This is a genomic window from Gibbsiella dentisursi, from assembly GCF_039539505.1.
GTDB lineage: Bacteria > Pseudomonadota > Gammaproteobacteria > Enterobacterales > Enterobacteriaceae > Gibbsiella > Gibbsiella quercinecans.
Genome location: NZ_BAABDG010000002.1, coordinates 343,738 through 400,285, shown reverse-complemented (window position 1 = coordinate 400,285; position 56,548 = coordinate 343,738). Strand labels below are relative to the sequence as shown.

The 56,548-nt window shown below is 56.8% G+C and carries 55 protein-coding genes, 6 tRNA genes and 1 riboswitch (2 of these 62 running past the window's edge); of the genes, 40 read left to right on the top strand and 21 right to left on the bottom strand.

The features are described from left to right. The 7 genes from asnB to ABFX35_RS02250 all read left to right on the top strand — a co-directional run. Positions 1-1,248: the 3' portion of an asparagine synthase B gene (asnB, locus tag ABFX35_RS02280; protein ID WP_121554790.1), read on the top strand. It extends 417 nt beyond the left edge of the window; the window shows 1,248 of its 1,665 coding nt (coding positions 418-1,665); its start codon lies off the left edge, out of view; the stop codon is at positions 1,246-1,248. 217 nt (positions 1,249-1,465) lie between these two features. Beyond that, positions 1,466-1,542, top strand: a tRNA-Met gene (locus ABFX35_RS02275). Between the two features lie 7 nt (positions 1,543-1,549). Further along, positions 1,550-1,634 (top strand) — tRNA-Leu (locus ABFX35_RS02270). 35 nt (positions 1,635-1,669) lie between these two features. Then, positions 1,670-1,744, top strand: a tRNA-Gln gene (locus ABFX35_RS02265). 44 nt (positions 1,745-1,788) lie between these two features. Next, a tRNA-Gln gene (locus ABFX35_RS02260) sits at positions 1,789-1,863 on the top strand. Positions 1,864-1,903: 40 nt separating this feature from the next. Further along, positions 1,904-1,980 (top strand) — tRNA-Met (locus ABFX35_RS02255). Between the two features lie 5 nt (positions 1,981-1,985). Beyond that, positions 1,986-2,060: transfer RNA gene (locus tag ABFX35_RS02250), tRNA-Gln, on the top strand. A gap of 142 nt (positions 2,061-2,202) precedes the next feature. Here ABFX35_RS02250 and araH read toward each other — a convergent pair. From araH to ubiF, 4 genes are all read right to left on the bottom strand, one after another. Next, positions 2,203-3,186, bottom strand: coding sequence for an L-arabinose ABC transporter permease AraH (gene araH / locus ABFX35_RS02245; protein WP_346078931.1), 984 nt, complete (start codon positions 3,184-3,186; stop codon positions 2,203-2,205). 19 nt (positions 3,187-3,205) lie between these two features. Continuing rightward, complete coding sequence (araG, locus tag ABFX35_RS02240; protein ID WP_346078929.1) at positions 3,206-4,729, bottom strand: L-arabinose ABC transporter ATP-binding protein AraG; 1,524 nt, start codon at positions 4,727-4,729, stop codon at positions 3,206-3,208. Between the two features lie 121 nt (positions 4,730-4,850). Continuing rightward, positions 4,851-5,834, bottom strand: coding sequence for an arabinose ABC transporter substrate-binding protein (locus tag ABFX35_RS02235; RefSeq protein ID WP_346078927.1), 984 nt, complete (start codon positions 5,832-5,834; stop codon positions 4,851-4,853). Between the two features lie 517 nt (positions 5,835-6,351). Beyond that, positions 6,352-7,533 carry a 3-demethoxyubiquinol 3-hydroxylase gene (gene ubiF, locus ABFX35_RS02230; RefSeq protein WP_346078925.1) on the bottom strand — a complete coding sequence of 394 codons (1,182 nt, stop codon included), beginning with the start codon at positions 7,531-7,533 and terminating at the stop codon, positions 6,352-6,354. 169 nt (positions 7,534-7,702) lie between these two features. Here ubiF and miaB point away from each other — a divergent pair, with 169 nt between their 5' ends. Next, a complete protein-coding gene (miaB, locus tag ABFX35_RS02225; RefSeq protein ID WP_279023983.1) occupies positions 7,703-9,127 on the top strand; it encodes a tRNA (N6-isopentenyl adenosine(37)-C2)-methylthiotransferase MiaB in 1,425 nt (474 codons plus the stop codon). A 116-nt stretch (positions 9,128-9,243) separates the two neighbouring features. Beyond that, positions 9,244-9,579: a zinc ribbon domain-containing protein YjdM gene (locus ABFX35_RS02220; RefSeq protein WP_095845469.1), complete on the top strand. Its 336-nt coding sequence runs from the start codon at positions 9,244-9,246 to the stop codon at positions 9,577-9,579. A gap of 60 nt (positions 9,580-9,639) precedes the next feature. Here the strand turns inward: ABFX35_RS02220 and araD are convergent, their stop codons facing one another. From araD to ABFX35_RS02205, 3 genes are read right to left on the bottom strand one after another with little or no spacing between them, the layout of a single operon-like run. After that, a complete protein-coding gene (gene araD, locus ABFX35_RS02215) occupies positions 9,640-10,335 on the bottom strand; it encodes an L-ribulose-5-phosphate 4-epimerase (protein ID WP_346078923.1) in 696 nt (231 codons plus the stop codon). A 24-nt stretch (positions 10,336-10,359) separates the two neighbouring features. Continuing rightward, positions 10,360-11,862: an L-arabinose isomerase gene (gene araA, locus ABFX35_RS02210; RefSeq protein ID WP_346078922.1), complete on the bottom strand. Its 1,503-nt coding sequence runs from the start codon at positions 11,860-11,862 to the stop codon at positions 10,360-10,362. A gap of 10 nt (positions 11,863-11,872) precedes the next feature. Next, positions 11,873-13,570 carry a ribulokinase gene (locus tag ABFX35_RS02205; RefSeq protein ID WP_346078920.1) on the bottom strand — a complete coding sequence of 566 codons (1,698 nt, stop codon included), beginning with the start codon at positions 13,568-13,570 and terminating at the stop codon, positions 11,873-11,875. A 339-nt stretch (positions 13,571-13,909) separates the two neighbouring features. On the opposite strand from ABFX35_RS02205, the gene araC reads away from it, so the two are divergent. The 11 genes from araC (at position 13,910) to rihA (ending at position 23,700) form a co-directional block, all read left to right on the top strand. Next, positions 13,910-14,755, top strand: a complete 846-nt coding sequence (gene araC, locus ABFX35_RS02200; RefSeq protein ID WP_346080825.1) for an arabinose operon transcriptional regulator AraC — start codon at positions 13,910-13,912, stop codon at positions 14,753-14,755. Between the two features lie 202 nt (positions 14,756-14,957). Then, positions 14,958-16,013 (top strand): PhoH family protein, encoded by a 1,056-nt coding sequence (locus ABFX35_RS02195; protein WP_346078918.1) that lies wholly within the window; start codon positions 14,958-14,960, stop codon positions 16,011-16,013. Continuing rightward, positions 16,010-16,483 carry an rRNA maturation RNase YbeY gene (gene ybeY / locus ABFX35_RS02190; protein WP_121554798.1) on the top strand — a complete coding sequence of 158 codons (474 nt, stop codon included), beginning with the start codon at positions 16,010-16,012 and terminating at the stop codon, positions 16,481-16,483. The genes ABFX35_RS02195 and ybeY overlap by 4 nt, the downstream gene beginning before the upstream one ends. A 76-nt stretch (positions 16,484-16,559) precedes the next feature. Continuing rightward, complete coding sequence (corC, locus tag ABFX35_RS02185) at positions 16,560-17,438, top strand: CNNM family magnesium/cobalt transport protein CorC (protein ID WP_279023974.1); 879 nt, start codon at positions 16,560-16,562, stop codon at positions 17,436-17,438. Positions 17,439-17,445: 7 nt separating this feature from the next. Further along, entirely contained in the window at positions 17,446-18,981 is a 1,536-nt protein-coding gene (gene lnt / locus ABFX35_RS02180) for an apolipoprotein N-acyltransferase (RefSeq protein ID WP_346078916.1), read from the top strand. A 187-nt stretch (positions 18,982-19,168) separates the two neighbouring features. Beyond that, positions 19,169-19,393, top strand: coding sequence for a hypothetical protein (locus ABFX35_RS02175; protein ID WP_279023971.1), 225 nt, complete (start codon positions 19,169-19,171; stop codon positions 19,391-19,393). Beyond that, entirely contained in the window at positions 19,380-20,276 is an 897-nt protein-coding gene (locus ABFX35_RS02170; RefSeq protein ID WP_279023969.1) for an amino acid ABC transporter substrate-binding protein, read from the top strand. The genes ABFX35_RS02175 and ABFX35_RS02170 overlap by 14 nt, the downstream gene beginning before the upstream one ends. Positions 20,277-20,496: 220 nt before the next feature. Next, complete coding sequence (locus tag ABFX35_RS02165; protein ID WP_095845479.1) at positions 20,497-21,237, top strand: amino acid ABC transporter permease; 741 nt, start codon at positions 20,497-20,499, stop codon at positions 21,235-21,237. Next, complete coding sequence (gene gltK / locus ABFX35_RS02160) at positions 21,237-21,911, top strand: glutamate/aspartate ABC transporter permease GltK (protein WP_279023967.1); 675 nt, start codon at positions 21,237-21,239, stop codon at positions 21,909-21,911. The genes ABFX35_RS02165 and gltK overlap by 1 nt, the downstream gene beginning before the upstream one ends. Next, positions 21,911-22,636: an amino acid ABC transporter ATP-binding protein gene (locus tag ABFX35_RS02155; protein WP_121554801.1), complete on the top strand. Its 726-nt coding sequence runs from the start codon at positions 21,911-21,913 to the stop codon at positions 22,634-22,636. Before gltK ends, ABFX35_RS02155 begins: the two co-directional genes overlap by 1 nt. 131 nt (positions 22,637-22,767) lie before the next feature. Beyond that, entirely contained in the window at positions 22,768-23,700 is a 933-nt protein-coding gene (gene rihA, locus ABFX35_RS02150; protein ID WP_346078912.1) for a pyrimidine-specific ribonucleoside hydrolase RihA, read from the top strand. Between the two features lie 582 nt (positions 23,701-24,282). Here the strand turns inward: rihA and ABFX35_RS02145 are convergent. After that, positions 24,283-24,765, bottom strand: a complete 483-nt coding sequence (locus ABFX35_RS02145; protein WP_095845483.1) for a zinc ribbon-containing protein — start codon at positions 24,763-24,765, stop codon at positions 24,283-24,285. A gap of 319 nt (positions 24,766-25,084) precedes the next feature. Between ABFX35_RS02145 and leuS the strand changes: the two genes are divergently transcribed. The 14 genes from leuS to lipA all read left to right on the top strand — a co-directional run bounded on the left by leuS (position 25,085) and on the right by lipA (position 39,390). Further along, entirely contained in the window at positions 25,085-27,667 is a 2,583-nt protein-coding gene (leuS, locus tag ABFX35_RS02140; RefSeq protein ID WP_346078909.1) for a leucine--tRNA ligase, read from the top strand. Positions 27,668-27,680: 13 nt separating this feature from the next. Next, a complete protein-coding gene (gene lptE / locus ABFX35_RS02135; protein ID WP_279023960.1) occupies positions 27,681-28,235 on the top strand; it encodes an LPS assembly lipoprotein LptE in 555 nt (184 codons plus the stop codon). Further along, complete coding sequence (holA, locus tag ABFX35_RS02130; protein WP_346078907.1) at positions 28,232-29,263, top strand: DNA polymerase III subunit delta; 1,032 nt, start codon at positions 28,232-28,234, stop codon at positions 29,261-29,263. Before lptE ends, holA begins: the two co-directional genes overlap by 4 nt. Further along, a complete protein-coding gene (gene nadD / locus ABFX35_RS02125) occupies positions 29,256-29,918 on the top strand; it encodes a nicotinate-nucleotide adenylyltransferase (RefSeq protein ID WP_346078905.1) in 663 nt (220 codons plus the stop codon). Before holA ends, nadD begins: the two co-directional genes overlap by 8 nt. Before the next feature lie 174 nt (positions 29,919-30,092). Continuing rightward, positions 30,093-30,410 carry a ribosome silencing factor gene (rsfS, locus tag ABFX35_RS02120; protein ID WP_279023954.1) on the top strand — a complete coding sequence of 106 codons (318 nt, stop codon included), beginning with the start codon at positions 30,093-30,095 and terminating at the stop codon, positions 30,408-30,410. A gap of 3 nt (positions 30,411-30,413) precedes the next feature. Next, a complete protein-coding gene (gene rlmH / locus ABFX35_RS02115; protein WP_095845489.1) occupies positions 30,414-30,884 on the top strand; it encodes a 23S rRNA (pseudouridine(1915)-N(3))-methyltransferase RlmH in 471 nt (156 codons plus the stop codon). Positions 30,885-30,921: 37 nt separating this feature from the next. After that, positions 30,922-32,817, top strand: coding sequence for a peptidoglycan DD-transpeptidase MrdA (gene mrdA / locus ABFX35_RS02110; RefSeq protein WP_346078903.1), 1,896 nt, complete (start codon positions 30,922-30,924; stop codon positions 32,815-32,817). Positions 32,818-32,823: 6 nt separating this feature from the next. Next, positions 32,824-33,936, top strand: a complete 1,113-nt coding sequence (gene mrdB / locus ABFX35_RS02105) for a peptidoglycan glycosyltransferase MrdB (protein ID WP_095845491.1) — start codon at positions 32,824-32,826, stop codon at positions 33,934-33,936. A 10-nt stretch (positions 33,937-33,946) separates the two neighbouring features. Continuing rightward, positions 33,947-35,002, top strand: a complete 1,056-nt coding sequence (gene rlpA / locus ABFX35_RS02100) for an endolytic peptidoglycan transglycosylase RlpA (RefSeq protein ID WP_279023948.1) — start codon at positions 33,947-33,949, stop codon at positions 35,000-35,002. Between the two features lie 179 nt (positions 35,003-35,181). Then, positions 35,182-36,393 carry a D-alanyl-D-alanine carboxypeptidase DacA gene (gene dacA / locus ABFX35_RS02095; protein ID WP_346078901.1) on the top strand — a complete coding sequence of 404 codons (1,212 nt, stop codon included), beginning with the start codon at positions 35,182-35,184 and terminating at the stop codon, positions 36,391-36,393. Positions 36,394-36,518: 125 nt separating this feature from the next. Beyond that, complete coding sequence (gene ybeD / locus ABFX35_RS02090; RefSeq protein ID WP_279023944.1) at positions 36,519-36,782, top strand: DUF493 family protein YbeD; 264 nt, start codon at positions 36,519-36,521, stop codon at positions 36,780-36,782. A gap of 83 nt (positions 36,783-36,865) precedes the next feature. After that, complete coding sequence (gene lipB, locus ABFX35_RS02085) at positions 36,866-37,534, top strand: lipoyl(octanoyl) transferase LipB (RefSeq protein ID WP_346078899.1); 669 nt, start codon at positions 36,866-36,868, stop codon at positions 37,532-37,534. A gap of 127 nt (positions 37,535-37,661) precedes the next feature. Continuing rightward, the gene (locus ABFX35_RS02080) at positions 37,662-38,165 is read left to right on the top strand and encodes a DUF1543 domain-containing protein (RefSeq protein WP_346078897.1); all 504 of its coding nucleotides are present in this window, start codon (positions 37,662-37,664) and stop codon (positions 38,163-38,165) included. 259 nt (positions 38,166-38,424) lie between these two features. Then, positions 38,425-39,390, top strand: a complete 966-nt coding sequence (lipA, locus tag ABFX35_RS02075) for a lipoyl synthase (RefSeq protein ID WP_279023938.1) — start codon at positions 38,425-38,427, stop codon at positions 39,388-39,390. Between the two features lie 101 nt (positions 39,391-39,491). On the opposite strand, the gene tatA is transcribed toward lipA, so the two are convergent. Further along, positions 39,492-39,698: a Sec-independent protein translocase subunit TatA gene (gene tatA / locus ABFX35_RS02070; RefSeq protein WP_095845498.1), complete on the bottom strand. Its 207-nt coding sequence runs from the start codon at positions 39,696-39,698 to the stop codon at positions 39,492-39,494. Positions 39,699-39,940: 242 nt separating this feature from the next. After that, a riboswitch (Fluoride riboswitch) is annotated at positions 39,941-40,003 on the top strand. Positions 40,004-40,083: 80 nt separating this feature from the next. On the opposite strand from tatA, the gene crcB reads away from it, so the two are divergent. Beyond that, positions 40,084-40,467 (top strand): fluoride efflux transporter CrcB, encoded by a 384-nt coding sequence (crcB, locus tag ABFX35_RS02065; RefSeq protein WP_279023935.1) that lies wholly within the window; start codon positions 40,084-40,086, stop codon positions 40,465-40,467. A gap of 59 nt (positions 40,468-40,526) precedes the next feature. Next, on the top strand, positions 40,527-41,717 hold the full coding sequence (locus tag ABFX35_RS02060) for a multidrug effflux MFS transporter (protein WP_346078894.1): 1,191 nt from the start codon (positions 40,527-40,529) through the stop codon (positions 41,715-41,717). A gap of 61 nt (positions 41,718-41,778) precedes the next feature. Here the strand turns inward: ABFX35_RS02060 and cspE are convergent, their stop codons facing one another. Further along, positions 41,779-41,988 (bottom strand): transcription antiterminator/RNA stability regulator CspE, encoded by a 210-nt coding sequence (gene cspE, locus ABFX35_RS02055; protein ID WP_004940030.1) that lies wholly within the window; start codon positions 41,986-41,988, stop codon positions 41,779-41,781. A 293-nt stretch (positions 41,989-42,281) separates the two neighbouring features. Here cspE and ABFX35_RS02050 point away from each other — a divergent pair, with 293 nt between their 5' ends. Then, positions 42,282-42,761 carry a cold-shock protein gene (locus ABFX35_RS02050; RefSeq protein ID WP_346078880.1) on the top strand — a complete coding sequence of 160 codons (480 nt, stop codon included), beginning with the start codon at positions 42,282-42,284 and terminating at the stop codon, positions 42,759-42,761. Between the two features lie 78 nt (positions 42,762-42,839). Further along, the gene (locus ABFX35_RS02045) at positions 42,840-43,001 is read left to right on the top strand and encodes a YnfU family zinc-binding protein (protein ID WP_165907003.1); all 162 of its coding nucleotides are present in this window, start codon (positions 42,840-42,842) and stop codon (positions 42,999-43,001) included. A gap of 3 nt (positions 43,002-43,004) precedes the next feature. Here ABFX35_RS02045 and ABFX35_RS02040 read toward each other — a convergent pair whose 3' ends face one another. The 4 genes from ABFX35_RS02040 to ABFX35_RS02025 form a co-directional block, all read right to left on the bottom strand. After that, the gene (locus ABFX35_RS02040; RefSeq protein WP_279023918.1) at positions 43,005-44,465 is read right to left on the bottom strand and encodes a GGDEF domain-containing protein; all 1,461 of its coding nucleotides are present in this window, start codon (positions 44,463-44,465) and stop codon (positions 43,005-43,007) included. Between the two features lie 325 nt (positions 44,466-44,790). Next, positions 44,791-45,342, bottom strand: coding sequence for a flavodoxin family protein (locus tag ABFX35_RS02035; RefSeq protein ID WP_095845503.1), 552 nt, complete (start codon positions 45,340-45,342; stop codon positions 44,791-44,793). Positions 45,343-45,969: 627 nt separating this feature from the next. Continuing rightward, positions 45,970-46,131, bottom strand: coding sequence for a hypothetical protein (locus ABFX35_RS02030; RefSeq protein ID WP_279023917.1), 162 nt, complete (start codon positions 46,129-46,131; stop codon positions 45,970-45,972). 185 nt (positions 46,132-46,316) lie between these two features. Continuing rightward, on the bottom strand, positions 46,317-46,514 hold the full coding sequence (locus ABFX35_RS02025) for a hypothetical protein (protein ID WP_121525268.1): 198 nt from the start codon (positions 46,512-46,514) through the stop codon (positions 46,317-46,319). A 1,129-nt stretch (positions 46,515-47,643) separates the two neighbouring features. Here ABFX35_RS02025 and ABFX35_RS02020 point away from each other — a divergent pair. Then, complete coding sequence (locus ABFX35_RS02020) at positions 47,644-48,747, top strand: glycerol dehydrogenase (protein WP_346078876.1); 1,104 nt, start codon at positions 47,644-47,646, stop codon at positions 48,745-48,747. A 75-nt stretch (positions 48,748-48,822) separates the two neighbouring features. Here the strand turns inward: ABFX35_RS02020 and ABFX35_RS02015 are convergent, their stop codons facing one another. From ABFX35_RS02015 to ABFX35_RS01985, 7 genes are all read right to left on the bottom strand, one after another. Then, complete coding sequence (locus ABFX35_RS02015; RefSeq protein WP_279023915.1) at positions 48,823-49,137, bottom strand: Dabb family protein; 315 nt, start codon at positions 49,135-49,137, stop codon at positions 48,823-48,825. 63 nt (positions 49,138-49,200) lie between these two features. After that, positions 49,201-50,805 (bottom strand): ABC transporter ATP-binding protein, encoded by a 1,605-nt coding sequence (locus ABFX35_RS02010; protein WP_346078874.1) that lies wholly within the window; start codon positions 50,803-50,805, stop codon positions 49,201-49,203. Positions 50,806-50,814: 9 nt separating this feature from the next. Continuing rightward, positions 50,815-51,618, bottom strand: a complete 804-nt coding sequence (locus ABFX35_RS02005; protein WP_095845507.1) for an ABC transporter permease — start codon at positions 51,616-51,618, stop codon at positions 50,815-50,817. A gap of 47 nt (positions 51,619-51,665) precedes the next feature. Next, positions 51,666-52,655, bottom strand: a complete 990-nt coding sequence (locus tag ABFX35_RS02000; protein ID WP_346078872.1) for an ABC transporter permease — start codon at positions 52,653-52,655, stop codon at positions 51,666-51,668. Between the two features lie 6 nt (positions 52,656-52,661). Next, entirely contained in the window at positions 52,662-54,203 is a 1,542-nt protein-coding gene (locus ABFX35_RS01995) for an ABC transporter substrate-binding protein (protein ID WP_279023912.1), read from the bottom strand. 70 nt (positions 54,204-54,273) lie between these two features. Further along, on the bottom strand, positions 54,274-55,167 hold the full coding sequence (locus ABFX35_RS01990) for a homocysteine S-methyltransferase family protein (RefSeq protein ID WP_346078869.1): 894 nt from the start codon (positions 55,165-55,167) through the stop codon (positions 54,274-54,276). 160 nt (positions 55,168-55,327) lie between these two features. Further along, a complete protein-coding gene (locus ABFX35_RS01985; protein WP_346078867.1) occupies positions 55,328-55,693 on the bottom strand; it encodes a VOC family protein in 366 nt (121 codons plus the stop codon). Positions 55,694-55,919: 226 nt separating this feature from the next. Between ABFX35_RS01985 and ABFX35_RS01980 the strand changes: the two genes are divergently transcribed. Next, a protein-coding gene (locus ABFX35_RS01980) for an alpha/beta hydrolase (RefSeq protein ID WP_428832179.1) crosses the window boundary here: on the top strand, positions 55,920-56,548 show its 5' portion. The gene runs 283 nt beyond the window's last position; 629 of the gene's 912 nt are visible here — the first part of the coding sequence; the start codon lies at positions 55,920-55,922; its stop codon lies beyond the right edge, outside the window.

Below are 56,548 nucleotides of genomic sequence, written 5' to 3'. Positions count from 1 at the left end.
CACTTGGGCATCATCCCGCTGTACATGGGTTACGACGAAAATGGCACCCTGTATGTCGCTTCCGAAATGAAAGCGCTGGTGCCAATCTGCCGCACGATTAAAGAATTCCCGGCGGGCAGCTACCTGTGGAGCCAGGACGGTGAAATTCGCTCCTACTATCAGCGCGACTGGTTCGATTACGAAAACGTTAAAGACAACGTCACCGACGCCAACGAACTGCGCGATGCGCTGGAAGAATCCGTAAAAAGCCACCTGATGTCCGACGTGCCATACGGCGTGTTGCTGTCGGGCGGGCTGGATTCATCAGTCATTTCCGCGATCACCAAAAAATATGCCGCGCGCCGCGTTGAAGATGCAGAGCGTAGCGAAGCCTGGTGGCCACAGTTGCACTCCTTCGCCGTTGGGCTGGAAGGCTCACCGGATCTGCGCGCCGCGCAGGAAGTGGCCAACCATTTGGGCACCGTGCACCATGAGATTCACTTCACCGTGCAGGAAGGCCTGGATGCTATCCGCGATGTGATTTACCACATCGAAACCTACGATGTCACGACCATCCGCGCCTCAACGCCGATGTACCTGATGTCGCGTAAAATCAAGGCGATGGGCATCAAAATGGTGCTGTCGGGTGAAGGTTCGGACGAAGTGTTCGGCGGTTATCTGTATTTCCACAAGGCGCCAAACGCCAAGGAATTGCATGAAGAAACCGTGCGCAAACTGCAGGCGCTGCATATGTTCGACTGCGCCCGTGCCAACAAAGCCATGTCAGCCTGGGGCGTGGAAGCGCGCGTACCGTTCCTGGATAAAAAATTCCTCGACGTCGCGATGCGCATCAACCCGCAGGACAAAATGTGCGGCAACGGCAAAATGGAAAAACACATCCTGCGCGAGTGCTTTGAGTCTTATCTGCCGTCCAGCGTGGTTTGGCGCCAGAAAGAACAGTTCTCCGACGGCGTTGGCTACAGCTGGATTGATACGCTGAAAGAAGTGGCTGCGAAGCAAATCACCGATCAACAGCTTGAAAACGCACATTTCCGTTTCCCGTACAACACGCCGACCTCGAAAGAAGGCTACCTGTACCGCGAAATTTTTGAAGAGCTGTTCCCGCTGCCAAGCGCGGCAGAATGTGTGCCTGGCGGCCCGTCAGTGGCCTGTTCTTCCGCCAAGGCGATTGAATGGGATGAGTCCTTCAAGAAAATGGACGATCCATCCGGCCGTGCGGTTGGCGTGCACCAGTCTGCCTACCAATAAGCGGGCTGGCGGTACCCACAAGGCGAACCTCCAGGTTCGCCTTTTTATTACACTTTTGCCCTGCAAACACTCTAATTGCTGTTTTTATCACCATACTGTTCACAAGCCAGACAAACGGCAGCGGCGGCGGCTTTTTCGGGAAAAAACTTGTTGACGCAAATCGGTCATATACGCATAATGCGCCCCGCAACGCTGATGAAGGCAGCGCGAAAAAGATGGCTACGTAGCTCAGCTGGTTAGAGCACATCACTCATAATGATGGGGTCACAGGTTCAAATCCCGTCGTAGCCACCATCTTTTTGCGGGAGTGGCGAAATTGGTAGACGCACCAGATTTAGGTTCTGGCGCCGCAAGGTGTGCGAGTTCAAGTCTCGCCTCCCGCACCACTCTCTTCATCGCTGGTTGTTGCATATTCTGCTGATGGGGTATCGCCAAGCGGTAAGGCACCGGTTTTTGATACCGGCATTCCCTGGTTCGAATCCAGGTACCCCAGCCATCTTTTCATGGAAAGGGGTTCAGCAGAAAGGTTTGCTAAGCTGATGGGGTATCGCCAAGCGGTAAGGCACCGGTTTTTGATACCGGCATTCCCTGGTTCGAATCCAGGTACCCCAGCCATCATAAACAGCTTGCAAATCAAAGAAGTACGAAGTACTATGGCTACGTAGCTCAGCTGGTTAGAGCACATCACTCATAATGATGGGGTCACAGGTTCAAATCCCGTCGTAGCCACCATCTTTTGGGGTATCGCCAAGCGGTAAGGCACCGGATTCTGATTCCGGCATTCCGAGGTTCGAATCCTCGTACCCCAGCCAATTTAGCTGATACGTCAGCGAGTAACGGAGCGATAGCCGAAAGGTTACGCTCCGTTTTCTTATGGGCGACAGAAAGCGCTGGCCGGGCGGCCAGAGCCTTGCACTGCGCTACGCGCTGAATTAGCTGTTTAATTCAGCCCAGTCAGATCGTTTTCTTCGCCAGCTGTTTGTAGCGGTCAAAAATCACCGCCGCCAGCAGAATCACCCCGCGCACCACATACTGCGCGAACGGGGAAATATTCAGCAAGTTCATGGCATTTTCCACCGTGCCCAAAATCAGCACCCCGGCGACGACATACGAAATTTTGCCAATCCCGCCTTTTAGCGAAACCCCGCCCAGCACGCAGGCGGAAATCACGATCAGTTCATAGCCCAACGAGGTCATCGGCTGGCCGCTGGTCATACGCGAAGCCAGAATGATGCCGGCCGCGGCCGAGACCAGGCCGGACAAGGCGAAAATAATGATACGGGTGCGCACGACCGGCACGCCCGCCAACCGGGCCGCTTCCTCGTTGCCGCCGATAGCCAGCGTATTGCGCCCGAAGGTGGTTTTATTCAGCAGCAGGCCGAACAGAATCAGGCAGGCGACGGTGATCCAAATCGGCGCCGGCAACCCCAGCCAGTTAGCGTAGCCGAGCGCAAAAAAACGCTCATCTTCGATCCCTACCGCCTTACCATCGGAAATGATATAGGCCAGGCCACGGGCGATTTGCATCGTGGCCAGGGTGGTGATCAGAGCATTGATTTTCAAACGGGCGATCACGAAGCCGTTAATCAGCCCGAACCCCATCCCCAGCAGCAGCCCGGCGCCGACGCCGAGCCACAGGCTTTCGCTCATATTAATCACCACCGCCGTGGTGACGCCGGCGCAGGCAATAATGGAGGCCACCGACAGATCGAAATCGCCGGAGGCCAGGCAAAACAGCATGCCGCAGGCCACCATGCCCGACATGGAGATCGCCAGCCCCAAGCCTTTCATATTAATAAAGCTGGAAAAGTTCGGCACAAACACTACGCAGGCCAAGAACAGCACGGCAAACACCACTAGCATGCCGTAATTATCCCAGATACGGGAAAGCCCTATGTGCCGTTTTGGTTTTTCAGGCGTTGTGGTAACAGTGGACATGTTCAGTGCTCCTTCGCAATCAGGCTACCGCGGACGCAATATCCGGGGTGCGTAACATTGCCAGACTCAGCGCTTTCTGCTCAGTGGCCTCATCGTGCTGTAACTCGCCGGAAATCATGCCCTCGCGCATGACGATGATGCGGTCGGCCAGTCCGAGCACTTCGGGTAAATCGCTTGACGCAAACAGCACGGCAATGCCCTGCTTCGCCAACTGATAAATGACGTGATAGATTTCATGCCGTGCGCCGACGTCTATGCCGCGCGTCGGTTCGTCCAGCAAAATGACTTTCATCTCTTCCGACAGCCAGCGCCCCAGGATCACCTTCTGCTGGTTTCCCCCCGACAGGTTCATGATGAGCTGGGCGGCCGACGGCGTTTTTATATTCAACGCCTGGATGCGTTTTTCCGCGTTTTCCGCCTCCCACGGGTTATTAATCACAAAGCCGGCCTTCAGATTCCTGCGCCGCGCGCTGATATTGATGTTCTCGCGCACCGAGTGCACGGCGATAATGCCTTCGGCCTTACGATCTTCCGGGCACAACATCACCCCTTGGCGGATCGCATCGGCAGGCGAGCGGAGCGTCAGCTTTTTGCCATCCAGCAACACCTCGCCTGCGGTAATGTGGGTCGCGCCGAACAGGCCTTTCATCAGTTCGCTGCGCCCCGCGCCCACCAGACCAAACAGCCCGACGATTTCCCCGGCTTGCACGCTGAAGGAAATCGGCGCTTTCACGCCGGGCGCTTTAACCGCATTTAACGTCAGGCGCGCGGCGCCGAGCGGCCGCGGCTGATAGCCGAAGACATCGCCCAGTTGGCGGCCAACCATCGCCTGCACCAGTTTTTCATGATTAACCTGCTGCATATCGTCAAACGTCCGCACATAGCGCCCGTCCTTGAAGACGGTGATGGCATCGCTCAGCGCGAAAATCTCCTCCATGCGGTGTGACACATACAAAATGACCCGCCCCTCGCTGCGCAATTCGCGGATAACCCGAAACAGCTGTTCGATCTCCCGCGCCGACAGCGAACTGGTCGGTTCGTCAAACGCGATGATCTTGGCGTTGCGCGCCAGCGCCTTGGCGATTTCGACCATTTGCCACTGGCCGATAGACAGGTATTTCAGCGGGGTGTCCGGATCGATATCCAGCCCGAGATGCTCCAGTTGCAGTTTCGCTTCATAACGCAGCAGCGAATAATTCACCAGCCCGGCTTTATGCGGCAACTGGCCGAGGTAAATATTCTCGGCGACCGTCATTTCCGGCACCAAATGCAGTTCCTGATAAATAATGGCCACGCCGGCATTCAGGGCGTCGGTGGTGGTGTTGAAACGCACCGCCTGCCCGTTAATGCGGATTTCCCCTTGGGTGGGCGTATAGTTGCCGCTCAGAATCTTCAATAGCGTGGATTTGCCGGCCCCGTTCTCGCCCATCAGTGCATGGATCTGGCCGGCATAGCAGGCAAAGCTGATGTCATCCAGCGCCTTAACGCCCGGAAATACCTTGCCTATCCCGTGGAACGACAAATAAGGTGACTGTGCTGTCATCGCGATTTCCTCGTAACGTCATGCCCGCTGTGGCCGGGCGATCACACCATGGCGTATGGCGCATCCTCCTGGCCGCGCCTGGTCGTAGCCGCGCGTTATCGGCGCGCGGCGCCTTCGGCACTTACATCAGCCCTTTTTTCTTCAGTTCGGTTTTAAAGTTCTCGCGCGTAATCAGCACCACATCGGTGACTTCGGTAAACTTCGGCGGCTCAACGCCGTTGGCGATCCAGTCGTGCAGCATCTGGATACTCTTGTAGCCATGAATATCCGGGCTGGGCAACAGCGAGCCGTAGAAACCGGTCGCCTGTCCTTTCGACAGTTCGCTGACGGCATCCACGCCGTTAATGCCGATGCCGATGACGTTTTCCGCTTTGAACCCCTGCCCTTCCGTCGCCCGAACCCCACCGAGCACCGTGTTGTCATTCATGCCGACAATCAGCCAGTTTTTCACGTTCGGGTGCTGTACCAGCATTGAGTTGGCCGCATCAAACGCGCCGGGGATATCGTTGGATTTCGTCGGCACCTGATAGATTTGTTTTTCCGGGAAGCCGGCCGCTTTCAGCGCATCCATTGAGCCGGTGGTGCGGCGGCGTGCGGTATCCAGTTCGTTAGCGGTAATCGCCATCACCGCCGTGTCTTCCACTTGCCAGCCGCGCTTTTGCATCTCCTTCCACAGCTCCTGGCCCTGGCGCTCGCCAATTTTTGTTGCCGCCATCATCACCAGCGGAACGGTTTCCATCGGCTGCCCTTTGGCGTTGACGAACTGATCGTCGACGGCGATCACTTTCAGGTCATAACTGCGGGCCTTCGCCGCAATAGCCGGCCCCAGTTTGGGATCCGGCGTACAAATCACAAAGCCTTTCGCGCCGCTGGCCGCCAGGCTATCGATGGCGTTGAGCGTTTTCTCGCCATCCGGTACCGCAATTTTAATCACATCAAAACCGAGATCTTTCCCGGCCTGATCGGCAAACTTCCATTCCGTCTGGAACCACGGTTCTTCCGGCTGTTTAACTAAAAAACCCAGCTTCATGTTCGCCGCCATAGCCGAATGTGACATAACTGCGGCCAGGCCAAGCACGGCCATCGTCTTAATGAATTTATGCATGATGTTCTCCGGTCGTTTTTTCGTCACTTACGCCGCCATTGGCTTAATGCGTGTAAACGTTATCAATAGGGTACTTCCGGTCTGGATGGCGTAAAAACACCGACTTAGTGCGAAACGCTTCCCCAGAAAGAGACAGACGATTTACTTTTTAGCCGTTAATGCCCGGCAGAATATAGAGCGCTATCACATACGGGAAGAACAGCAGGATTGTTCATACATTCAGCGAATTTAGCCAGCTGTTAACATTTTGACTACCGTCACAAAACAGCGATAGGCAGCAGAAAAGTACATGCATCCGACCTTTCGTTCCCTGCCCACCGGCGCGGGCCACGGAGAAGGAAACAATAGAGATGAATCACCCGCTGGCGGGCTCAAGGGAAGGAAAGTGGTAGCCTGGCATGGCGGCAAAAGGGGCGCCGTAGCCCTGGGGCACAGTTTACGGCTCTGCCACGCCTGGCACAGGGTGGGCCGGAATTACGCCGCCCGCGCTCACCGGCGGGCGGCACATTGACATTACTTACAAACCCAGGGCGTATTTGAGGGCCTGCTCTTTCAGCTTGCCGCCGCGTTCGGCGGCCATCAGCGCCAGATTGCGCAGCACGCCCAGCGGCGCCAGGTTGTTGCTGAACGCGGTATAGAACAGATCCATGCCGCTTTGCATCAGCAGGTTGTCGGTGCGGCGCCGGCGCTGGTAGCGGGCCAGAACCGAAGCCGCTGCCCAATCTTCGCCGTTTTCACGCGCGCGGTTCACCACATCCAGCAGCGCTTCTACGTCGCGATAGCCCAGATTCACGCCCTGGCCGGCCAGGGGGTTGATGGTATGCGCCGCATCACCAATCAGCGCCAGCCCCGGCAGGACATAGCGCTGCGCATGGCGGCGCACCAAAGGGAAAGCCCCGGCGGCATGTGCTTTCACCGCGCCCAGCCGCGCAGGGAATGCTGCTGTGATTTCGCGTTCAAGCTGCGCCATCGGCAGCGCCTGCAGTTGGCGGATGCGCTGCGGGCTGTCGTACCACACCAGCGAAGCCCAGTCATCGAACAGCGGCAAAAACGCGCGCGGCCCGGAGGGGAAGAACCGTTGCCAGGTGACATCCTGCTGCGGCGCCCCGGTGCGTACCGTGATCAACATGCAATCCTGGCGGTATTGCCAACCGCTGGTGCCGATCGCCGCCAGTTTTCGCACCTGCGAATGCGCCCCATCGGCGCCGATGACCAGACGGGCCAGCAACACCTCACCGTTGTCCAGCGCCACCCGCCACAGCGCACCGTCACGTTGCAGCGCGCTTAGCCTGGCGGGGCAACACAGCGTGATGGCATCGCAGCGCTCAATCTGCTGCCACAGCGCCAACTGCAGCACCCGGTTCTCAACCATAAAACCCAGTTCAGGCAACCCGAGCGATGCCGCATTAAACGCCACGCGCGCAGAATCCCACTCCCAGGTTTCCAGGCGCCGATACGGGGCAGAGCGCATCTGTTCCACCGCCGGCCATGCCCCCAGTTGCCGTAGCAACGCCACCGACGTGCAGCCAATGGCGGAAATGCGTAGATCAGGCGGGCTGGCAAGATCAAACGCCGCGGGCCGCTGGTGCTCCAACAGCGCAACCTGGAACCCGGCCTGCGCCAGCCCCAGCGCCGCGGCTGCCCCGACCATCCCGCCGCCCACTACCACGGCGTCCATCCGTTTTTCTGTCATCTTCATTTTGGCTATGCTTATTGGGATCCTGGCCCCAGTGTACCGGATTTTTCATCCCGTATCAGGCTACGGGCCATGTTTCCCAGGCTGGTCACCAAGCCGGCAAATGTTTACAATAGGCGCCCAGCATGTCGCTTAACGCAACTTTCACTCCGCACTGAGTAATGGCAAGTTAATGACAAAGAAACTACATATCAAAACCTGGGGCTGCCAGATGAACGAATACGATTCATCAAAAATGGCCGATCTCCTGGGGAGTACGCACGGTTATCAGTGGACCGACAACCCTGAAGAAGCAGATGTGTTGCTGCTTAATACCTGCTCGATCCGTGAAAAAGCGCAGGAAAAGGTCTTCGGAATGTTAGGCCGTTGGAAGCAGTTAAAAGAGAACAAACCGGATCTGATTATCGGCGTTGGCGGCTGCGTGGCCTCACAGGAAGGCGAACATATCCGCCAGCGTGCGCCGTGCGTTGACGTCATTTTTGGCCCGCAGACCTTGCACCGCCTGCCGGAAATGATTAATCACGTGCAGGGCACCCGCAGCCCGATCGTTGATATCAGCTTCCCGGAAATCGAGAAGTTTGATCGCCTGCCGGAACCGCGCGCAGAAGGCCCCACCGCCTTTGTTTCCATTATGGAAGGCTGCAACAAATACTGTACCTTCTGCGTGGTGCCTTACACCCGTGGTGAAGAAGTCAGCCGCCCGATCGACGATATTCTGTTTGAAATCGCCCAATTGGCCGCTCAGGGCGTGCGTGAAGTCAACCTGCTGGGCCAGAACGTGAACGCCTATCGCGGCGCGACCTACGACGGCGGCATGTGTTCGTTTGCCGAGCTGCTGCGCCTGGTGGCGGCGATCGACGGTATCGATCGCATCCGCTTCACCACCAGCCATCCGATTGAATTCACCGATGACATCATCAAAGTGTATGAAGACACGCCGGAGCTGGTCAGCTTCCTGCACCTGCCGGTGCAAAGCGGCTCCGACCGTATCCTGACGATGATGAAACGCGCGCATACCGCGTTGGAATATAAATCGATCATCCGCAAGCTGCGTAAAGCGCGCCCCAATATCCAGTTGAGCTCTGACTTTATCATCGGCTTCCCGGGGGAAACCCAGGCCGATTTCGAGCAGACCATGAACCTGATTGCCGAGGTTAACTTCGACAACAGCTTCAGCTTTATTTATTCCCCGCGCCCCGGCACCCCGGCGGCGGACATGGTGGATGACGTCAGCGAAGAAGAGAAAAAGCAGCGCCTGTATATTCTGCAAGAGCGCATTCAGCAGCAGGCCATGCAGTTCAGCCGCCGCACGCTGGGCACCGTTCAACGCATTCTGGTGGAACGTCCTTCCCGCAAAAACGTGATGGAGCTTGCCGGGCGCACCGAATGCAACCGGGTGGTGAACTTCGAAGGCACGCCGGATATGATCGGCCAGTTTGTCGACGTTGAAATTACCGATGTGTACCCCAACTCGCTGCGCGGCGAGGTAGTACGCACCGAGCAGCAGATGGAACTGCGCGTACATGAATCCCCGCAGGCGGTGATTGCCCGCACGCGCAAAGAAAATGAGCTGGGTGTCGGTACCTATCAACCCTAACGCCGCGTTACGTATCACAATAAACCGCGGTTTTTTGCGTTCTTATTTCGTTTTCCTGCCGGGCAGTAATGCCCGGTAATTTTCTTTTTTTATTTGATTAATGAGGCAACATAACAATGCAACTCCCACACTGCCCTAAGTGCAATTCCGAATACACCTATCAGGACGGTGAACTGTATATCTGCCCTGAATGCGCCCACGAATGGAACGACCAGGCGGCGGAACAGGATGACGACGCGCTGATCGTCAAGGATGCCAACGGCAACCTGCTGGCCGACGGCGATGCGGTTACGGTGATCAAAGATCTGAAGGTGAAGGGCAGTTCTTCCATGCTGAAAATTGGCACCAAGGTAAAAAATATCCGTCTGGTGGAAGGCGATCATAACATCGACTGCAAAATCGACGGTTTTGGCCCGATGAAGCTGAAATCCGAATTTGTGAAAAAGAACTGATCCTTCCCCTCAATGCGGTAAGGCGGCCCGCCCTACCGCGTTTTCCCCAACGGTGACAAGCTACTGGCCGTAATAGGCCCGCTCGCCGTGCTTGCGCAGATAGTGTTTATCCAGCAGAGTTTGCTGCATGCCCGGCAGATGGGGCGCCAGTTGGCGGCACATGATGCCCATATAGGCCACCTCCTCCATTACAATCGCATTATGAACGGCATCTTGCGGATCGTTGCCCCAGGCGAACGGCCCGTGCGAATGCACCAGCACGCCCGGCATCTGCGCCGGCGTGATGCCGCGCTCGCGGAAGGTTTCCACAATCACCGCGCCGGTTTGCCACTCGTAGTCGCCGTTGATCTCCGCATCGGTCATTTTGCGCGTACAGGGAATGTCGCCGTAAAAGTAGTCGGCATGGGTCGTGCCGGTTGCCGGGATCGGCAGCCCCGCCTGCGCCCAGATGGTGGCATGGCGCGAATGCGTATGCACGATGCCGCCAATCTGCGGGAAACGCTGGTACAGCAAGCGGTGGGTCGGCGTATCGGAAGAGGGCTTTTTGCTCCCTTCCAGCACCTCGCCGGTGGCCAGACTGACCACCACCATGTCGTCCGCCGTCATCAGGTCGTAGTCGACGCCCGAAGGTTTGATAATCACCGCGCCGCGCTGGCGATCCACCGCGCTGACGTTGCCCCAGGTCAGGGTCACCAACCGGTGTGCCGGCAGCGCCAGATTCGCCGCCAGCACCTGTCGTTTTAATTCACTAAACATAGGCGTTCTCCAAACAGTGTCAGCCTAGCGTTTACCGCCGTAATACACCGCGTTCCAGCGCAACGCGTCTTTAAAGGCCGGCAGCCGGGTATCGTTATCAATGACCGTCAGTTCGATGTCATGCAGTTCGGAAAACAGGCGCAGGTCGTCCAGCGTCAACGCCTGGCTGAAGACAGTGTGATGCGCGCCGCCGGCGATAATCCACGCTTCGGCGGCGGTGTGCAGATCCGGCAGGGCCTTCCACAGCGCGTTCGCCACCGGCAGCTTCGGCAGCGGGTGCGGCGTATCCAACGCTTCCACGGCGTTGACCAGCAAACGGAAACGGTCGCCCAAATCGATCAGGCTGGCGTTGATGGCCGGCCCGCTGCGGGTCGAGAAAATCAGCCGTGCCGGATCCGCTTTGCCGCCGATGCCAAGGAACTGCACGTCCAGAATCGGCTGCTCCTCGGTGGCGATAGACGGGCAAACCTCCAGCATATGGGAGCCGAGCACCAGATCGTTGCCGGCCTCAAAGTGATAGGTGTAATCCTCCATAAACGACGTGCCGCCCGGCAGCCCTGATGACATCACCTTCATGATGCGCAGCAGCGCCGCGGTCTTCCAGTCACCCTCGCCCGCAAAGCCGTAGCCCTGCTGCATCAGCCGCTGCACCGCCAGCCCCGGCAGCTGTTTCAGGCCATACAGATTCTCAAAGGTGGTGGTGAAAGCGTGGAATCCGCCCTCCTCCAGGAAGCGTTTGATGCCCAGCTCAATGCGCGCCGCATCAATCACGTTCTGCCGTTTTTCGCCGTGAACCTGCGCCGCCGGCGTCAGGCGATAGGATGACTCATACTCATCCACCAGCGCATTGACGTCGCCGGTGCTAACGGCATCGACCACTTCCGCCAGATCGCCCAGCCCATAGCCGTTGACCGAAAAGCCGAACGTGATCTGCGCCGCCACTTTGTCGCCTTCGGTAACCGCCACTTCACGCATGTTGTCGCCGAAGCGCGCCACTTTCAGCTGGCGGGTATCCTGCTTCGATACCGCCTGACGCATCCAGGCGCCAATCCGCATACGGCTTTGCGGATCTTGCCAGTGGCCGGTAACCACGCTGTGCGTCTGGCGCATACGGGCGCCGATGAAGCCGAACTCCCGGCCGCCGTGCGCGGTCTGGTTCAGGTTCATGAAGTCCATATCGATGCTGTTCCAAGGGATCTGGGCATTGAACTGGGTGTGAAACTGCAGCAATGGCTTGGTCAAGATGCTCAGGCCGTTGATCCACATTTTGGCCGGCGAAAAGGTGTGCAACCACACCACCAGCCCGGCGCAGCGCTCGGCATAATTGGCTTCGCGGCAGATCGCCGTGATCTCGTCCGGGCTGGTGCCCAACGGTTTAAGCACCAGTTTGCAAGGCAGGTTTCCTTCGGCATTAAGCGCATTCACCACCTGTTCCGCGTGTTGAGTCACCTGGCGCAGCGCTTGCTCGCCGTAGAGCTTCTGGCTGCCAATCACAAACCACACTTCGTATTGGGAAAAAATAGTCATCGTCGTGTCCTTAGTGGATCGGAGCTGCCGGTGCGCCGGACGGCGCGGCAGAGGGGAGATAAAGCGGTTCCGCGCGGGCGGCCCACTGCTGATAGCGGTGGTAAAGCGCATCGAAACGCGCCGCGCGCGCAGGCGCCGGTTGCAACGTGGTCGCTATCTGGCTGGCCATCGCCCGCTGCGCGGCGGCAATATCCGGGTGTTGCCGCGCCGCGACGGCGGCAAAAATCGCCGCCCCCAGCGCACAGCATTGGTCGGAGGCCACAATCTGTAATGGGCGATTAAGCACGTCGCAGCACACCTGCATGATGGCCGGCGATTTGCGCGCGATGCCGCCCAGCGCCATCACCGCATTCACCGCAATGCCCTGCTGGGTAAAACATTCCATGATGGCGCGCGCCCCGAAGGCGGTGGCGGCGATCAAACCGCCGAACAGCGCCGGCGCGTCGGTCGCCAGGTTGAGATCGCTAATCACCCCTTTTAGCCGCTGGTTGGCGTTCGGCGTGCGGCGGCCGTTAAACCAGTCCAGCACCACCGGCAAGTGCTCCAGCGACGGATTGCTGGCCCAGGCTTCGGTCAGCGCGGGCAAAAGCTGTTGTTTGCTGCGCTGGAGCTGTTCGCGCAGTTCGGGATGCGCCAGCGCCAACTGATCGAGCGGCCAGCCGAGTAAACGGCCGAACCAGGCGTAGATATCGCCGAAGGCCGACTGCCCGGCTTCCAGCCCGATAAAACCCGGCACCACGCTGCCATCCACCTGGCCGCAAATCCCCTTCACCGCGTGGCTCCCCACCGTGGTTTTGTCGGCGATCAGAATGTCGCAGGTCGAGGTGCCGATCACTTTCACCAGCGTATTCGGCGCCGCCCCGGCGCCTACGGCGCCCATGTGGCAGTCAAACGCCCCGCCGGCAATCACCACGCTTTGCGGCAACCCCAGACGGCGCGCCCATTCGGCCGACAGCCGCCCGACCGGGCGCTCCGCCGTCCAGGTCGTGGTAAACAGCGGGTAGGCCAAATGTCGATTGATCAGCGGATCGAGGCTATCGAAGAACTCGGCCGGCGGCAGGCCGCCCCAGCTTTCATGCCACAGTGACTTATGCCCGGCGCTACAGCGGCCGCGGCGGATGTCTTGGGGCCGGGTGGTGCCGGACAGCAGCGCCGGCACCCAGTCGCACAGCTCAATCCACGACGCCGCCGCCTGTGCGACGGCAGTATCCGCGCGGGTCACGTGCAGGATCTTAGCCCAAAACCACTCGCTGGAGTAAATACCGCCGATATAGCGCGAATAATCCGTCCGGCCCGGCTGGTGGCAGAGCCGGGTAATAGCTTCAGCTTCCTCCACCGCCGTATGGTCTTTCCACAGCACAAACATGGCATTGGGGTTATCGGCAAATTCAGGGCGCAGCGCCAGCACATCGCCCGCGGCGTCGATCGGTGCAGGCGTTGAGCCGGTGCTATCTACGCCGATGCCGCAGACGGCGGCGCGCTGCGTCTCATCCAGCTCGGCCAGCACGGCAATTAACGCCTCCTCCATGGCCTCAATGTAATCCCGTGGATGATGGCGGAACTGATTATTGGCGGCATCGCAATAGCGCCCTTCCCGCCAACGCGGATACCAGGCCACCCGAGTGGCCAGTTCCGTTCCCCGCGCACAGTCAACCGCCAACGCACGGACGGAATCACTGCCGAAATCCAGACCCAGCGCTATCGCCATTTTTGCACTCCCCGAGTGAATCAGATGTGCATAGACAATAGGGGCCGGCCGGGCAGAAGCGTCAGGCGGTATGCGCTGAAAACATGGATAAAACGGCTATGCCAGCGGAAATTGTGAAGCAGCGCAAACTCTTGATGCGGATATGCCGGCCCACGGGCTGCAAGCGGCTATGCTCATCACTGACGTAGGCAGAACCTGCCATTACGGCGATTCCGGCGCGCACGCGGGCTGAAGCGCGTGCTGGCCGCGCGTTCGCTTTTAGCCGGGTTTCAGCCCACCATGGCCGCCCTGGCGCATGGACAATCAGTTTCTTTCAACGCCTGGAGAACCCGCCTTATGATGAATGAGAAACAAACCGATCCTCTGCTGCCGGGCTACTCTTTCAACGCGCATCTGGTGGCCGGGCTGACGCCGATCGAAGCCGAAGGGCCGCTGGATTTTTTCATCGACCGCCCGCAGGGCATGAAAGGCTATATCCTCAACCTGACGGTACGCGGGGAAGGCATTATCAATAACCTGGGCAGCCACTACCTGTGCCGCCCCGGCGATATGCTGCTGTTCCCGCCCGGCGAGATCCATCACTACGGGCGCGCGCCGCGAAGTGAACGCTGGCATCATCAGTGGGTCTACTTTCGGCCGCGCGCCTACTGGCAGGAGTGGTTGAACTGGCCGGTGCTTTTTGCCCGCACCGGCTTCTTCCGCCCGGACGAAACGCAGCAGAGCCGCTTTGCACAGCTGTTTCAGCAGATGATCGACGCAGGGCGCGATGCCGGGCATTACTCGGAGCTGTTGGCCATCAACCTGCTGGAGCAACTGTTGCTGCGGCGCATGGAGGTTATTAACGCGTCGTTAAAACCGCCGCTGGACAGCCGGGTGAGCGACGCTTGCCACTTTATCAGCGATCATCTGGCCGACCGTAGCGTCAATATCGCCAGCGTCGCGCAGCACGTTTGCCTCTCGCCTTCCCGTCTTTCACATCTGTTCCGCCAGCAGCTTGGCGTCAGCGTGCTTACCTGGCGCGAAGATCAGCGCATCAACCAGGCCAAATTACTGCTCAGCACCACCTGCATGCCCATCGCCAGCGTCGGCAATATCGTCGGTTATGAAGACCAGTTCTATTTTTCGCGCGTGTTCAGAAAATACACTGGCGTCAGCCCCAGCCAGTTCCGCACCGGCTATGCCTAAGCACTAGCCGTTCAGCGCGGGCTTTTCCCCTGCAATGCACACCTGTCGAGCAGTTTTTATTAACAACAGCAGTGGTAAACTTGCGCCGATGCCCGACAGCATGAATAATTCAAGGTAAGCCATCAGGGTTCGCCCTGTCCGCGCGCGTCCCGTGACGCGCTACGTGCTATCAACCAGGCCCTATGTGACCTAGAGGAATAGTTTGAACGTCGCAACACAAGAAATCCTGCTAGAGCCCGCAGACAACCAACGCCTGCTCAGTCTGTGCGGCCCGTTTGATGACAATATCAAACAACTCGAGCGCCGGTTGGGGATCGAAATCAACCGCCGTGACAACCGCTTCAAGCTGGTGGGCAAGAACCTGTGCGTGAACGCCGCCGCTGATATTCTGCGCCACCTGTATGTGGACACCGCCCCGATCCGCGGCGTGATCCCCGATATCGAACCGGAACAAATCCATCTGGCCATTAAAGAGAGCCGGGTGCTGGAGCAGGTGGCCGACAGCGTGCCGGAATACGGCAAAGCGGTTAACATCAAAACCAAGCGCGGCCTGGTCAAACCGCGCACGCCGAACCAGGCCCAGTACATCGCCCATATTCTGGATCACGACATCACCTTCGGCATTGGCCCGGCGGGCACCGGGAAAACCTATCTGGCGGTTGCGGCCGCGGTAGATGCCCTGGAGCGCCAGGAAATCCGCCGTATCCTGCTGACCCGCCCGGCGGTGGAAGCCGGTGAGAAACTGGGCTTCCTGCCTGGGGATTTGAGCCAGAAGGTCGATCCTTACCTGCGGCCGCTGTATGACGCCCTGTTCGAAATGCTGGGCTTTGAGCGCGTTGAAAAACTGATTGAACGCAACGTGATTGAAGTCGCGCCGCTGGCCTATATGCGTGGCCGCACGCTGAATGATGCCTTTATCATTCTTGATGAAAGCCAGAACACCACCATCGAACAGATGAAGATGTTCCTGACGCGCATCGGCTTTAACTCCAAGGCGGTGATTACCGGCGACGTTACGCAGATCGACCTGCCGCGCAACCAGAAATCCGGCCTACGCCACGCGGTGGAAGTATTGTCGGAAGTGGAAGAGATCAGCTTCAACTTCTTCCATAGCGAAGACGTGGTGCGCCACCCGGTGGTCGCGCGCGTGGTTATCGCTTATGAAGCCTGGGAAGCGGCGGAGCAAAAACGCAAAGAGGCGGTTGCCGAGCAGCGCAAACGCGAAGCCCAGCTGGCTTCCAGCCAGGAGGCGCCATGAGCCAGGTTATTCTGGACTTGCAGGTCGCCTGCGAAGACAGCGGCGGCCTGCCGGACGAGGCCACCTTCCAGCGCTGGCTAGAGGGGGTACTGCCGCAGTTCCAGGAAGAGGCGGAAGTGACCATTCGCCTGGTGGATGTTGCCGAAAGCCACAACCTGAACCTGACCTACCGCGGGAAAGACAAGCCGACCAATGTGCTGTCGTTCCCGTTCGAAGCGCCGCCGGGCATTGAGTTGCCGCTGCTGGGCGATCTGATCATCTGCCGCCAGGTGGTTGAACAGGAAGCCGCAGAGCAGAACAAAGCGCTGGAAGCCCACTGGGCGCATATGGTTGTCCACGGCAGCCTTCATCTGCTAGGGTATGACCACATCGAAGACGATGAAGCCGAAGAAATGGAGTCTTTGGAAACCGAGATCATGCAGGCCATGGGCTACCCAGACCCGTATCTCGCGGAAAAAGACCCCGCTTAACGCCGGCCGTTTGCCCCGTACTGGGGCAACGCCCGGCTTTCTCTACTCTGACATGAGTGATATTAACTAAAACGCCATGAGCGACGACCATTCACAAAGCAATGACAGCCCCAGTCCCAAGAAGGGGTTCTTTACTCTTATCCTTAATCAGCTGTTCCACGGCGAACCTAAAAACCGTGGCGATCTGGTAGAGCTGATCCGTGATTCCGAACAAAACGATCTGATCGATCCCGATACCCGCGACATGCTGGAAGGCGTGATGGATATCGCCGAACAGCGCGTGCGCGATATCATGATCCCCCGCTCCCAGATGGTAACGCTGAAACGCAACCAGACGCTCGAAGAATGCCTGGACGTGATTATCGAATCCGCTCACTCACGCTTTCCGGTGATCAGCGAAGACAAGGATCACATCGAAGGCATTCTGATGGCCAAGGACTTGCTGCCCTTCATGCGCACCGACTCCGAACCGTTCAGCATTGATAAAGTGCTGCGTACCGCAGTGGTGGTGCCGGAAAGCAAGCGCGTTGACCGGATGCTGAAAGAATTTCGTTCCCAGCGTTATCACATGGCTATCGTCATTGACGAGTTTGGCGGCGTTTCCGGCCTGGTCACCATCGAAGATATTCTGGAACTGATCGTCGGCGAGATCGAAGACGAATACGACGATGAAGAAGACGTGGATATTCGCCAGCTTAGCCGCCACATGTATACCGTGCGCGCGCTGACCGATATCGAAGACTTCAACGAGACCTTCGGCACCCATTTCAGCGATGAGGAAGTCGATACCATCGGCGGCCTGATTATGCAGGCGTTCGGCCACCTGCCGGCGCGTGGGGAAACCATTGAAATTGAAGGTTACCAATTTAAAGTGGCGATGGCGGATAGTCGACGTATCATCCAGGTTCATGTAAAAATTCCGGACGACTCCCCGCAACCGCAACTGGAAGATTAAATTTCACATGGCTAAAGCCTCTCTACTTGAACGCCAGCGGGTTCGCGCCCTGCTGGCGCTGTTGTCTGGTGCCTGCGGCACGTTGGCCTTCTCGCCGTATGATTTCTGGCCTGCCGCCATCGTCGCCCTGTTTGGCCTGTTGGCCGTCACCCTGTCCCGCTCGCCCCGGCAAGCGGCCCTGCTTGGTTTTATCTGGGGGCTGGGGCTGTTCGGCAGCGGCGTCAACTGGGTTTACGTCAGCATCGCCGATTTCGGCGGCATGCCGTTTGCCGTCAATATCTTCCTGGTGGCGCTGCTGGCGGCCTATCTGTCTTTATACACCGGCCTGTTCGCCGGGCTGTTGGCGCGCCTCTGGCCGCGTACCAACCTCTGGCGGCTGGCGCTCGCCGCGCCGGCCCTGTGGCAGCTTACCGAATTCCTGCGCGGTTGGGTGTTGACCGGCTTCCCCTGGCTGCAGTTTGGCTACAGCCAAATCAATGGGCCGCTGAAAGGCGTGGCCCCATTGTTGGGGGTTGAAGGGATTACCTTTATTCTGGTGTCGCTCAGCGGGGTACTGGTTTATGCCTGCAACCAACGGCGGCTCATCCCGGCGATCGTCGCCGCCGCCATGCTGCTGCTGCCCTGGCCGCTGCGCCAGTTGCAGTGGTTTACCCCGCAGCCGGAAAAAGCCGTCAACATCGCCATGGTGCAGGGCAACATCGCCCAGTCAATGAAGTGGGATCCGCAGGCGCTGGTCAGCACGCTGCAAACCTACCTCGACGAAACCCGCCCCCTGATGGGAAAAGCGCCGATCATCATCTGGCCGGAATCGGCTATCCCGGATTACGAAGCCGCACAGAATGGTTTCCTGACCATGGTGGACGATCTGATGCGGGCGAAAAACAGCAGCCTGGTGACCGGCATTGTCGATGTGCGGGCCACGCCGCAGGGCAACCAGATCTTCAACAGCGCCATTGTGCTCGGTGAACCAACGCCATACCGTTACCCGGCGCAAAACCGCTACGATAAGCACCATCTGGTTCCTTTCGGCGAGTTTGTGCCGCTGGAAACCCTGCTGCGGCCGCTGGCGCCGTTCTTTGATTTGCCGATGTCCTCTTTCAGCCGCGGTGCTTACGTGCAGCCAGCGCTGAGCGTGCGGGGGCTCAAGCTGACGGCGGCGATTTGCTATGAGATTGTGCTGGGCCAACAGGTGCGCGATAACTTCCGCCCCGATACCGACTTCCTGCTGACCATCTCCAACGATGCCTGGTTTGGCCATTCGATCGGCCCGTGGCAGCATTTCCAGATGGCGCGCATGCGCGCGTTGGAATTGGGCCGCCCGCTGTTGCGCAGCACCAACAACGGCATCACCGCCGCCGTCGGGCCAACCGGCGAAGTGATGGCCAGTATCCCGCAGTTCACCCGTGGCGTACTGGATGTCAACGTGACCCCCACCCGCGGCATCACGCCCTATGCCCGTTTTGGTGCAATGCCCGTCTGGATCATCACCGCCCTGCTGGGCGCGCTGGCGCTGATCGCCGGCTGGCGCCGCGGCAACCGTTAACCCGCAGGCAGGCACAGCGCACTGTGCCTGCCATGCGCAAATCCGCCTGTGAAGGCACCTGCAGGCGTCTCCCGCCCCGTACAACCAGCAAGGCTGGCACACTCCTTGCTTTAGTTATCTCGTGATTTATCGCAGGTTTACTTTTGGTGACATTTAACGGCCAATTAGCACAATGCCGGAGCACAGCATGCACTTTATTGGTGCCGAACGCCTTTTATGCATTAATTTGGTGCGCTTGATGTCGCAAAAAACGAAACATTTTAGTTTCAACCTGTTCACAATCGACTATTTTCAAACGGTAATCTGCTCCAGGGCTATCTTTATAACAGAGCAAAAAGCAACCGTTGAAACTTGGCGCGTTTTAGCCAAAGCCATCACAACAGCAAAGGAGTTGGACCATGCAAATGCGTAAATTGGCGTTATCGTTACTGCTGATCGGTATGGCAAGTAGCGTCGCCCATGCGGAAGAGCTGACCGGTACGCTTAAAAAGATTAAAGACAACGGCGTGATTGTTGTTGGTCACCGCGAATCGTCAGTACCTTTCTCCTATTACGACAACCAACAGAAAGTGGTGGGCTACTCCCAGGAGTATTCCAACCTGATCGTTGATGCCATCAAGAAAGAACTGAACGAACCCAACCTGCAGGTGAAAATGCTGCCTATCACCTCGCAAAACCGTATCCCGCTGCTGCAAAACGGCACGTACGACTACGAGTGCGGTTCCACCACCAACAACCTGGAGCGCCAGCAACAGGCGGCCTTCTCCAATACCATCTTTGAGATCGGTACCCGCCTGCTGGTGAAAAAAGGCTCCGACATCAAAGACTTTAAAGACCTGGCCGGCAAAACCGTGGTCGTTACCTCCGGCACCACCTCTGAAATTCTGCTGAACAAGCTGAACGACAACGACAAAATGAAGATGCGCATTATCAGCGCCAAAGATCATGGCGACTCTTTCCGTACGTTGGAAAGCGGCCGTGCGGTTGCCTTCATGATGGATGACGCCCTGCTGGCCGGTGAACGTGCAAAAGCGAAAAAACCGGGTGACTGGGTGATTGTCGGCACGCCGCAATCCAAAGAAGCCTATGGCTGTATGCTGCGCAAAGACGATCCGCAGTTCAAAAAACTGGTTGATGACACCATCGCCCAGGCGCAAACCTCCGGTGAAGCCGCCAAATGGTTTGATAAATGGTTCCAACAACCGATTCCACCAAAAAACCTTAACATGAATTTCGAACTGTCCGACGACATGAAACAACTGTTCAAAGCACCTAACGATAAAGCAGTTCAGTAAGTTGAAAAACAGCGCCGGCCAGGCCACAAACCTGGCTGGCCTGGTTGATGGCTGGGACAGACAGGCATGCGGGGGGCCGTTCCCCTCCCGCTTTTCCCCGTTTTACTCACTATCGGCATTTCGCCAATAAGCCAGGAAAACCCAACTGGCGGCAAAAGGCCAAAAATACTGTAAGTCATCAATGTTTGGGGTGCTCTGTGCCCGCTTAACGGAGTTTTTTATGTCAATAGATTGGAACTGGGGTATCTTCCTGCAGCAGGCCCCGTTTGGGAATACCACCTACCTTGGCTGGCTGTGGTCCGGCTTCCAGGTGACGGTAGCTCTCTCCATCTGTGCTTGGATCATCGCTTTTTTTGTCGGTTCCCTGTTCGGTATTCTGCGAACCGTGCCTAACCGCTTTCTTTCTTCCCTGGGTACCTGTTACGTGGAGCTGTTCCGTAACGTACCGCTGATTGTGCAATTCTTCATTTGGTATCTGGTGGTTCCGGAACTGCTGCCGGTGGATATCGGCATGTGGTTTAAAACCGAGATCGACCCCAACACGCAGTTCTTCGTTTGCTCAACCGTCTGCCTGGGGCTGTTTACCGCAGCACGCGTGTGCGAACAGGTTCGCGCCGCCATCCAGTCATTGCCGCGCGGCCAGAAAGCCGCCGGGCTCGCCATGGGCCTGACGTTGCCGCAAACCTACCGTTATGTGCTGCTGCCGAACGCCTACCGCGTTATCGTGCCGCCCATTACCTCTGAAATGCTGAACCTGGTGAAGAACTCCGCCATCGCCTCAACGATCGGGCTGGTGGATATGGCCGCACAGGCCAATAAGTTGCTCGATTACTCCGCGCACGCCTATGAATCCTTTACTGCAATCACGCTGGCTTATATCGGCATTAACGCCGTCATTATGATAATCATGCGTTTCGTCGAACAGAAAGTGCGGTTGCCAGGCAACATGGGGAGTAAATAATGTACGAATTTGATTGGGGTTCCATTGTCCCAAGCTTCCCTTACCTGTTACAGGGGCTGGGCGTCACGCTGAAAATTACCGTTACGGCGGTGATTTTCGGTATCATCTGGGGCACGATTCTGGCGGTGATGCGTTTGTCGCCGTTCAAGCCGATCAGTTGGTTCGCGATGCTGTACGTCAACCTGTTCCGCTCCGTGCCCCTGGTGATGGTGCTGCTGTGGTTCTACCTGGTGGTGCCGAGCTTTTTGCAACAGGTTCTGGGACTGTCGCCGAAAACCGATATTCGCCTGATTTCGGCTATGGTAGCCTTTTCCCTGTTTGAAGCGGCTTATTATTCGGAAATTATCCGTGCCGGTATCCAGAGCATCTCCCGTGGCCAATCTTCAGCCGCCCTGGCGCTGGGTATGACCCACTGGCAATCGATGCAGCTGGTTATCCTGCCGCAGGCGTTCCGCGCCATGGTGCCGCTGCTGCTGACGCAGGGCATCGTGCTATTCCAGGATACCTCACTGGTGTATGTGCTGAGCCTGGCGGATTTCTTCCGCACCGCCACGACGATTGGCGAGCGCGACGGCACGCAGGTTGAAATGATCCTGTTCGTCGGTCTCGTCTATTTTGTTATCAGCCTTGCCGCCTCGGCGTTGGTAAGCTATTTGAAGAAAAGGACAGTTTGATGATTTCCCTGAAAAACGTTTCTAAATGGTATGGCCACTTTCAGGTGCTGACTGATTGCTCCACGGAAGTAAAAAAAGGTGAGGTAGTCGTCGTCTGCGGTCCTTCCGGCTCGGGCAAGTCTACCCTGATTAAAACCGTCAATGGCCTGGAGCCGATTCAGAAAGGGGAAATCCTGGTGAACGGCACGCAGGTGAACGATAAAAAAACCAACCTGGCGCATCTGCGTTCCAAGGTCGGCATGGTGTTCCAGCATTTTGAACTGTTCCCACACCTGTCGATCATCGAAAACCTGATCCTGGCGCAGGTGAAGGTTCTCAAACGCGATAAGGCCGCCGCACGCGACAAGGGCCTGAAGCTGCTGCAGCGCGTTGGCTTGTCGACGCATGCGGATAAGTACCCGGCGCAACTTTCCGGCGGCCAGCAACAGCGCGTGGCGATTGCACGCGCGTTGTGTATGGATCCTATCGCCATGCTGTTCGACGAACCCACTTCGGCACTGGATCCAGAAATGATCAACGAAGTGCTGGACGTAATGGTTGAGCTGGCGCAGGAAGGCATGACCATGATGGTGGTCACCCACGAAATGGGCTTTGCCCGCAAAGTGGCGCACCGCGTGATCTTTATGGACGAGGGCAAAATCGTCGAAGACCGTAAAAAAGATGATTTCTTCACCAACCCGGAATCTGACCGCGCCAAAGATTTCCTGGCGAAAATCCTGCACTGATCGCTCTCTTCAAGCGCCCCCTATGGGGCGCTTGCTTTTGTTATGCTGCCCCAACCAACCCGATTGAGGAAGAAAAACGCCGTGCCCATGAGCGTTATGCTGCTGAGGTAACCCGGCCAAGGAGATAACAGATGCCCCGCCCGATTATTATCGATTGCGATCCCGGCCTTGATGACGCCATTGCCCTGGCGATGGCGCTGCGTTCACCCTCGCTGGATGTAAAAGCCGTCACCACCTCCGCCGGCAACCAAACGCCGGAAAAAACGCTGCACAATACCCTCGGCTTGCTGACGCTGATGCAGCGCACGGATATTCCCGTCGCCGCCGGCGCGGCCAAACCGCTGATGCGCGAACTGGTGATCGCCGAACATGTCCATGGTAAAACCGGCATGGGCAATACTCACCTGCCAACGCCGGGCTGCAGCCCGGTGAAGCAGAGCGCGGTAGAGCTGATCGCCAGCCTGCTGCGCAGCGCGCCGGTGCCGATAACGCTGGTGGTCACCGGCCCAATGACCAATATAGCCCTGCTGCTGGCCCAGCGTAGCGAACTGAAGCCGCGCATCGAGCAGATTGTGTTTATGGGCGGCGGGATACACGCCGGCAACGCCACGCCGGTGGCTGAGTTTAATATTTATGTGGATCCGGAAGCCGCCGAAATCGTCCTGCAGTCTGGCGTTCCGCTGGTGATGGCCGGCCTTAACGTAACTCATCAGGCGCTGGTGTTGCCGCAAGAAGCCGAACGCATCCGCGCCATCGGCAACCCGGTCGCCACGGCGGTAGCTGAAATGCTGGATTTCTATCTGCCGCTTTATCTTCAGCACCCGCGCGGCCTGCCGGGCGCCGCCATGCACGATCCCTGCACCATCGCCTGGCTGCTGGCGCCGGCGCTGTTCAACAGCCGCCAGCTTTGGGTGGGTGTGGAAACCAAGGGAGAGTATACCCTGGGCCAGACAGTAGCGGATGAGTTCCGGCAAAACGGCAAGCCGGCCAATGTGGAGGTTTTGACGCATATCGATCGCGCCGGCTTTGTAGATTTACTGGTGGAGTGCGTTTCCCGTTATTGAACCGGCTTCCCCTCACCCTAGCCCTCTCCCCAAGGGAGAGGGAACCGACCAGTGCGACTACCTACCCACTGAGAGAGGGAACCGGCCTTAAGCTCATTTTCCCCTCACCCTAGCCCTCTCCCCAAGGGAGAGGGAACCGGCCGGTGCAACTATCTACCCACCGAGAGAGGGAACCGGCCTTAAGCTCCTTTTCCCCCTCACCCTAGCCCTCTCCCCTAGGGAGAGGGAACCGAACCGTGCGGCTACCTACCCACCGAGAGAAGGAACCAACCTTAAGCTCATTTTCCCCCTCACCCTAGCCCTCTCCCCAAGGGAGAGGGAACCGAACCGTGCGGCTACCTACTCACCGAGAGAGGGAACCGACCTTAAGCTCATTTTCCCCCTCACCCTAGCCCTCTCCCCAAGGGAGAGGGAACTGGACCGTGCAACTACATAACCCCCGAGAGAAAAAACAGGCCGGTGCGACGATACATGCCGCAGAACAGCCATCACTTTAGCTTCGCCAGGCGAGTTTTAGTCACCCCACCGGCCCACAACGCCGGGCTGCTCCCTCTCCCTGCGGGAGAGGGTTGGGGTGAGGGCTCAAGGCTCAAACGGCCGCCTCTGGAACTGGTCATGCCCGCATTTTGGGCAGAGCGGCAACACCTCCGGCGTGTAAAAAGCCAGATGATAATGGCATTTCTCACACACCAGATTGCCCAGCCCGACCACCTCGCCGCTGTGATAAACCCCGTGGTGGCTCACGTCTTTGAACACTTCCCGCCACTCAAGCTGGGTTTTATCGGTGATATCCGCCAACTCCTGCCACAGGCTCTCTTTAATCACCCGCATAAAAACGCTGTCGGTAAAATCTTCCTGGTTCTCGCCGTAGCTTCTGGCGAACTCTTCCAGATCGCGCCGGACGGCCTGGGTAAGCTGTGCGATCTCGGTACGCGTCATATCCCCGGCGGCGTTCAGCCGCTGTTCGGCGCTGGCGACCAATGCATCAATATCACGTTCCCCCGCCTTCAAACGTTCCGTGAGTGATGACAGCAATTCCCGGTAATGCTCAGTTACCTTGTTCATAGTCTCTCCTCGTGAAGCGGTGCGACAGGATTGTCTTCCTACGTTACCCCCTACCATTTTAGCCGTAAATTACTGATGTCACTCGCTTGCGGCACAATTGTACAAATGTGAACCCGATCGTAGCGGGGATTTTTAAATCCGGCGGCACAGAAACGCTTAGTGTTGTTGCCAAGAGCCCTTATCAGCTATGCTATGCGGATCTATCTATAAACCAAAAGCTACGGATTTATACCCGATGGGCTTCAAGGCGCGGCCAGTCAGGCTGCGTGCGCGAAGGCAGAAGGTATAGTGTTTTACACCTATAGGACCACCAGCCGCCATGCAAGAGCAATACCGTCCAGAAGACATAGAGCCGAACGTACAGCTTCACTGGCAAGAGAAGCAAACATTCAAAGTTACCGAAGATCCCAGCAAGGAAAAGTACTACTGCCTGTCGATGCTGCCGTACCCATCCGGGCGCCTGCACATGGGGCACGTACGTAACTACACTATCGGTGACGTCATCTCGCGTTACCAGCGCATGCTGGGTAAAAACGTGCTGCAGCCGATTGGCTGGGATGCATTCGGTCTACCGGCGGAAGGTGCTGCGGTAAAACACAATACGGCGCCGGCGCCGTGGACTTACGACAACATTGAATACATGAAGAACCAGCTGAAACTGCTGGGTTTCGGCTATGACTGGGATCGCGAGATCGCCACCTGCAAACCCGACTATTACCGCTGGGAACAGTGGTTCTTCACCAAGCTGTATGAAAAAGGCCTGGTTTACAAGAAAACCTCTGCGGTGAACTGGTGCCCGCACGATCTGACCGTACTGGCCAACGAACAGGTTATCGACGGCTGCTGCTGGCGCTGCGACACCAAGGTCGAGCGCAAAGAAATCCCACAGTGGTTCATCAAAATCACCGCTTACGCCGATCAACTGCTCAACGATCTGGACACGCTTGAAAGCTGGCCGGAGCAGGTGAAAACCATGCAGCGCAACTGGATTGGCCGCTCCGAAGGGGTTGAAATCACCTTTGATGTCGCCAGCAGCGATGAGAAAGTAACGGTTTACACCACCCGCCCGGATACCTTTATGGGCGCCACCTACGTGGCCGTTGCCGCCGGCCACCCGTTGGCACAGCAGGGTGCCGCCAACAATCCGGAACTGGCCGCCTTCATCGAAGAGTGCCGCAATACCAAGGTTGCCGAAGCGGAAATGGCCACCATGGAGAAAAAAGGCATGGCCACCGGCCTGTATGCCATCCACCCGCTGAACGGTGAAAAGTTGCCGATCTGGGTAGCCAACTTCGTGCTGATGGAATATGGCACCGGCGCGGTCATGGCGGTTCCAGCCCATGACCAGCGCGACTGGGAGTTCGCCAGCAAATATGGCCTGACCATCAAACCCGTGATCCGTAATCTGGACGGCAGCGCGCCGGACGTCAGCCAGGCGGCGATGACCGATAAAGGCACGCTGTTCAACTCCGGCGAGTTTGATGGGCTGGATCACGAAGCCGGCTTCAACGCCATCGCCGATAAACTGGTGGCGCAGGGCGTGGGCCAACGCAAGGTTAACTACCGCCTGCGTGACTGGGGCGTTTCCCGCCAGCGTTACTGGGGCGCGCCGATCCCAATGGTCACGCTGGAAGACGGTACCGTAATACCGACCCCGGAAGATCAACTGCCGGTGATCCTGCCTGAAGACGTGGTGATGGACGGCATCACCAGCCCGATCAAAGCCGATCCAGAATGGGCGAAAACTACCGTCAATGGGCAGCCAGCGCTGCGTGAAACCGATACCTTCGATACCTTTATGGAATCCTCCTGGTACTATGCGCGCTACACCTGCCCACAGTACGACAAAGGTATGCTCGATCCGGCCGCGGCCAACTACTGGCTGCCGGTGGATCAGTACGTGGGCGGTATCGAACACGCAATCATGCACCTGATGTATTTCCGCTTCTTCCACAAGCTGATGCGCGATGCCGGCCTTGTGGATTCCGACGAGCCGGCCAAACGCCTGCTGTGCCAGGGGATGGTGCTGGCAGATGCCTTCTATTACATCGGCAACAGCGGCGAACGCATTTGGGTTTCCCCGGTTGACGTGACCGTCGAGCACGATGACAAAGGCCGTATCGTCAAGGCGACCGACAAACAGGGCCGTGACGTGGTCTATGCCGGCATGAGCAAAATGTCGAAGTCGAAAAATAACGGCATCGACCCACAAGAGATGGTAGAAAAATACGGTGCGGACACCGTGCGCCTGTTCATGATGTTCGCCTCACCGGCGGAAATGACCCTCGAATGGCAGGAATCCGGCGTCGAAGGGGCAAACCGCTTCCTGAAGCGCGTCTGGAAACTGGCTTACGATCACACCGGTAACGGCGTCGTTCAGGCATTGGACGTTGCCGCGCTGAATGAAGATCAAAAAGCGCTGCGCCGCGATCTGCACAAAACCATCGCCAAAGTGACCGACGATATCGGCCGCCGCCAGACCTTCAACACCGCTATCGCAGCGATTATGGAGCTGATGAACAAACTGGGCCGTGCGCCGCTGGAAAGCGAACAGGATCGCGCCCTGATGCAGGAAGCGCTGCTGGCCGTGGTGCGCATGCTGTATCCGTTCACGCCACACTTCAGTTTCAGCCTGTGGCAAGCGCTGGGCGGCGAAGGCGATATCGACACCGCACCATGGCCTGTGGCTGATGAAGCCGCGATGGTTGAAGACTCCAAACTGGTGGTGGTACAGGTTAACGGTAAAGTCCGCGCCAGAATCACCGTGCCGGCCGATGCAACCGAACAGCAGGTACGCGAACGCGCTGCAGAGGAACATCTGGTGGCGAAATATCTGGAAGGGGTTACCGTGCGTAAGGTGATCTATATTCCAGGCAAACTGCTTAACCTGGTTGTGGGTTAAACAAGGAGGCGTTGTGCGACATCGTATTATCACGTTGTTGCTGGGGTTGGCGGTGCTGGTCACCGCCGGCTGTGGTTTCCACCTGCGCGGCACCACGCAGATCCCGGCTGAAATGAAAACCATGCTGCTGGACAGCTACGATCCTTACGGGCCGCTAACCCGCGCCGTGCGTGAACAACTGCGCCTGAATGATGTGACCATTGTCAAAGACGCGATGCGCAAGGATATTCCTTCCCTGCGCATCACGGGTTCCACCGTGGGCCAGGATACGGTTTCTATCTTCCAGGATGGGAAAACCGCGGAATACCAGTTGGTGATGAATGTCAGCGCCCAGGTGTTAATCCCTGGCCACGATGTTTATCCGCTCAACATTAGCGTGTTCCGCTCTTTCTTCGATAACCCGCTGACCGCGCTGGCGAAAGATTCCGAGCAGGAAATCATCCTGCAGGAAATGCGTGAGCAGGCTGCCCAGCAGCTGGTGCGTAAACTGCTGTCGGTGCATGCCGCCGAGGAAGACGCTCAGCATAAGGCCGCCGCTAACAAAGCGGAAAGCCGCGTAGCCCCATGACCCGCCTCTATCCAGAACAACTTGCCGCGCAACTCCGTGAGGGGTTGCGCGCTTGTTATGTGTTAAGCGGAAATGAACCGCTGCTGCTGCAAGAGAGCCAGGATTTAATCCGCCAGGCGGCGCAGCAGCAACAGTTCAGCGAGCATTACAGCATCACGCTTGATCCCCATACCGACTGGGGCGCCATTTTTAACCTGTGCCAGTCAATGAGCCTGTTCGCCAGCCGCCAGACGCTGCTGCTGATCTTCCCGGATAGCGGCCCAACAGCGCCGATCGGCGAACAACTGGTCAAACTGGCCGGGCTACTTCACGATGACATTCTGCTGATCCTGCGCGGCCCGCGCCTGACCAAAGCACAAGAGAACAGCGCCTGGTTCAAGGCACTGGCGCCCAAGGGCGCATACGTAGTCTGCCAAACGCCTGAGCAGGCACAGTTGCCCCGCTGGGTCGCCGCGCGCGCCAAAGCCATGGGGCTGGAGCTCGACGATGCCGCCAATCAGCTGCTGTGCTATTGCTATGAAGGCAACCTGCTGGCGCTGGCGCAGGCGCTGGAACGCCTGGCACTGCTGTACCCGGACGGCAAACTGCCGCTGCCCCGCGTTGAGCAGGCGGTGAACGATGCCGCCCACTTCACCCCCTATCACTGGCTGGATGCCCTGCTGGCGGGGAAAAGCAAACGCGCCTGGCATATTCTGCGCCAGTTGCAGCAGGAAGACGCCGAACCGGCGATCCTGCTGCGCACCCTGCAGCGTGAATTACTGCTGTTACTGACGCTGCAACGGCGCATGGCGACCACGCCGTTGCGCACGCTGTTCGATCAGCACAAAGTGTGGCAGAACCGCCGCAATCTGATCACTCAGGCGCTGCAGCGCCTGTCCGGGGTCCAGTTGCAACAGGCCGTGCACCTGCTGGCGCAGGTGGAACTGACCCTGAAGCAGGACTATGGTCAGACCGTCTGGCCGGAATTGGAAACCCTGTCGATGCTGCTGTGCGGCAAACCTTTGGCCACGAGTCTTTCTGATGTCTGATAACGCAGAACCCATCACCACGCTGCACGCCCTGTTCGGCGGCACGTTTGATCCGATCCACTACGGCCACCTGCGCCCGGTTGAAGCGCTGGCGGAAAAAGTCGGGCTGAAGCAGGTTACGCTATTGCCAAACCATGTGCCGCCGCACCGGCCGCAGCCGGAAGCCAATGCCCGGCAGCGTTTGAAAATGGTTGAACTGGCGATTGCCGATAACCCGCTGTTCACCGTTGACGATCGCGAACTGCACCGCACCACCCCTTCCTATACCATTGAAACGCTGGAGGCGATCCGCAAACAACGCGGCGCCGCCCAACCACTGGCGTTTATTATCGGCCAAGACTCATTGCTGACATTGCACAAGTGGCACCGCTGGCAGGATCTGTTAACCTACTGTCATCTGCTGGTGCTGGCGCGCCCGGGCTACCGCAACCACATGGATACGCCGGCGCTGCAACAGTGGCTGGAACAACACCAGGTGACGGACAGCGCCTTATTGCGCCAATGGCCGCAGGGCGCCATCTATCTGGCGGACACGCCATTGCTGGATATTTCCGCCACCGAGATCCGCGATCGGCGGCACCAGGGCATCAGTTGCGACGATCTGCTGCCCCGTTCGGTGCAACGCTATATCGAGTTGCAGGGTTTATATCGTTAGCCAAAGGTGCATGCTATACTGCGCCGCTATTTTTCCGGTAACGGCTGGAAGGCTTGGCAACACTGGCTCGCCCGCGTCCAACGGCTGCGTTCTGCCGATTACCATGAATATTGGCCGTGTGCAGGTGGTAGCCTGCCTACGCTGAATGAACAAAAAACACCAGAGGGGGAACCTTTGCAAGGTAAAGCGCTCCAAGACTTCGTCATCGATAAGATTGATGACCTGAAAGGCCAAGACATTGTCGCTCTGAACGTTCAGGGTAAATCCAGTATCACCGACTGCATGATCATCTGCACCGGTAACTCCAGCCGCCATGTGATGTCCATTGCCGATCACGTTGTACAGGAATCCCGCGCTGCCGGCTTGATCCCTTTGGGTGTAGAAGGCCAGAACATTTCTGACTGGGTGGTCGTGGATCTGGGCGATGTGATCGTGCACGTGATGCAGGAAGACAGCCGCCGCCTGTATGAACTGGAAAAGCTCTGGAGTTAAACGGTGAAATTGCAACTGGTCGCCGTCGGCACCAAAATGCCGGACTGGGTGCACACCGGCTTTATGGATTATCTGCACCGCTTTCCCAAAGATATGCCGTTTGAGCTGACCGAGATCCCGGCGGGCAAACGCGGCAAAAATGCCGATATCAAACGCATACTGGAAAAGGAAGGCGAGCAAATGTTGGCCGCCGTCGGCAAGGGCAACCGCATCGTCACGCTGGATATCCCCGGCACCCCGTGGGAAACGCCGCAGTTGGCGCAGCAGCTTGAGCGTTGGAAGCAGGATGGCCGCAACGTCAGCCTGTTGATCGGCGGCCCGGAAGGGTTGGCGCCTGCCTGCAAGGCCGCGGCAGAGCAAAGCTGGTCGCTGTCGCCGCTGACGCTGCCCCATCCGTTAGTGCGCGTACTGGTTGCCGAAAGCCTGTACCGCGCCTGGAGCATAACAACAAATCATCCTTATCATCGGGAGTAACCGGTGATGACCGTGACAGAGTGAATAAAGCAGCGGGATGAAAATAGAACGCAACCCTTTTCGCGACTATACGGCTGAATCAGCCCTGTTTGTACGCCGCGCCCTGGTGGCGTTCTTTGTCATTCTGGTGCTGACAGGCATTCTGATCGCCAATCTGTATAACCTGCAGATCCTGCGCTTTGAAGATTACCGAACCCGTTCCAATGAGAACCGTATCAAGCTGGTGCCGATCGCGCCCAGCCGCGGCATTATTTACGATCGTAACGGCACCCCGCTGGCGCTTAACCGCACCATTTATCAGTTGGAACTGATGCCGGAAAAGGTCGACGATCTGAAAGCCACGCTGCAGGCGCTGCGGCCCATCGTCGATCTGACCGATGAAGACATCGCCAACTTTGAAAAAGAACGCAAGCGCTCACGCCGCTTTGTTTCCATCCCGGTAAAAACGGCGCTCACCGAAGTGCAGGTCGCGCGCTTTGCCGTCAACCAGTTCCGCTTCCCCGGCGTTGAGGTAAAAGGCTACCAGCGCCGCTATTACCCTTACGGTTCGGCGCTCACCCACGTCATCGGCTACGTATCGAAAATTAACGATCGCGACGTGGAACGGCTGGATAAAGACGGCAAGCTGGCCAATTACGCCGCCACGCATGACATCGGCAAACTGGGCATTGAACGCTATTACGAAGACGTGTTGCATGGTAAAACCGGCTATGAAGAAGTCGAGGTGAATAACCGCGGCCGGGTCATCCGCCAGTTGCATGAACAGCCGCCTTCCGCCGGGCAGGATATCTACCTGACGCTGGATCTCAACCTGCAGCGTTATATTGAACAGCTGCTGGTGAACAGCCGCGCGGCCGTGGTGGTGAGCGATCCACGCACCGGCGGTATTCTGGCGCTGGTTTCCACGCCAAGCTACGATCCCAACCTGTTTGTGGACGGCATATCAAGCAAGGACTATCAGGGGTTGCTGAACGATCCCAATCGCCCGCTGATCAACCGCGCCACGCAGGGGGTTTATCCGCCGGCTTCCACGGTGAAACCTTATATCTCCGTCTCGGCGCTCAGCGCCGGGGTGATCACCAAAAACACCGTGGTGTTCGATCCCGGCTGGTGGCAGTTGCCCGGCTCTGAAAAACGCTTCCGCGACTGGAAAAAATGGGGCCATGGCCGCCTTAACGTGACCAAAGCGCTGGAGGAATCCGCCGATACCTTCTTTTACCAGGTGGCCTACGACATGGGCATCGATCGTCTGTCCGAATGGCTGACCAAATTCGGCTACGGGCAATACACCGGTATCGATCTGTCCGAAGAGCGTTCCGGGCTGATGCCGACGCGCGAATGGAAGCTCAAGCGCTTCAAGAAACCGTGGTATCAGGGGGATACCATCCCGGTGGGCATCGGCCAGGGCTACTGGACCGCCACCCCGATCCAAATGTCCAAAGCGCTGAATACGCTGATTAACGACGGCAGTGTCAAGGTGCCGCACTTGCTGCAGGCCACCCGGGTCAACGGCGAACAGGTGCCCTATGCCCAGGAACAGCATACGCAGATTGGCGACATTCACTCCGGCTTCTGGGAAATCGCCAAAGACGGTATGTACGGCGTGGCCAACCGGCCTAACGGCACGGCGCGCAAGTATTTTGAAGGCACACCGTACAAAGCCGCGGCAAAATCGGGTACCGCACAGGTATTCGGCTATGAAACCTATAACGCACATAAGCTGGCGGAGCACCTGCGCGATCACAAGCTGATGACCGCCTTTGCGCCTTACGATAACCCGACAGTATCAGTCGCCATTATTCTGGAAAACGGCGGTTCTGGCCCGGCGGTGGGTACCATCACCCGCCAGATCCTCGACCACATCCTGCTGGGCGATAACAATACGCAACTACCGGTCGCGGCGCCTGTCCCGCTCGGTACAGAAGGTGACTAACGGATCATGACTGACAGTCAACAAAAAGGCACGATCTGGACCAAAATCCATATCGACCCCACGTTTCTCCTGTTCATCCTGGCGCTGCTGGTATACAGCGCCTTTGTGATGTGGAGCGCCAGCGGCCAGGATATCGGCATGATGGAGCGAAAAATCGGCCAGATCCTGATGGGGCTGATTGTGATGGCGGTCATGGCGCAGATCCCGCCCCGGGTATATGAAAGCTGGGCGCCCTATTTGTATATCTTTTGCGTTTTCCTGCTGATTCTGGTCGATGCCTTCGGCCAGATCAGTAAGGGCGCGCAGCGCTGGCTGGATCTGGGCTTCGTGCGCTTTCAGCCTTCGGAAATAGCCAAAATCGCCGTGCCGCTGATGGTGGCGCGCTTTATGAACCGTGACGTTTGCCCGCCATCGCTGAAAAACACCGGTATTGCGCTGGTGCTGATTTTCCTGCCCACCCTGTTGGTGGCCGCCCAGCCCGATCTCGGCACCGCGATCCTGATCGCCGCCTCCGGCCTGTTCGTGCTGTTCCTCTCCGGCATGAGTTGGAAACTGATCGCCGTTGCCGCCCTGTTGGTGGCCGCGTTTGTCCCGGTGCTGTGGTTTTTCCTGATGCATGATTATCAGCGCGCGCGCGTGATGATGCTGCTCGATCCGGAAAGCGATCCGCTCGGCGCCGGCTACCACATTATCCAGTCGAAAATCGCCATCGGCTCCGGCGGCCTGTCGGGCAAAGGCTGGCTGCACGGCACCCAATCCCAGTTAGAATTTTTGCCTGAACGCCATACCGACTTTATCTTCGCCGTGCTGGCGGAAGAGCTCGGCCTGATTGGCGTTCTGGTGCTGCTGGCGCTGTACCTGCTGGTTATCCTGCGCGGCCTGATCATTGCGGCCAAGGCGCAGACAACCTTCGGCCGCGTGATGGTGGGCGGCCTGATGCTGATTCTCTTCGTCTATGTGTTTGTTAACATTGGTATGGTCAGTGGCATTTTACCGGTAGTTGGCGTACCTTTGCCTCTGGTGAGCTACGGCGGTTCGGCGCTGATTGTGTTGATGGCTGGGTTCGGCATCGTGATGTCGATCCACACGCATCGGAAAATGCTGTCTAAAAGTTTATAAGAGGTGTGCAATGCGTAAGGAATGGCTAGGGGTCGTGGTATCGGCAATGCTGCTTGCAGCCTGTACCACCACGACCACAGAACAGCAGGCGCCGCCGCAGCCATACAACGGGCCGGTGGTGGAAATCGGCGGCGTGGAGCCTCACTATGAACCCTATAACCCTGGCACGCTGCAGGATTATAAGGTTAATGGCGACACTTACCGTATCATCAAAGATCCGCAAAACTTCAGCCAAAGCGGCCTGGCCTCTTGGTATGGCGAAGAAGCCAACGGCAACAGCACCGCCATCGGCGAACAGTTTGATCCCAACGCCTTAACGGCGGCACACCCAACGCTGCCAATCCCAAGCTACGTGCGCGTCACCAACCTGGCCAACGGCCGCCAACTGGTGGTGCGGGTTAACGATCGCGGGCCTTATACCCCAGGGCGGATTATCGATTTGTCCAAGGCGGCGGCCGAGCGCCTCAACCTGTCCAATAACACCAAAGTGAAGGTTGATTTCATCAACGTCGCTCCGGATGGCACGCTGAGCGGCCCAGGCACCATCGGCACCGTGGTCGCCAAACAAAGCTATGCGCTGCCCGCCCGCCCAGACCTGGGCAGCAGCGCCATGGGCACCCCAATGCAACAGGAAACGCCCGTGGCTGACAACACCGCCGTGCGCCCGATAGACAACAGCACCCTGAACGGCGGCAACGGCCGCAGCGGCTTCCTGGGGGCGCCAAGCGCCCTGCCGGCAGGCGTGCTGGAAAGCGCCGAGCCGCAACCGGCTCCTGTGAGCAGCCCGGCACCGGCAGCCGCGGCCGCACCGGTGGCAGCACCGGCGGTGAGCAACAGCACCGGCGGCTATGTCGTGCAGGTTGGCGCATTGAGCAACGCAGAGCGGGCGCAAGCCTGGCAGCAAAAGCTGAGCCAGCAGTTCGGCGTGCCCGGCAAGGTTTCCGCCAGCGGTGCGATGTACCGCGTCCAGATGGGGCCATTTAGCAGCCGCCAACAGGCAGAACAACTGCAGCAACGGCTCGCCACGCAAGCCCAGCAGCAATCATTTATTATCGCCGCCCCCTGAATCAAGATGCCCGGCAGGCTACAGGCCCAGCAAGCCGTTCTTTAGCTGAAACATTTTCTTGCAGCTAAAACGGGGAAACCCCAACGCTGCTGCACGAATGCCTGATGCCTGCCGGGATCCCATCTGTTATAGTGTGGCTCGTTTTTTAACTTACTTTCACGGATGTCGTAGTCCCGATCATGAAACATTTAACTTCTTTTCGCTTAATCAAGAGCATAGCGCTCGGCACCGTTATCGCGATGAGCGCCTCTTCCGTTGCGCAGGCTGATGACGTTAACCTTAAAACCATGATCCCGGGTGTCCCGCAGATTGACGCGGCATCGTATATCCTGATCGATTACAACTCCGGTAAAGTGCTGGCCGAATCCAACGCCGATGCCCGGCGCGATCCTGCCAGCCTGACCAAAATGATGACCAGCTATGTCATCGGCCAGGCGCTGAAGTCCGGCAAAATCGGCCAGGATGACGTCGTCTCCATCGGCCAGGATGCCTGGGCGACCGGTAACCCCGTGTTCAAAGGCTCTTCGCTGATGTTCCTCAAACCCGGCGATCGCGTACCGGTCTCTAAACTGATCCGCGGCATCAACCTGCAATCCGGTAACGATGCCTGTGTGGCCATGGCCGACTACGTCGCCGGCAGCCAGGATGCGTTCGTTAACCTGATGAACACCTACGTTAAACAACTGGGCCTGCAGAACACCCACTTCCAGACCGTGCACGGCCTGGATGCAGAAGGCCAATTCAGCTCTGCGCGCGATATGGCGCTGATCGGCCAGGCGTTGATCCGCGACGTGCCGGATGAATATGCCATCTATAAAGAGAAAGAGTTCACCTTCAACAATATCCGCCAGATGAACCGTAACGGCCTGCTGTGGGATACCAGCCTGAACGTGGATGGCATCAAAACCGGCCATACCGAGGCCGCGGGCTACAACCTGGTCGCCTCCGCGACCGAAGGCCAAATGCGCCTGATCTCCGCAGTTTTAGGCGGGCGCACCTTCAAAGGCCGCGAAACCGAGAGCAAAAAGCTGCTGACCTGGGGCTTCCGCTTCTTCGAAACCGTCGCACCGCTGAAAGCCGGTAAAGAATTCGCCTCCGAGCCGGTATGGTTCGGCGACAGCGATCGCGTGGAGCTGGGGGTGGATAAAGATGTCTACCTGACCATCCCGCGCGGCCGCATGAAAGATCTGAAAGCCAGCTATGTGCTGAACAACACCGAAATCCACGCGCCGCTGGCGAAAAACCAGGTGGTTGGCAGCATCAACTTCCAGTTGGACGGCAAGACGATTGACCAGCGCCCGCTGGTAGTGCTTAACGAAGTAAAAGAAGGCGGGTTCTTCAGCCGCATCGTGGATTACATCAAGCTGATGTTCCACCACTGGTTTGGCTAAGCCTTGAAAACGGCCTTTTTGCCCCCATCTATTGATTAACATTAACTCCCGCCTGGTCGGGAGTTATAATTTTTAGCATCCCCTACTGTCACCACCACCGTGACGGCACCCTTTCTGGAGCGCACATGAAAACTAAACTGAACGAACTGCTCGAATTCCCTTGTTCATTCACCTACAAGGTGATGGGCCTGGCACAGCCCGAGTTGGTAGACCAGGTGGTTGAAGTGGTGCAGCGCCATGCTCCCGGGGATTACACTCCGCAGGTTAAACCGAGCAGCAAAGGCAACTACCATTCCGTTTCCATCACCATCACCGCGACCCATATCGATCAGGTGGAAACGCTGTACGAAGAGTTAGGCAACATCGAAATTGTTCGCATGGTGCTGTAAAGCCCTGGCAGGTAGCCCGCATTGGGCTGCTTGCCGCGCGCACGTAAAGATAATATTTACCCGATGCGAGACATAGCCTGACGATGAGCCACTTGCAACACGATACGATCATTTTGCGCCAACTGGGGTTGCAACCGTATGAGCCGGTTTCCCAGGCGATGCACAACTTTGCTGACCGCCGCAATGCCGATACCCCCGATGAACTGTGGCTGGTGCAACACCACCCGGTGTTCACCCAGGGGCAGGCAGGCAAAGCAGAACACCTGCTGGTGCCCGGGGATATCCCGGTCATCCAAAGCGATCGCGGCGGCCAGGTCACCTATCACGGGCCGGGCCAACAAGTGATGTATGTGATGATCGATCTCAAGCGCAACAAGCTTGGCGTGCGCCAGTTGGTCACGCACATTGAAAACGCCATTATCAATACGCTGGCCCATTTCGACATTGTGGCGCACGCACGGCCGGATGCGCCCGGCGTATACGTGGGCGACAGCAAAATCTGCTCGCTGGGGTTACGCATCCGCAAGGGCGGTTCATTTCACGGCCTGGCGTTAAATGTGGCGATGGATCTCAGCCCGTTTCTGCGTATCAACCCTTGCGGCTATGCCGGCATGCAGATGACGCAGGTCAGCGCGCTGGCGGCGGGCGTTGGGCTGGATGACGTTCATCCGGTGCTGGTGAAAGAATTCGCGCATCTTCTCGGCTACCAGAAAATCGAACCGCGCGCGTGGCGCCTGGCCGACTACCTGTAACCTCGCGGCAAGCAAACCTGGCGGGTCGCCTGTTTTCATCCTCCGCTTTCCATACTCACCCACTTTGTATACTATTAAAGGCTATATAAAAATTCATATAGCGATACCCACTGGAGAGTGTAACTGCATGAATTTTTATATGTTCTATATCGGCGGCAACGCAGGAAAATCGAATATCGAAGTGCACGACGTGCAATTTGCCGCCGTTGAAAAACCCGAAGATGCCTACCCCTTGCTGCGTGAGGCCTGGTTTGGCGATAAAAATAAAATCCATCTTGACGGTTACACCCAGCTGACGTGGGCGGATGGCTATGATATCCGCTTGTCTACCGAGCCCGCCTCGGGCAACCAAAAGCTCTATTTCGTCAACGTCGGCGGCTATAGCCCAGACACGCTGGCGGAACTGCATGAATTCGATCTGTTCGTTGCTGAAACCCCCGCCGCCGCCAAACAAAAAGCGCTTGCAGCATTGCTCACCGGGGCGGCGCACCAACACAAAGATAATCTGAAAGACGTGGATGACTGTCTGCTACTGGAGAAAGTCGGGGAGTTCTATTTACACCTGGTTGCAAACCCAAACGGCCAGCCGGCAAGACCGCATTGGCAGGGTTATTTACCGATAGGCGAATAACATTCGCCTCTGCGCCGCCGGCATCAAGGCGGCGCAATGCCCAACCAGCACGGGTGACAAGCGCCCTGGCAGAAAGCCGGGCGTACAGGCGCACAAAACAGCAGGATGAATGGCCCGAGATCGTGATACAAGAGGGGCTGAATGGATCACAGTAAAAGTGGTATAGTATCACCAGAATTTTACTATTTTTTTACTGCTGCTTTTATTTTACTGATTTTGATAGATAAAAGCCGTTTTTGTAACTGGAACCTGCACGACTATGAGTAAACCAATTCAGATGGAACGCGGCGTTAAATACCGCGATGCCGATAAAATGGCGCTGATCCCGATAAAAACGGTGGTCACTGAACGGCAGGAGCTGTTACGTAAACCCGAATGGATGAAAATCAAACTCCCTGCCGATTCGTCGCGTATCCAGGGGATTAAAGCGGCCATGCGCAAAAATGGCCTGCATTCGGTCTGCGAAGAAGCCTCCTGCCCTAACCTGTCTGAATGCTTCAACCACGGCACGGCGACCTTCATGATCCTGGGCGCTATCTGCACCCGCCGCTGCCCCTTCTGCGACGTGGCGCACGGCCGCCCTGTCGCCCCGGATAACAACGAGCCGGAAAAACTGGCGCAAACCATCGCCGATATGGCCCTGCGCTACGTGGTGATCACCTCCGTTGACCGCGACGACCTGCGCGACGGTGGCGCCCAGCACTTTGCCGACTGTATCACCGCGATCCGCGCCAAAAGCCCGAACATCAAGATCGAAACCCTGGTGCCAGACTTCCGTGGCCGTATGGATCGCGCGCTGGATATCCTGAACGCCAGCCCGCCGGACGTATTCAACCACAACCTGGAAAACGTGCCGCGCGTCTACCGCCAGGTGCGCCCAGGCGCAAACTATGAATGGTCATTGAGTTTGCTTGAGCGGTTCAAAGCATTGCATCCTGAAATCCCGACCAAATCCGGCCTGATGGTTGGCCTGGGTGAAACCAATGAAGAAATCGTTGAAGTCATGCGCGATTTGCGCCGCCACGGCGTTACCATGCTGACGCTGGGCCAATACCTGCAGCCAAGCCGCCACCACCTGCCGGTGCAGCGCTACGTCAGCCCAGACGAGTTCGACGAAATGAAAGCAGAAGCGCTGGCGATGGGGTTCACCCACGCAGCATGCGGCCCGTTCGTTCGTTCCTCTTACCATGCGGATCTGCAGGCGAAAGGGATAGAAGTGAAATAAACAAACGTAATATTTTGTTACGTTTCACGCAGCAAAAACACAAAAACGGATGCCCAGACGGGCCATCCGTTTTTTATTGCCGGAAGGAAACGACGAACGCGTTAGATGTCTTTCTTCTCAACGCCAGGCTGCGCTGAAGTATTCTCTGCGCTATTTTGTGCCGTTGTCGAATCATCGCCGACCGCTTTTTTAAAGCCTTTCAGCGCCGCACCCAGATCCGCGCCCAGGGTGCGCAGTTTGCTGGTGCCGAACAGCAACACCACCAACACCGCAATAACCAGAAGTTTGGTAATACTGATACCTTCCATACTCACCTTCTTTTATTCATTATGGCTGCCCACGGCAGCGAGAAAACAAACCTTGCCTGCAGTTATTTAGCGGCTTTCAGCCGGGTAAAACAACAGCAACATGTAACAGAGTGAGATCGTATGTGCCTGGCAGGAACCGGTAAAACGTGGGGCCAATGCCGGCCGCCCACCTCTTTTGCTACTGCCACTACAAAAACGGCCGCGCCCAGTGTAAAATCGCTGCGCCAGAGTGGAAAACCGCGCTGGCTAACGGAGATGGCATTCCTCCATAACCGCCTTAACCGGCTGATGATGTCTACGTAACCTCTCAGAGAGGTGCGTAGCGTCGCGCCCGGGCCTTTCTGAGTGACTTTTCCCCTATCTGTTATGAAAGGTTGTTTTGATCATGTTTAACGCTTTTTTGGCTGTATTTATTGGTGGTGGTTTAGGCAGCGCACTGCGCTGGGCAATGAACTTGAAGTTGAACCCGCTTCATGCCCACATCCCACTGGGCACACTGGCCGTGAATCTGGTCGGCTGTTTTATTATCGGCCTGGCGATGGCGCTGTTTATGCGCATGAACACGGTCGATCCCACGCTGAAGCTGTTAATCACGACGGGGTTTTGCGGCGGTTTAACCACCTTTTCCGCCTTTTCCTTTGAAGTGATTTATCTGTTGCAGGACGGCCGTTTTGCCTGGGCGCTGGCTAACGTTGCGCTCAACCTGCTCGGCTCACTGGCCATGACGTTGCTGGCATTCCTGCTGATCAGTTGGATCGGCGGGCGCTAACCCGCTTTCCAACGGGTGCACTACAATTTAGCCATCATCGCTACTTAGGTAATCATCACATGGTCAAACAAACCGCCCGGCAACGCCTGCTGTATGCCGTTATTTTAGGCTTATTGGCCGCGCTTGGCCCACTGTGCACCGATCTTTACCTTCCTGCCATGCCGGAAATCGCCAGCGAACTGCACACATCCACCGCCGCCGCCCAGCTAAGCCTGACTGCCGGGCTGCTGGGGCTTGGTATGGGGCAGCTAATCTTCGGGCCATACAGCGACAAACTCGGCCGCATGCGCCCCCTGCTGATTTCCCTGCTGTTGTTGCTGGCCACCTCATTGTGGTGCGCGCTGGCGCCCAGTATCGAACAATTATTGATTGCCAGATTGCTGCAAGGGGTAGCCGGCGCCGGCGGTGCGGTCATCTCACGCGCCGTCGCGCGCGATCTGTACACCGGGCATGAATTGACGCGTTTTTTCGCCCTGTTGATGCTGATCAACGGCCTGGCGCCGATTATCGCCCCGGTGATGGGCGGCGTTATGCTACAGTTTCTCGACTGGCGCGGCATCTTCTCCGCGCTGGCGATCATTGCCCTGGCGCTGTTTACCCTAACCGCCTTCAAGCTGCACGAAACCCTGCCCATGGAGCGGCGTAGCCAGGGGGGGATCGTGGCAATGCTGCTCTCTCTTAGCGGGCTCGTCAGGCAACGCCAGTTTATGGGCCTGTGCCTGACACAGGGTTTTACCCTGGCGGGCATGTTCGCTTACATCGGCGCCTCGCCGTTTGTACTACAGCAAATCTATGGCCTTAGCCCGCAGGCATTTAGCCTGTGCTTTGCGATTAACGGCGTCGGCCTGATAATCGCCTCTCAACTGACGGCGCGCATCAGCACGCTGTGGGGGGAATGGCGCGTGCTGAAGGGAGGCCTGGCGTTAGCGGCCGTGGCGTCGTTACTGTTGTTGCTGGCAAGCCTCATGCATACCTCGCTGGCGCTGCTGCTGGCGACGCTGTTCTTCTCGGTCGCCGCCATTGGCGTGGTCGGCCCCACGGCGTCATCGCTGGCGATGCAGTCGCAAGGCGAAAACGCCGGCAGCGCTTCGGCGCTGATCGGGGTGTGCATGTTCGCCCTGGGCGCCTGCAGCGTGCCGCTAACCGGGCTGGGCGGCACCTCTAGCGTTTCGATGGCGCTCACTATCGTCGGCTGCTATTTTATTGCGATAGTGCTGTTCGGCTTTATGGCGCGCCGCACGCAACCGTGATCGCCAGGCGATAAAAAACCCGCGCAAAGGCGCGGGTTTTAAGAAAATCAGCTGCGATAGCTTAGATAGCGGTAACGTTGGCAGCAGACGGGCCTTTGGCGCCGTTAGTGATTTCAAACTCTACACGCTGACCTTCGGCAAGGGTTTTGAAACCGTTGCTGACAATGGCGGAGAAATGAACGAAAACGTCTTTGCTGCCATCTTCAGGGGTGATGAAACCGAAGCCTTTGGATTCATTAAACCACTTAACGCTACCTTTAATCTTGGACATCAAACTTACCTTTAACGTGAATGTAAGACACAAAACGTGTGTCAAATACAGTACAGCAATTAGATCGGATTTTGTCCACTATCGGGATCACATAAAATAAATAAAAAGTGAAAAACTCGGTAGAACGCCAGCTTAGATGCCCACACGGCATACACACAGCGCCATTTGTGGAGAAATTCTCTTCAAGCGCCGCAAACATTGGGCTAACGGCGGCAGCCGGGGGCCCTTTCCCTGTCATAGCACGGCATTCCACGTTATGATTAGCACAGGATTAACGACTTTAGAGAATAACGATGAACGGCAAGATAACGACTTTTTTTGCAGACAAAGGCTTCGGCTTTATTCGCGATGAGAACGGGGAGAATCGTTATTTTCACGTGGTCAAAGTGCAAAACCCAGAGCTTATCAAGAAAGACGCTGCGGTCACCTTTGAGCCGACCAATAACGCCAAGGGCCCATCGGCCTACGCCGTCAAAGTGCAGGCGCCAAGTAAATACATCATCATCGCCAATGAACGGATTAAGATTTCCAGCATTAAATCGTTCCACACCTTTAGCCAGGAAGCCCCGGTAAAAACCGAGATCGATAAGGAGAACACCGTGCTATCGGTTGGGCTGCTGATGAACCGTATCCGGCCAGAGGCCGCTCAGGATCCCGCGGCGACACAAACCCTGCGCATGTTGTCAGTGACCACCTTCCAGAACGTTACGCATACTTTCTCCGAGCATGAAATCGACATCGACGAAACGCTCGAGATGCTTAAGCAGCTGTAAGAAAGGGCGGGAAAATAATCGAGGCAGTTTAAAACTACCTGTGTTAGCGTGGTTCTTTACTTTACGCAGGTCGTTGTTATGCCCCATTCCCGCAGTGTTAAAGGCTACACCGAACGCACCACGCCGATTGCCTGCCCCAAATGCGCCTATGTCACCAAGCAACAGTGCTCACGCCTGCAGGAAAACGTCGAGTTGATCTGCCCCAACTGCGGCGTTCGTTTTCAACCCAAGCAGGCGTAATTCTTATTTAAATTTGACGTAGCCAAGGCTGTTGCCATTCACCACGTTGAACGATTCCACGTGATTGCGGCCCAGCGATTTAGCGCGATACAGCGCGATATCGGCCATGTTCATAACCTGCTCCAGCGATTTCACCTCATTCATCGCCAGGCTGGCGACGCCGATGCTAATCGTCACCTTCAGCGGGGTTTTGCCGCCCGAATCCAAATCCGCCTGTTCGATCAGCTTGCGCAGATGCTCGGCCAGCGCAACCGCCTGCACCGCCAACGCACGCGGCATCACGATCGCAAACTCTTCCCCCCCCAGACGGCCAAACAGCTGATCGTTGCGCAATTCACGCCGCAGAATATGGGCAAAGGACGCCAATACCCGATCGCCCACCACATGGCCGTGGGTATCGTTTATCAGTTTGAAATGGTCTATATCAATCAACAGCAGCGACAGTGCTTCTTTCGATTTGTGTTTCTGCTCCAGCAGTTCGCTGGCCTTGCTGGTCAGTGCGCTACGCGTTAAGGCGCCGGTCAGGAAATCATGATTGGCGCTGTGCTCCAGCCGCCGTAACAGCTTGCGATTCACGGCGATTGAGCTCGACAGGATCAGAGGCCCCATCACCAACATCGCGATGCCCAGCCGCGCCGACATCAGCGTATCGATAAACTCATTGTGAGCGTTTGGCGCGCCATACAGCAGCAGATTGGCAGAGATACTGACGATCTCGGTAACCCCAGTCAGCAGCGAGAGCAGCGTCACGGTAAAGAGTTGATAGCGCACCGCGCACCACAGCAGCGCAGGGATCGGGAAAGCAATCGCCCCCGGCCCGCCAATATACACGCTGAAAAGCAGAGACAGCAGCAACACCAGCAGCGGCACACTGTTGCGCAGTTGCCAGTTGAAACGCATGTTCAGCAATTGCTTCATGCGTGGGGCAGCCAAAAATACCGGTAAGATCAGTAGATTGGTGGAGAACTGTTCGCTAAACCACGCTGCCCAGGCCACCACAAACGGGTTATTATATAGATTGTCATGGCGCACCACCGACATCGTCGACGCGATGGCGGCGCCAAGCAGGCTGGCGGTAAACAGGTAAAGAATCGCCTGCGGCTGCCCCATCCGCCGTTGTGATTGCGGCAGTATCAGCATAACGCTGTAGCCGATGCCGATCATCGCCATGTTACAGGCATTAAGCCACAGCGCCATCGACCAGTGTTCACCGGTCACCAGATCGGAGACGATCATCCCCAGATAAATCACCAGCCAACCGGGCCGTGTGGCATAAGCAGGCTTGCGCAGCAGCAGCCCGAGCAAAATGGCATTCACCGGCCAAAACAGCGACAGTGAATCAATTGGCCGAGTAAAAACGCCCACCAGCGACAATAAAAAAGCCAGTAGAAAAAGATTAATCAATTGGACCGTCAAAGGCAGCCCATGTTTAGTATTTATTCTGGCATCCATAACCTTGTCCATAATCCCATAATAACCAGAATAATTATGCGCATATTCGCGTGCTCGGCAACTTGATAGGATAAATAAACCTGATTGAAACGAAGAAACCAAGTCTAATCAATACATAACGAACATCAACTTTTGTTTAACAGAATCATCCTAACCGCAGCGTAATGTATTGTCATTCAGTTCACCGCGCATCATTGCGTCAATAAGACACCACGCCGCTCATCCAGAGCCGCGGGTAAAGCCAAACAGCCAAACACAATCTCGCCGTGATAAAAAAAGCCCACGGTGCTGGAGTGATCGTAACGCCCCACGCGAATGTGGGGCGGGAAGCATACTATTAGGCCAGTTTTGCGGCTACCGCCGCAATGCGCTGCCCATATAGCGTAGCGGTTTCCAAATCGCCGGTCAGCATTTCATCCACACTGGCATCCGCCGGGGTTTGCGCCAGCAGGCCAACCGAGCCCCCCAGGTTGTTGACGTCGGTACGCTGCGCCGCCTTGGTATTAGCCGGCAGCAGCCCCAGGCTGACCCACAGCCCACCGTGCTGTGAAGCCAGCGTCTGCAGCGCAATCAGCGTCACCTGCTTATCACCGTTCAAACTGGCGCTGTTGGTAAAGCCGCCGAACACTTTATCTTTCCACTTACCGGCAAACCAGGCTTTGGAACTGGCATCGGCAAACTTCTTGAATTGCCACGACGGGCCGCCCATATACGTTGGCGAGCCGAAAATAATGGCATCGGCTTCATCCAGCGTTTGCCAGGCCTGTTCACTGATGTTGCCTTCCGGATCGATGGCGATCAGTTCAGCACCCGCGCCCTCTGCCACCGTTTTTGCCAGACGTTCCGTGTGGCCGTAGCCGGAATGATAAATAACCACAGTCTTAGCCATAATATACTCCTGAAGTTGAATTACCGCAGCGGGCGCATGGCCCGCTATCGAGTGGGTTCTCTACCCTAAATAATTCGAGTTACAGGCCAACAATGCCAACACACCTACAACTTGAAGTATGACGGGTACCTAATAATCTAGTGCGTTCCGCCCTTGGGTAACAGCAATTCATCGGGCTCAATGATAAAAAGTGCCCTTCGGCCTGCTGGCTCTGCGGCTCACCGCAGTAATGGGTAAAAAAAATCCCGCTCACGGCGGGATAAAGGATGGGAATGAATAATACGCTACAGGAAGGAATAAGGAGTAACACACAACATCATCGGGTAGGACTACCCTACCAAGGTGAGTGTATAGATTTGTCATCATCAGGTAAGTTTGCCTGGCCAGATGTAACCTTGAATTCAAACACGCTAAACCGCAGCGCAGTACCACATATTATCCACGGGGTTAAAATCCATAGTGGCGGAACGCACCGAAACATAAGCCATTTTACCCGCGTGTAAACATCAGCAACATGTGGCACGCATTTCTGGCAAAACAACCCGGCCATTGGCGATGATTTAACAGAAATAGGAAATCGCCAAACCAACCGCGTTTTTATCCGGGCTGAGGTTATTCCTATTTCAGTTAGGCAGCAGGAGGAATTCTTGTGTCGCCAGAGGCCAGCAGATATTCTGCAATGGTCGCATCCGGGCCCGCAATGCCCTTTTGTGACCACCTTTGTAACGTTTTAGCTAAACATTCCGCCGCCTGATAACAGGCGGCTTTTTTCATGCCCGGATAAAACATAAAACCCCGGCCATGGCCGGGGTGAAGTGCGACATCGGTTACCACGTGCAATAATACAACGGCGAACATCGGCAATAATTACAAACAATCATAACGACAAAAAAACCGAAAGTTCATCGGATTGCCATCTTTAGGTAATAAAAGCACTTGCGCATGGTCAGATGCAGATATTTAAATGGAATTAATTAACCATATAAACATGGGAAAACTTTAGGTAAATCAGAGCTTGCCAGCCTGACTTCGCTTTCCGGGTGAATATTGTAAGAACCATCCCCCCATTTAACGCCATATTGGGAAGCACTTTCAGAGCGTATCACATTAATAACCTGGCCTTTCTTATTCTCTGAAATAAGCTTAACGATACTGCCAACAGGATATTTCATACCTAAACCTCCAAATAGTGTTGCAAAGCTATCAAGGGATTAAGAAATACCGACGACGACACTACCCACCGCGAACTAAAGCGCAGTAGCGCCCGGCCACGGTATAAAAAATATATTAACGCTGACGGAGGTTGTCAACTCTGGATAAATGGATTTAAATTATTTTAAAATCAGTCAATTACATAATTTCCGTGATCCAGTTAACGCTTAATATTTCGTCTTCCAGGCGGTTCCTGGCGGCAATGACCGCCCCACCCCGGCCAAATGTACGCAAAACATCTGCATCGCCATTGCCCTGGCAATATGCCGCACAGCGGCCGGATCTTAAGCAATGATATGAACCTGGCGGCAACCGTGGATCACCACACCGGCAACCCACGCGCTAGCCGCAAACCATGGGGAACACATCAACCCGCACTCACCCCCAGGGAAAGGGCGAAGAGCCGCTCAAATAGGATATAACCCCAACAAACACGACCAACACCACCAGAGTAATAAAAAATAATCTCACGTTCTCCAACCTTTTCGGCCTAACGGCACATTTTTTCGGCTTGCTGATTGCCCATCATCACAAACAAACTTCCCACCCGCACAGTGGGATATGCTTTATTTTCACCGCAACGCAGCGTATTCACAACGGCCGCCGCCAGCATAATAAAGTGACATAAGTGACAAAAATGAACCACTAAAACGGCTTTTTCATCTGGGCTTCTGCGAGGTGCCCTAGCGATCTTCTCACGCATCACTGGTGATAGCTATACCAAAATGCCCCGCAGCCGATCAATAGCGACCATGGAAAAAACCATGTTAATTCATTAAGATAATTAATATTATCATGATAAGCCCTGGCCCGAGCCAACCCCATAGAACCATTACTCTGGGGGAGCCAACTCCGCCGCAGAGTACAATAAAAGCCCAATCAGGAAATCAACTGGACAAGAACAAAAAAATAATCTTATTTTTTTATATTATAATCCTATACAAATACTGTCCTTCATATCAAAATAACTTAAGGGAAAGGCTAAATTGAGCCAGATCAATTCAGGCCCGACTTTCATTTGATTAGCAAGCATTCAAATATCTATAGTATTTTTAAAAATCTAGTACAAGACGAAAAAAGGAATAATCCGTGTCCAATCATCGCTCAATATCATCCCCCAAGAAATTTATCATCGCAAAAGATCTCCTACTGGATCCCAGTGCATATATTCATGACTTCGGCAATAAAGCGCTTATTGTTTGCGACGTTTTCTTTCTGGATACCGTCAATACAACGACTAAATTCAATCTACAAAAAAACAATGTCGGCAGCGTTATAGAAAAATTCGCAGGTGAATGTACGCAGAAAGAAGTCGATCGCCTGTGTGAAATACGAGAAAAAAATAGTTGTGATGTTATTGTCGGCATCGGCGGCGGGAAAACACTGGATGCAGCAAAAGCCGTTGCTTACCAACATAAAAAACCCGTCATCATCGTTCCAACCATCGCTTCCACTGATGCCCCATGCACCGCGCTATCCGTGCTATATAAAGAAAACGGTGAATTTGATAAATATCTGTTCCTGCCGGAAAACCCGGATGCCGTATTAGCCGATCCAAACGTATTGGTTAAAGCGCCGGCGCGCTTTTTCTCTGCCGGCATCGGCGATGCCTTGGCCACCTACTTTGAAGCCCGCGCCTGCTACAACGCCGACGGCCTGAACCTGATCCTGAGAAAACCGTCCGCGACCGGCCTGGCTATCTCCAAGCTGTGCTTTGATCTGCTGAAAGCCAACGTCGAGCAGGCGATGATCTCCGTGGAAAATAAAGTCAGCTCGCCGGCTTTCGAAGCTTGCCTGGAAGCCACCATCTACGCCAGCGGCGTGGGCGCTGAATCCGGCGGCCTGGCCGCGGCCCATGCGGTGAACAACGGTATGTCCGTGGTGCCGGAATTACACCGGGCTCAGCACGGCGAAAAAGTGGTGTTCGGTCTGTTAACCCAACTGGTGCTGGAAAACACGCCGAAAGAAGAGCTGGAAGAAGTCATTAATATCATCAAAATCGCCAAACTGCCGCTGTGCCTGGAAGACTTCGGCCTGAAGGAATGGAAAGAAGAAGACTGGCGTGCCGTTGCGCAAGTTGCCTGCGCCGAAGGTGACACCATGGGTAACATGGTAAGAAAAGTCACGGCGAACGACGTCTATGACGCAATGAAAGTGGCTGACTCACTGGGTAAATATTATCGCGATAAATAAACCGTTAAATACCTGAACCGGTTTACTACGCAAAAGCGGCCCTACGGCCGCTTTTCTATTTATTATTGCCCCTTGTTAACTCACGCTGTTCGGCAATACCGGGTAATCAAAGACGATAATATCGCTCAGCAATGGCCGGAAGATCTCTTTTAAAGCATCATGCTGCGGGTGCGGTAAATAGCGTTCGCGCGTCTGCTCATCGCGGAAAGTCATCACCACACAGTGGCTAAAGCCGGCATTTTTCCCTTCAGGGCTGTCATTGTTCCCCCACTCAACGGCCAATATCCCGTCGATATGCTCGGGCATATGCAAAAACGCCTGTTTTAGCCTTGCGATTTCGCTCGCTGGGGCATCATCCTTAAAGGTAATCAACAAAATATGGCGTATCATTTATAAACTCCTATCGCAATTCCCTGTGCCAAGGATACGCCGTTGTAAACGGCGTTTCATCCCTCACTCCACAGGCACCGCTTCAGCCAGTTTCTCCTGCAGCCAGCCAGCGCGCATCTCCGGCACCGCGTGCAATAAGGTGTAGGTGTAATTATCCAGTGGCGGTGTGAACACCCGATCCAGTTCCCCCCGGCGCACGATATCGCCGTGGCGTAGCACAATCACCTCATCGGCAATCGCCCGCACCACGTTCAGATCGTGAGTGATAAACAGCAAGGCAATGCCCGTTTCCTGCTGAATGGATTTCAACAACGCCAACACATCGCGCCCAACCAGCGGATCCAACGCGGAAGTGGGCTCATCACAGACGATCACCTGCGGCTCAACGGCCAGCGCGCGGGCGATACACACACGCTGTTTTTGCCCGCCGGAAAGGTGGCCGGGATAACGTTCTGCCAATTCGGCAGGTAAGCCAACCTGTTGCAAGAGGCGGTGGATACGCGCCCGGCGCTCATCGGCAGGCAGTGCCGTCAGGCACTGCATCGAACGCTCAATTTGCTGACCAATGGTCAAACACGGATTCAGGGCCGTATCCGGGTGCTGATGGATCATCTGTATCGCGCCAAGCTGCTGCCGGCTACGCTTCGCCAGCGAGGCCGGCAGTGGCTTCCCTTCCAGCGTCACCGCCCCATGCTGCGCCGTCGCCAGGCCGCAGATCACCCGACCAATCGTCGACTTACCGGCGCCGGATTCGCCGATCAGCGCCAGCGTACGCCCACGCCCGAGCGCCAGCGAGATATCTTGCAAGATCGGCTGCTGGTTGTACTGCAACGACACATCCTTCACTTCCAACACCGGCACGGCGGCCGGGCGCGGCACGTGAACATCGCCATAAGTATGCAGCAACTCACGCGTATAGGCCGCTTGCGGCGCGGCCAACAGCGCAGCGGTACTCCCCACTTCAACCTGCTTACCGTAGCGCAGTACCATAATCCGCTGGGAGACCTGCGTCACCACCGCCAGATCGTGGCTGATATAAATCGCCGCCACGCCGTTTTGGCGGATCACCGCATCAATGGCGCGCAGCACTTCAAGCTGGGTGGTAACATCCAGCGCGGTGGTCGGTTCGTCAAAAATGATCAGATCCGGCCCGGCGCAGATGCTCATGGCGATCATCGCGCGCTGCAGCTGGCCGCCGGAAACCTGGTGCGGATAACGGTGGAAGAAGACTGCCGGCTCCGGCAGCAACAGTTGCTCAAATAGCGTGATGGCGCGCGCTATCGCCTGTTGGCGGTTGAATATGCCGTGGCGCAGCGCGCTTTCAATCACCTGCTCGCCAATCTTTTTCGCCGGGTTAAACGCCGCCGAGGCTGACTGCGCCACATAGGCGATTCGGCTGCCGCGCAGTTTGCGCAGTTGGCGCTCTGGCATTCTCGCCAGATCCCGTCCCTCAAACAGGATGCGCCCGCCAGTGATGTTCATCCCCTGGCGGCAATGGCCCAGGATCGCCTGGCCAATGGTCGATTTGCCAGCGCCGGATTCGCCAATCAGCCCCAGCACCTGCCCCTTGTTCAGGGTGAACGAAATGTTGTCTACCAGTACGGCATCGCCCGCGCAAACCTGCAGTTGATCAACCTGCAGCAAGGGGAAAGAAGAAAGTGTACTCATCGCGGGCTCCTACCAACTGCGGCTATGGCGGCTGAGCAACCAGTCCGCCACGCTGTTCAAACAAATGGCCAGCAGCGCAATGGCCGCACCGGGTAGCAACGCCGCCCACACGCCGAATAAAATGCCGTCTTTATTATCCCGCGCCAGCCCGCCCCAATCCGCCGTCGGCGGCTGAATGCCCAGGCCAAGGAACGACAACGAGGAAAGGAACAGCAGCACAAAAATAAAGCGCAGCGCAAATTCGGCGATCAGGGTAGTGAATGCGTTGGGCAAAATCTCGCGCCACAGGATCCAGCTCACCGAATCCCCACGCAGGCGCGCCACTTCAATAAACTCCTGTGAAGAAATGTCCACTGCCAGCGAGCGCGCCACGCGCAGCACGCGGGTGGATTCCAACACGCCCAGCACCAGGATAATCATCGGGATGGTTTTCGGCAGCAGCGCCAACACCACTAACGCCAGAATCAGCGTTGGGATCGCCATTAAAATATCGTTAAGACGTGAAATGAGCTGATCGACCCAGCCACGGCAGAAACCCGCCAGGAAACCCAGCAGAGTACCAAGAACGAACGCCAGCAGCGTGGCAAGCGCGCTGACGCCCAGCGACGTTTGCGTGCCCCATACCAGGCGCGAAAACAGATCGCGCCCAAGATTGTCGGTGCCTAACCAATACTGGGCCGATATGCCCTCCCAGGCGCCGCCGACCACCTGATCGGCGCTATAGGGCGCGATCCAGGGGGCGCAAAGCGCCACCAAAATAAACAGCAGCATACCCAGCATGCCGGGAATGGCGGATAACTTCAGGCTAAACATCCAAAGGTATTCCTTGTTTCTTAAACATATCGGGGCCGCCGATGCCCTTAACGGCCATGCAGTAAGCGCGGGTTGGCAACCAGCGCCACCACGTCTGCCAGCAAATTAAGCAGAATGTAAATTGCCGCTAAAAGCAGCGCACAGTCCTGGATCACCGGGATGTCACGCTTGCTGATGCTGTCGACCATATACTGGCCAAGGCCGGGATAGACAAATACGTTCTCGACGATCACCACGCCCACCATCAGGTAGGCCAGGTTCAACACGATCACGTTAATGATCGGCCCCCAGGCGTTGGGCAATACGTGGCGAAACAGGATCGCAGAAGAAGAGAGCCCTTTCATCAAGGCAGTATCCACATAGGCGGCGTTCTGTGCATTCACCAGCGCCGCACGCGTCATATTGCTCATATGCCCCAGCACCGCCAGGATCAACGTCAGGCACGGCAGCGCTATCGCCAGCAGCCGCTGGCCGAGCGGCATGCCTTCAGAGATACTGCCGTTGCTCGGCAGCCAGAACAGCGTGATGGAAAAGACCAGTATCAACAGGTAGCCAGAGAAAAACTCCGGCAGCGACACCGCCGTGCGGGTAAACAAGCTCAGAACCCGATCCAGCCAGCGGCCCTGGTAGCGGGCGCAAAGAAAGCCAATCACCAGCGACAGCGGCACCGCCACCAGCGCCGTGAAAAACGCCAGCGACAGGCTGTTGCCCAAGCGTTCGAGCAGCACCGGGCCAATCGCTTCGCGCGTGGTGAAACTGTGGCCGAAATCCCCTTGCAGCACGCCGGCAAGCCAGCTTAGATAGCGCTGCATCGCCGGTTGATCCAACCCCAACTGCTGATTCAGCGCCGCCACCGCCTGCGGCGTGGCGGTCTGCCCGAGAATCGCAGTCGCCGCGTTGCCGGGCAACAGTTGAATGCCGGCGAAGATCAGCAGTGAAACCACCAGCAGCATCACCACACCGGCCAGCAAACGCTGGCCGATCAGCTTAAACAGTACCAGGCGCAGGCCCCCATTTAATGTGGCTGAATTATCCATCGGCCGTTACGCCAACCAGACTTTTTCCGCAGCACGGTTGCCACTCATGGTGAACCCCGGAATAGCGGTAAAGCCTTTTACTTTGTTGCTGGAGGCGTCCAACGAATCGGCATACAACGGGATGATCTCACTGCCTTTCTCTACCAGCATCAGTTGAATATCGTGGTAGATCTGGCGGCGTTTCTGCTCATCCTGTTCGCCGCGCGCCGCGACCACCAGTTGATCGAATGCCGGCTCTTTCCACTGCGATTCGTTCCATGGGGCGTTGCTGGTAAATACCAGCGACAACAATGCATCCGCCGTAGGCCGCATCGACCAGTTGGAAGAGACGAAGGTTTTCTTCATCCACACGTTATCCCAGAAGGCGTCGTCCGGCACCCGTTCCACGTTAAGGGGGATCCCGGCGCGTTTGGCGGAAGCCTGGTAAAGCTGGCCGGCATCCACGGCGCCGGGGAAGCCAGCTTCCGCCACGGAGAGCGTCAGCGGGCCGCTGAAGCCGGTTTTCTGCCAGTGGAATTTGGCCTTTTCCGGATCGTACGGGCGCTGCGGAATATCTTTGGCGAAATACGGGCTGGACGGGAAGATCGGGTTATCGTTGGCCAGGGTGCCGTAACCGCCCAGCACGGTCTGGATCATCTGCTGGCGATCGATGGCATATTTCAGCGCCAACCGGCCATCCAGCGTATTGAACGGCGCGGCCGTCGCCAGGCCGGGGAAGGTGAAAATCTGGCTGTCGCGCGAACGCAGCAGTTGGATCGACGGCATGTTTTTCAGCCGGCCGACGATACGCGGGTTAACGCGGTTAATGATATGCACCGAACCGCTGACCAGCGCAGCAACCCGCGCGGTAGAATCGGACATCGCCAGGGTTTCAACCGAATCGACGTGGCCATGGGCGCTATTCCAGTGGTTTGGATTACGTTTGGTCAGTGTGCGCACGCCGGGTTTGAAGCTTTCCAGAATGAAGGCGCCGGTACCGATGCCCTTATCGAAGCTTTCATTTTCCGGCGTAATCACGAAGTGCACATCGCTCAGCAACGCAATGAACTCCACGTTCGGCTCCTGCAGCTTGATCGTCACCTGGTGAGTATCGGTCGCCGTGATCGATACCACAGGCTCCAGATAACCTTTAACCGAGGAGCTGGAATCCTTCGCGCGGTGGTGGTTCAGTGAATAAATAACGTCTTTGGCGCCCAGCGTACGGCCATCATGGAACGCCACGCCTTTGCGAAGGTTGAGGATCCAGGTACGGCTGCCATCCTGCGTTTCCCAGGATTCCGCCAGCGACGGCACGATCTTGCCCTGCTCATCAACGTCAACCAGGCAGTTGAACAACTGCGAGCCGACAACGTACATGTAAGACTCGAACCAAAACGCCGGATCGAGCCGATCGGTTGTCGAACCGTTATCCATACCGATGACCAGGTGGCCGCCCTTTTTCGGCGTGCCCGCGGCGTCTTGTGCCCATGCTGAAGAGAGTGGCCAACTGCTAAAGGCCGCCGCCGCCGCAACGGCGCCCGTGGTTTTTAAAAAATGACGACGATTCATAATGTTGTTTTTCCTGGGTTTTGTTTTTATGCCCTGGGTTAACCACAGGGGGATTTTATTTTTCTTTTGGTTATTTCAATGCATGCGCCAGCGCCGCAATATGCTCCGGGCCAATGCCGCAACAACCGCCCACCAGCGTGGCCCCGGCCTGCTGCCATTCGCGCGCCCACTGCAGGTAGCCTTGCGGATGGGTATCTTTACGCAACGCGCTCAGGCCCTGGTTGGCGCCCCCGCCGTTGCTGCCCCCTTCAAAGGCATTGGCGTAAACGCCAATGCCCGCCGTGGCGCCCAGCCGTGCCAGGGTTTCATGAGCCTGCCGCACCGCAGAAAGCATCACTTCCGGGTGGCTGCAGTTAAACAACACGTTCTGCGCCCCCAGCCGGATAGCCGCAGCAACCGCATCCGTAACGCGTTCACCCGAGCGCAATACGCTGTCTGGTTTTACATCATTAATATCGTCATGCAGGCTGAAAGAGAGCCAAAGCGGCTGTGGGCTGCCTTGCAATAGCGCCTGAATGGCCTCGGCTTCGGCAATGGAACTGATGGTTTCGCCCAGCCAAAGATCGACATACGGTGCCTGGGCAGCGATAAGCACCCGATGGATGGCCTGTGCTTTGTCCCGTTCAAACAGATCGGGGCGATAAGACCCTAGCGCGGGCGGCAACGATCCCGCTACACGCACCGGCACTGCCGCCGCTTCACGCGCCAACTGGCCAGCCAGCGCTGCCAGGCGTTGCCCATCCTGCTGGAAACGTGCTTCGCCAATGTGAAAAGGCACCACGGCATAGCTGTTGGTGGTTATCACTTCAGCACCGGCATTGATAAAGCTTTGGTGGACTTCTCGCACCCGTTCCGGCGCTTCATACAGCGCCAGCGCCGACCATTCCGGCTGGCGGAAAGGCGCGCCAATACGCGCTAACTCACGCCCCATACCACCATCGAGTATGGTTATCGAACTTCCCATTGGATAGACCCCGATCGCATAAGACTTTCTGTATGCTACACGGGTTTACGGCTATATGTCTAGACGGCTAAGCGAGTATAAATCGCCGAAGGCCAAATGGGCGCATACGATTGATCACTCCCCTTTACGCCAGCCACAGTGCGCGCCGCGCATCAGCGTCTCAGGCCGTTTGCACCGCAATGCGGTTGCCTTCGCTATCAGTGATCTCTGCAACAAATCCGGCGGCGCCGATCGCGGTTTTCGGAAACAGCGTTTCACTTCCCAACGCCGCCGCTTTCGCCAGAACATCATCAATATCGGCAACGCTGAAATAGACAACCGCGCCCTCCCTGCTTGGCACGTAGGCGTCGCCCTGGGCCAGCGCCCCGCTGGCACCGTCCTTGCCCTCCTCGAAGGGGAAATAGGCCATTTGGCTACCGTGGATCGCCACCACTTCCCCCAGCCGGATGCCGAACACCGTACTGTAAAAATGAATGGCCCGCTTGAGCCGGGCTACGGGTATTTCGACATGTGCAATAATATTCATTTACTGGCCCCTTTATGCATTAGCGTGTGGTACCGCTGCGCTTATCCGGGCTGGGGCAGCGGCGCTCACGCACGATAGCAAGACACAACCGAGTATACCCAAGCGCTGAATATAAACTAAACAATGCTATACGCCTGGCACGGCTAACCGTTGCATCCCGCCGTTATCTATCGTCGGCTTGGCATGGTTTGATGCCGTGTTAGCAAATCGGGGGAAGCAAAACGTGATGGATCGCCGTCAGTTTATCGCCGGTTCGGCTGGCGCACTTTTCGTACTGCGGATGGGAACAGGCTTCGCGCAGCCGCCGGTGGCGCCCGGCAAACCGATGACGCTGCCCTTATGGCCTGCGGTGCCGCCCGGCGGCGGCGGCCCCACCGGCGGTGAACGTTGGTCGGCCAACGGGGCGTTGAGCCATGTAGCGCACCCGTCCCTGGCGGTTTTCCAACCGGCAAGGCCGAATGGGCATGCCGTGCTTATCGCTGCCGGCGGCGGATACAAGCGCATGGAGATGGCGAAAGAGGCATGGCCCGCCGCCGTTTGGCTGATGAATCTGGGGTATACGGCGTATGTTTTGAGTTACCGTCTGCCGGGGGAAGGTTGGCACGATGGCAACCGGGTTGCGCTGCAGGATGCGCAGCGCGCGCTGCGTATTGTCCGCAGCCGCGAGAAGCACCTAACAGTGCTTGGTTTCTCTGCCGGCGGGCATCTGCTGGGGCTGGCCGCCTGCCGCCCGGATTACCCAAGCTACCCGGCACAGGATGTGCTGGACGACACCCCGGCTTACGCCGATCGCGCGGCGTTGATCTACCCGATCATCACCCTTGAACGGCCCTATACCCACAGCGCAACGCACAA

Bases quoted from the DNA above. Each gene is read 5' to 3' on its own strand.
- ABFX35_RS02045 (WP_165907003.1), top strand. From the start codon at position 42,840: ATGCCCCATTCCCGCAGTGTTAAAGGCTACACCGAACGCACCACGCCG.
- ABFX35_RS02040 (WP_279023918.1), bottom strand. From the start codon at position 44,465: ATGGACAAGGTTATGGATGCCAGAATAAATACTAAACATGGGCTGCCT.
- ABFX35_RS02175 (WP_279023971.1), top strand. From the start codon at position 19,169: ATGCACTTTATTGGTGCCGAACGCCTTTTATGCATTAATTTGGTGCGC.
- ABFX35_RS02025 (WP_121525268.1), bottom strand. From the start codon at position 46,514: ATGAAATATCCTGTTGGCAGTATCGTTAAGCTTATTTCAGAGAATAAG.
- lipA (WP_279023938.1), top strand. From the start codon at position 38,425: ATGAGTAAACCAATTCAGATGGAACGCGGCGTTAAATACCGCGATGCC.
- ABFX35_RS02170 (WP_279023969.1), top strand. From the start codon at position 19,380: ATGCAAATGCGTAAATTGGCGTTATCGTTACTGCTGATCGGTATGGCA.
- ABFX35_RS02080 (WP_346078897.1), top strand. From the start codon at position 37,662: ATGAATTTTTATATGTTCTATATCGGCGGCAACGCAGGAAAATCGAAT.
- ABFX35_RS02220 (WP_095845469.1), top strand. From the start codon at position 9,244: ATGCAACTCCCACACTGCCCTAAGTGCAATTCCGAATACACCTATCAG.
- mrdB (WP_095845491.1), top strand. From the start codon at position 32,824: ATGACTGACAGTCAACAAAAAGGCACGATCTGGACCAAAATCCATATC.
- tatA (WP_095845498.1), bottom strand. From the start codon at position 39,698: ATGGAAGGTATCAGTATTACCAAACTTCTGGTTATTGCGGTGTTGGTG.
- lnt (WP_346078916.1), top strand. From the start codon at position 17,446: ATGGCTAAAGCCTCTCTACTTGAACGCCAGCGGGTTCGCGCCCTGCTG.
- cspE (WP_004940030.1), bottom strand. From the start codon at position 41,988: ATGTCCAAGATTAAAGGTAGCGTTAAGTGGTTTAATGAATCCAAAGGC.
- holA (WP_346078907.1), top strand. From the start codon at position 28,232: ATGACCCGCCTCTATCCAGAACAACTTGCCGCGCAACTCCGTGAGGGG.
- ABFX35_RS02010 (WP_346078874.1), bottom strand. From the start codon at position 50,805: ATGAGTACACTTTCTTCTTTCCCCTTGCTGCAGGTTGATCAACTGCAG.
- araC (WP_346080825.1), top strand. From the start codon at position 13,910: ATGAATGAGAAACAAACCGATCCTCTGCTGCCGGGCTACTCTTTCAAC.
- ABFX35_RS02050 (WP_346078880.1), top strand. From the start codon at position 42,282: ATGAACGGCAAGATAACGACTTTTTTTGCAGACAAAGGCTTCGGCTTT.
- rihA (WP_346078912.1), top strand. From the start codon at position 22,768: ATGCCCCGCCCGATTATTATCGATTGCGATCCCGGCCTTGATGACGCC.
- ABFX35_RS02235 (WP_346078927.1), bottom strand. From the start codon at position 5,834: ATGCATAAATTCATTAAGACGATGGCCGTGCTTGGCCTGGCCGCAGTT.
- ABFX35_RS01990 (WP_346078869.1), bottom strand. From the start codon at position 55,167: ATGGGAAGTTCGATAACCATACTCGATGGTGGTATGGGGCGTGAGTTA.
- ABFX35_RS02005 (WP_095845507.1), bottom strand. From the start codon at position 51,618: ATGTTTAGCCTGAAGTTATCCGCCATTCCCGGCATGCTGGGTATGCTG.
- ABFX35_RS02205 (WP_346078920.1), bottom strand. From the start codon at position 13,570: ATGGCGATAGCGCTGGGTCTGGATTTCGGCAGTGATTCCGTCCGTGCG.
- ABFX35_RS02145 (WP_095845483.1), bottom strand. From the start codon at position 24,765: ATGAACAAGGTAACTGAGCATTACCGGGAATTGCTGTCATCACTCACG.
- corC (WP_279023974.1), top strand. From the start codon at position 16,560: ATGAGCGACGACCATTCACAAAGCAATGACAGCCCCAGTCCCAAGAAG.
- ABFX35_RS02155 (WP_121554801.1), top strand. From the start codon at position 21,911: ATGATTTCCCTGAAAAACGTTTCTAAATGGTATGGCCACTTTCAGGTG.
- araA (WP_346078922.1), bottom strand. From the start codon at position 11,862: ATGACTATTTTTTCCCAATACGAAGTGTGGTTTGTGATTGGCAGCCAG.
- nadD (WP_346078905.1), top strand. From the start codon at position 29,256: ATGTCTGATAACGCAGAACCCATCACCACGCTGCACGCCCTGTTCGGC.
- ABFX35_RS02015 (WP_279023915.1), bottom strand. From the start codon at position 49,137: ATGATACGCCATATTTTGTTGATTACCTTTAAGGATGATGCCCCAGCG.
- leuS (WP_346078909.1), top strand. From the start codon at position 25,085: ATGCAAGAGCAATACCGTCCAGAAGACATAGAGCCGAACGTACAGCTT.
- araD (WP_346078923.1), bottom strand. From the start codon at position 10,335: ATGTTTAGTGAATTAAAACGACAGGTGCTGGCGGCGAATCTGGCGCTG.
- ybeY (WP_121554798.1), top strand. From the start codon at position 16,010: ATGAGCCAGGTTATTCTGGACTTGCAGGTCGCCTGCGAAGACAGCGGC.
- rlpA (WP_279023948.1), top strand. From the start codon at position 33,947: ATGCGTAAGGAATGGCTAGGGGTCGTGGTATCGGCAATGCTGCTTGCA.
- dacA (WP_346078901.1), top strand. From the start codon at position 35,182: ATGAAACATTTAACTTCTTTTCGCTTAATCAAGAGCATAGCGCTCGGC.
- crcB (WP_279023935.1), top strand. From the start codon at position 40,084: ATGTTTAACGCTTTTTTGGCTGTATTTATTGGTGGTGGTTTAGGCAGC.
- miaB (WP_279023983.1), top strand. From the start codon at position 7,703: ATGACAAAGAAACTACATATCAAAACCTGGGGCTGCCAGATGAACGAA.
- ABFX35_RS02035 (WP_095845503.1), bottom strand. From the start codon at position 45,342: ATGGCTAAGACTGTGGTTATTTATCATTCCGGCTACGGCCACACGGAA.
- araG (WP_346078929.1), bottom strand. From the start codon at position 4,729: ATGACAGCACAGTCACCTTATTTGTCGTTCCACGGGATAGGCAAGGTA.
- mrdA (WP_346078903.1), top strand. From the start codon at position 30,922: ATGAAAATAGAACGCAACCCTTTTCGCGACTATACGGCTGAATCAGCC.
- lipB (WP_346078899.1), top strand. From the start codon at position 36,866: ATGAGCCACTTGCAACACGATACGATCATTTTGCGCCAACTGGGGTTG.
- ubiF (WP_346078925.1), bottom strand. From the start codon at position 7,533: ATGAAGATGACAGAAAAACGGATGGACGCCGTGGTAGTGGGCGGCGGG.
- araH (WP_346078931.1), bottom strand. From the start codon at position 3,186: ATGTCCACTGTTACCACAACGCCTGAAAAACCAAAACGGCACATAGGG.
- ybeD (WP_279023944.1), top strand. From the start codon at position 36,519: ATGAAAACTAAACTGAACGAACTGCTCGAATTCCCTTGTTCATTCACC.
- gltK (WP_279023967.1), top strand. From the start codon at position 21,237: ATGTACGAATTTGATTGGGGTTCCATTGTCCCAAGCTTCCCTTACCTG.
- ABFX35_RS02165 (WP_095845479.1), top strand. From the start codon at position 20,497: ATGTCAATAGATTGGAACTGGGGTATCTTCCTGCAGCAGGCCCCGTTT.
- ABFX35_RS02000 (WP_346078872.1), bottom strand. From the start codon at position 52,655: ATGGATAATTCAGCCACATTAAATGGGGGCCTGCGCCTGGTACTGTTT.
- ABFX35_RS01995 (WP_279023912.1), bottom strand. From the start codon at position 54,203: ATGAATCGTCGTCATTTTTTAAAAACCACGGGCGCCGTTGCGGCGGCG.
- ABFX35_RS01985 (WP_346078867.1), bottom strand. From the start codon at position 55,693: ATGAATATTATTGCACATGTCGAAATACCCGTAGCCCGGCTCAAGCGG.
- ABFX35_RS02060 (WP_346078894.1), top strand. From the start codon at position 40,527: ATGGTCAAACAAACCGCCCGGCAACGCCTGCTGTATGCCGTTATTTTA.
- ABFX35_RS02030 (WP_279023917.1), bottom strand. From the start codon at position 46,131: ATGTTTTATCCGGGCATGAAAAAAGCCGCCTGTTATCAGGCGGCGGAA.